This is a genomic window from Pseudoalteromonas sp. Z9A4, assembly GCF_011378845.1.
Lineage (GTDB): Bacteria > Pseudomonadota > Gammaproteobacteria > Enterobacterales > Alteromonadaceae > Pseudoalteromonas > Pseudoalteromonas arctica.
In genome coordinates this window covers 1-57,671 of the sequence record NZ_WTLA01000003.1, presented here as the reverse complement: position 1 = coordinate 57,671, position 57,671 = coordinate 1, and the positions used below count along the sequence as shown (strand labels likewise).

Annotated in this window: 57 protein-coding genes and 2 pseudogenes (1 of these 59 running past the window's edge); 13 read left to right on the top strand and 46 right to left on the bottom strand. The window is 38.4% G+C overall.

Annotation, left to right across the window (positions count from 1 at the left end):
- The 4 genes from betB to GQR54_RS03650 form a co-directional block, all read left to right on the top strand.
- Positions 1–809: the 3' portion of a betaine-aldehyde dehydrogenase gene (gene betB, locus GQR54_RS03665; RefSeq protein WP_166376561.1), read on the top strand. The gene continues 655 nt to the left of window position 1, outside the view; 809 of the gene's 1,464 nt are visible here — the last part of the coding sequence; its start codon lies off the left edge, out of view; it ends in the stop codon at positions 807–809.
- An 11-nt stretch (positions 810–820) separates the two neighbouring features.
- Positions 821–2,488, top strand: coding sequence for a choline dehydrogenase (gene betA / locus GQR54_RS03660; protein WP_166376560.1), 1,668 nt, complete (start codon positions 821–823; stop codon positions 2,486–2,488).
- A 158-nt stretch (positions 2,489–2,646) separates the two neighbouring features.
- Positions 2,647–3,864 (top strand): BCCT family transporter, encoded by a 1,218-nt coding sequence (locus tag GQR54_RS03655; protein ID WP_024592192.1) that lies wholly within the window; start codon positions 2,647–2,649, stop codon positions 3,862–3,864.
- Between the two features lie 9 nt (positions 3,865–3,873).
- A complete protein-coding gene (locus GQR54_RS03650) occupies positions 3,874–4,575 on the top strand; it encodes a TorF family putative porin (protein WP_166376559.1) in 702 nt (233 codons plus the stop codon).
- Positions 4,576–4,698: 123 nt separating this feature from the next.
- Here the strand turns inward: GQR54_RS03650 and GQR54_RS03645 are convergent, their stop codons facing one another.
- From GQR54_RS03645 to fdxA, 4 genes are all read right to left on the bottom strand, one after another.
- The gene (locus GQR54_RS03645) at positions 4,699–6,609 is read right to left on the bottom strand and encodes a bifunctional diguanylate cyclase/phosphodiesterase (protein WP_166376558.1); all 1,911 of its coding nucleotides are present in this window, start codon (positions 6,607–6,609) and stop codon (positions 4,699–4,701) included.
- Positions 6,610–6,805: 196 nt separating this feature from the next.
- Positions 6,806–7,264, bottom strand: a complete 459-nt coding sequence (locus GQR54_RS03640; RefSeq protein WP_166376557.1) for an Sbal_3080 family lipoprotein — start codon at positions 7,262–7,264, stop codon at positions 6,806–6,808.
- 26 nt (positions 7,265–7,290) lie between these two features.
- Positions 7,291–9,534, bottom strand: a complete 2,244-nt coding sequence (locus GQR54_RS03635) for a carbohydrate binding family 9 domain-containing protein (RefSeq protein ID WP_166376556.1) — start codon at positions 9,532–9,534, stop codon at positions 7,291–7,293.
- A 147-nt stretch (positions 9,535–9,681) separates the two neighbouring features.
- Positions 9,682–10,005 carry a ferredoxin FdxA gene (gene fdxA / locus GQR54_RS03630; RefSeq protein ID WP_166376555.1) on the bottom strand — a complete coding sequence of 108 codons (324 nt, stop codon included), beginning with the start codon at positions 10,003–10,005 and terminating at the stop codon, positions 9,682–9,684.
- Between the two features lie 194 nt (positions 10,006–10,199).
- Here fdxA and GQR54_RS03625 point away from each other — a divergent pair, with 194 nt between their 5' ends.
- Both GQR54_RS03625 and GQR54_RS03620 read left to right on the top strand, forming a co-directional pair.
- Positions 10,200–11,807 carry an NAD(P)/FAD-dependent oxidoreductase gene (locus GQR54_RS03625; protein WP_166376554.1) on the top strand — a complete coding sequence of 536 codons (1,608 nt, stop codon included), beginning with the start codon at positions 10,200–10,202 and terminating at the stop codon, positions 11,805–11,807.
- Between the two features lie 95 nt (positions 11,808–11,902).
- Complete coding sequence (locus GQR54_RS03620; RefSeq protein WP_166376553.1) at positions 11,903–13,402, top strand: amidase family protein; 1,500 nt, start codon at positions 11,903–11,905, stop codon at positions 13,400–13,402.
- 31 nt (positions 13,403–13,433) lie between these two features.
- On the opposite strand, the gene GQR54_RS03615 is transcribed toward GQR54_RS03620, so the two are convergent.
- The 21 genes from GQR54_RS03615 to dapA form a co-directional block, all read right to left on the bottom strand.
- On the bottom strand, positions 13,434–14,738 hold the full coding sequence (locus tag GQR54_RS03615; protein WP_002958629.1) for a DEAD/DEAH box helicase: 1,305 nt from the start codon (positions 14,736–14,738) through the stop codon (positions 13,434–13,436).
- Positions 14,739–14,828: 90 nt separating this feature from the next.
- Complete coding sequence (locus GQR54_RS03610; protein ID WP_121954600.1) at positions 14,829–16,058, bottom strand: beta-ketoacyl-ACP synthase; 1,230 nt, start codon at positions 16,056–16,058, stop codon at positions 14,829–14,831.
- Positions 16,058–16,783: a 3-oxoacyl-ACP reductase FabG gene (gene fabG, locus GQR54_RS03605; RefSeq protein WP_166376552.1), complete on the bottom strand. Its 726-nt coding sequence runs from the start codon at positions 16,781–16,783 to the stop codon at positions 16,058–16,060. The genes GQR54_RS03610 and fabG overlap by 1 nt, the downstream gene beginning before the upstream one ends.
- The gene (locus GQR54_RS03600; protein WP_165722742.1) at positions 16,780–17,235 is read right to left on the bottom strand and encodes a hotdog family protein; all 456 of its coding nucleotides are present in this window, start codon (positions 17,233–17,235) and stop codon (positions 16,780–16,782) included. The genes fabG and GQR54_RS03600 overlap by 4 nt, the downstream gene beginning before the upstream one ends.
- The gene (locus GQR54_RS03595) at positions 17,228–18,397 is read right to left on the bottom strand and encodes a beta-ketoacyl-ACP synthase (RefSeq protein ID WP_121954593.1); all 1,170 of its coding nucleotides are present in this window, start codon (positions 18,395–18,397) and stop codon (positions 17,228–17,230) included. The genes GQR54_RS03600 and GQR54_RS03595 overlap by 8 nt, the downstream gene beginning before the upstream one ends.
- Positions 18,394–18,954, bottom strand: coding sequence for a DUF3261 domain-containing protein (locus GQR54_RS03590; RefSeq protein WP_024593016.1), 561 nt, complete (start codon positions 18,952–18,954; stop codon positions 18,394–18,396). Before GQR54_RS03590 ends, GQR54_RS03595 begins: the two co-directional genes overlap by 4 nt.
- Positions 18,942–20,180, bottom strand: a complete 1,239-nt coding sequence (locus GQR54_RS03585; RefSeq protein ID WP_166376551.1) for an NAD(P)/FAD-dependent oxidoreductase — start codon at positions 20,178–20,180, stop codon at positions 18,942–18,944. The genes GQR54_RS03590 and GQR54_RS03585 overlap by 13 nt, the downstream gene beginning before the upstream one ends.
- A gap of 1 nt (position 20,181) precedes the next feature.
- A complete protein-coding gene (locus GQR54_RS03580) occupies positions 20,182–22,422 on the bottom strand; it encodes a transporter (protein ID WP_166376550.1) in 2,241 nt (746 codons plus the stop codon).
- 46 nt (positions 22,423–22,468) lie between these two features.
- Positions 22,469–22,978 carry an outer membrane lipoprotein carrier protein LolA gene (locus GQR54_RS03575; protein WP_024593019.1) on the bottom strand — a complete coding sequence of 170 codons (510 nt, stop codon included), beginning with the start codon at positions 22,976–22,978 and terminating at the stop codon, positions 22,469–22,471.
- Between the two features lie 23 nt (positions 22,979–23,001).
- Positions 23,002–23,430 carry an acyl-CoA thioesterase gene (locus GQR54_RS03570; protein WP_007580812.1) on the bottom strand — a complete coding sequence of 143 codons (429 nt, stop codon included), beginning with the start codon at positions 23,428–23,430 and terminating at the stop codon, positions 23,002–23,004.
- A complete protein-coding gene (locus tag GQR54_RS03565) occupies positions 23,423–24,967 on the bottom strand; it encodes an aromatic amino acid ammonia-lyase (protein ID WP_166376549.1) in 1,545 nt (514 codons plus the stop codon). The genes GQR54_RS03570 and GQR54_RS03565 overlap by 8 nt, the downstream gene beginning before the upstream one ends.
- A complete protein-coding gene (locus GQR54_RS03560; RefSeq protein WP_008137192.1) occupies positions 24,960–25,928 on the bottom strand; it encodes an acyltransferase in 969 nt (322 codons plus the stop codon). The genes GQR54_RS03565 and GQR54_RS03560 overlap by 8 nt, the downstream gene beginning before the upstream one ends.
- Complete coding sequence (locus GQR54_RS03555; protein ID WP_166376548.1) at positions 25,918–26,667, bottom strand: glycosyltransferase family 2 protein; 750 nt, start codon at positions 26,665–26,667, stop codon at positions 25,918–25,920. The genes GQR54_RS03560 and GQR54_RS03555 overlap by 11 nt, the downstream gene beginning before the upstream one ends.
- Positions 26,660–27,025, bottom strand: a complete 366-nt coding sequence (locus GQR54_RS03550; RefSeq protein ID WP_166376547.1) for a thioester dehydrase — start codon at positions 27,023–27,025, stop codon at positions 26,660–26,662. Before GQR54_RS03550 ends, GQR54_RS03555 begins: the two co-directional genes overlap by 8 nt.
- On the bottom strand, positions 27,009–28,373 hold the full coding sequence (locus GQR54_RS03545) for an AMP-binding protein (protein ID WP_166376546.1): 1,365 nt from the start codon (positions 28,371–28,373) through the stop codon (positions 27,009–27,011). The genes GQR54_RS03550 and GQR54_RS03545 overlap by 17 nt, the downstream gene beginning before the upstream one ends.
- Positions 28,366–28,932, bottom strand: coding sequence for a hypothetical protein (locus tag GQR54_RS03540; RefSeq protein ID WP_166376545.1), 567 nt, complete (start codon positions 28,930–28,932; stop codon positions 28,366–28,368). Before GQR54_RS03540 ends, GQR54_RS03545 begins: the two co-directional genes overlap by 8 nt.
- Before the next feature lie 4 nt (positions 28,933–28,936).
- Positions 28,937–29,182, bottom strand: coding sequence for an acyl carrier protein (locus GQR54_RS03535; protein WP_002958648.1), 246 nt, complete (start codon positions 29,180–29,182; stop codon positions 28,937–28,939).
- A gap of 21 nt (positions 29,183–29,203) precedes the next feature.
- Positions 29,204–29,461: a phosphopantetheine-binding protein gene (locus tag GQR54_RS03530; RefSeq protein ID WP_166376544.1), complete on the bottom strand. Its 258-nt coding sequence runs from the start codon at positions 29,459–29,461 to the stop codon at positions 29,204–29,206.
- Positions 29,458–30,240 (bottom strand): lysophospholipid acyltransferase family protein, encoded by a 783-nt coding sequence (locus GQR54_RS03525; protein WP_197193175.1) that lies wholly within the window; start codon positions 30,238–30,240, stop codon positions 29,458–29,460. The genes GQR54_RS03530 and GQR54_RS03525 overlap by 4 nt, the downstream gene beginning before the upstream one ends.
- A complete protein-coding gene (locus GQR54_RS03520; RefSeq protein ID WP_197193163.1) occupies positions 30,233–30,946 on the bottom strand; it encodes a beta-ketoacyl synthase chain length factor in 714 nt (237 codons plus the stop codon). Before GQR54_RS03520 ends, GQR54_RS03525 begins: the two co-directional genes overlap by 8 nt.
- Before the next feature lie 118 nt (positions 30,947–31,064).
- Entirely contained in the window at positions 31,065–31,982 is a 918-nt protein-coding gene (gene dapA / locus GQR54_RS03515; RefSeq protein ID WP_024591739.1) for a 4-hydroxy-tetrahydrodipicolinate synthase, read from the bottom strand.
- 170 nt (positions 31,983–32,152) lie between these two features.
- Here dapA and GQR54_RS03510 point away from each other — a divergent pair, with 170 nt between their 5' ends.
- Both GQR54_RS03510 and GQR54_RS03505 read left to right on the top strand, forming a co-directional pair.
- Positions 32,153–32,806 carry a DUF6058 family natural product biosynthesis protein gene (locus GQR54_RS03510; protein WP_166376543.1) on the top strand — a complete coding sequence of 218 codons (654 nt, stop codon included), beginning with the start codon at positions 32,153–32,155 and terminating at the stop codon, positions 32,804–32,806.
- Positions 32,807–32,902: 96 nt separating this feature from the next.
- Positions 32,903–33,766: a delta-class carbonic anhydrase gene (locus tag GQR54_RS03505; protein WP_165725455.1), complete on the top strand. Its 864-nt coding sequence runs from the start codon at positions 32,903–32,905 to the stop codon at positions 33,764–33,766.
- Between the two features lie 73 nt (positions 33,767–33,839).
- On the opposite strand, the gene GQR54_RS03500 is transcribed toward GQR54_RS03505, so the two are convergent.
- The 7 genes from GQR54_RS03500 to GQR54_RS03470 all read right to left on the bottom strand — a co-directional run bounded on the left by GQR54_RS03500 (position 33,840) and on the right by GQR54_RS03470 (position 38,994).
- Positions 33,840–34,604: a 2-keto-4-pentenoate hydratase gene (locus GQR54_RS03500; RefSeq protein WP_166376542.1), complete on the bottom strand. Its 765-nt coding sequence runs from the start codon at positions 34,602–34,604 to the stop codon at positions 33,840–33,842.
- Positions 34,605–34,741: 137 nt separating this feature from the next.
- Positions 34,742–35,146 (bottom strand): hypothetical protein, encoded by a 405-nt coding sequence (locus GQR54_RS03495; protein ID WP_002958658.1) that lies wholly within the window; start codon positions 35,144–35,146, stop codon positions 34,742–34,744.
- Positions 35,147–35,254: 108 nt separating this feature from the next.
- On the bottom strand, positions 35,255–35,413 hold the full coding sequence (locus GQR54_RS03490) for a hypothetical protein (RefSeq protein ID WP_007378675.1): 159 nt from the start codon (positions 35,411–35,413) through the stop codon (positions 35,255–35,257).
- Positions 35,414–35,439: 26 nt separating this feature from the next.
- Positions 35,440–35,886, bottom strand: a complete 447-nt coding sequence (locus tag GQR54_RS03485) for a hypothetical protein (protein ID WP_240918862.1) — start codon at positions 35,884–35,886, stop codon at positions 35,440–35,442.
- Between the two features lie 328 nt (positions 35,887–36,214).
- Entirely contained in the window at positions 36,215–36,502 is a 288-nt protein-coding gene (locus GQR54_RS03480; RefSeq protein ID WP_002958660.1) for a putative quinol monooxygenase, read from the bottom strand.
- 79 nt (positions 36,503–36,581) lie between these two features.
- The gene (dkgB, locus tag GQR54_RS03475; RefSeq protein ID WP_166376541.1) at positions 36,582–37,397 is read right to left on the bottom strand and encodes a 2,5-didehydrogluconate reductase DkgB; all 816 of its coding nucleotides are present in this window, start codon (positions 37,395–37,397) and stop codon (positions 36,582–36,584) included.
- Positions 37,398–37,821: 424 nt separating this feature from the next.
- Positions 37,822–38,994, bottom strand: coding sequence for an MFS transporter (locus GQR54_RS03470; RefSeq protein WP_166376540.1), 1,173 nt, complete (start codon positions 38,992–38,994; stop codon positions 37,822–37,824).
- A 116-nt stretch (positions 38,995–39,110) separates the two neighbouring features.
- Between GQR54_RS03470 and GQR54_RS03465 the strand changes: the two genes are divergently transcribed.
- The gene (locus GQR54_RS03465; RefSeq protein ID WP_166376539.1) at positions 39,111–39,998 is read left to right on the top strand and encodes a LysR family transcriptional regulator; all 888 of its coding nucleotides are present in this window, start codon (positions 39,111–39,113) and stop codon (positions 39,996–39,998) included.
- 107 nt (positions 39,999–40,105) lie between these two features.
- Positions 40,106–41,146, top strand: coding sequence for a metal-dependent hydrolase (locus tag GQR54_RS03460; RefSeq protein ID WP_166376538.1), 1,041 nt, complete (start codon positions 40,106–40,108; stop codon positions 41,144–41,146).
- A 74-nt stretch (positions 41,147–41,220) separates the two neighbouring features.
- Here the strand turns inward: GQR54_RS03460 and GQR54_RS19745 are convergent.
- Both GQR54_RS19745 and GQR54_RS03450 read right to left on the bottom strand, forming a co-directional pair.
- Positions 41,221–42,183, bottom strand: a pseudogene (locus tag GQR54_RS19745) (sensor domain-containing diguanylate cyclase).
- Positions 42,184–42,508: 325 nt separating this feature from the next.
- On the bottom strand, positions 42,509–42,778 hold the full coding sequence (locus GQR54_RS03450) for a hypothetical protein (RefSeq protein WP_007580861.1): 270 nt from the start codon (positions 42,776–42,778) through the stop codon (positions 42,509–42,511).
- A gap of 241 nt (positions 42,779–43,019) precedes the next feature.
- On the opposite strand from GQR54_RS03450, the gene GQR54_RS03445 reads away from it, so the two are divergent.
- Both GQR54_RS03445 and ykgO read left to right on the top strand, forming a co-directional pair.
- A complete protein-coding gene (locus GQR54_RS03445) occupies positions 43,020–43,286 on the top strand; it encodes a type B 50S ribosomal protein L31 (protein ID WP_165723509.1) in 267 nt (88 codons plus the stop codon).
- Complete coding sequence (gene ykgO, locus GQR54_RS03440) at positions 43,283–43,417, top strand: type B 50S ribosomal protein L36 (RefSeq protein WP_002958669.1); 135 nt, start codon at positions 43,283–43,285, stop codon at positions 43,415–43,417. The genes GQR54_RS03445 and ykgO overlap by 4 nt, the downstream gene beginning before the upstream one ends.
- A 62-nt stretch (positions 43,418–43,479) precedes the next feature.
- Here the strand turns inward: ykgO and GQR54_RS03435 are convergent, their stop codons facing one another.
- The 10 genes from GQR54_RS03435 to GQR54_RS03390 all read right to left on the bottom strand — a co-directional run bounded on the left by GQR54_RS03435 (position 43,480) and on the right by GQR54_RS03390 (position 54,625).
- Complete coding sequence (locus GQR54_RS03435) at positions 43,480–43,866, bottom strand: OsmC family protein (RefSeq protein ID WP_024591728.1); 387 nt, start codon at positions 43,864–43,866, stop codon at positions 43,480–43,482.
- An 83-nt stretch (positions 43,867–43,949) separates the two neighbouring features.
- Entirely contained in the window at positions 43,950–44,339 is a 390-nt protein-coding gene (locus GQR54_RS03430) for a cytochrome b562 (RefSeq protein ID WP_166376537.1), read from the bottom strand.
- Between the two features lie 168 nt (positions 44,340–44,507).
- Positions 44,508–46,286, bottom strand: coding sequence for an alpha-amylase family glycosyl hydrolase (locus tag GQR54_RS03425; protein ID WP_166376536.1), 1,779 nt, complete (start codon positions 46,284–46,286; stop codon positions 44,508–44,510).
- A gap of 55 nt (positions 46,287–46,341) precedes the next feature.
- Positions 46,342–47,562 (bottom strand): glycosyl transferase, encoded by a 1,221-nt coding sequence (locus tag GQR54_RS03420; RefSeq protein ID WP_166376535.1) that lies wholly within the window; start codon positions 47,560–47,562, stop codon positions 46,342–46,344.
- Positions 47,555–49,300: an HAD-IIB family hydrolase gene (locus GQR54_RS03415; RefSeq protein WP_166376534.1), complete on the bottom strand. Its 1,746-nt coding sequence runs from the start codon at positions 49,298–49,300 to the stop codon at positions 47,555–47,557. Before GQR54_RS03415 ends, GQR54_RS03420 begins: the two co-directional genes overlap by 8 nt.
- A 144-nt stretch (positions 49,301–49,444) precedes the next feature.
- On the bottom strand, positions 49,445–50,683 hold the full coding sequence (locus GQR54_RS03410) for a uracil-xanthine permease family protein (RefSeq protein WP_007580880.1): 1,239 nt from the start codon (positions 50,681–50,683) through the stop codon (positions 49,445–49,447).
- Between the two features lie 9 nt (positions 50,684–50,692).
- Positions 50,693–51,322 carry a uracil phosphoribosyltransferase gene (gene upp, locus GQR54_RS03405; RefSeq protein ID WP_007580883.1) on the bottom strand — a complete coding sequence of 210 codons (630 nt, stop codon included), beginning with the start codon at positions 51,320–51,322 and terminating at the stop codon, positions 50,693–50,695.
- A gap of 146 nt (positions 51,323–51,468) precedes the next feature.
- Entirely contained in the window at positions 51,469–52,425 is a 957-nt protein-coding gene (locus GQR54_RS03400) for a phosphotransferase (RefSeq protein ID WP_166376533.1), read from the bottom strand.
- Between the two features lie 131 nt (positions 52,426–52,556).
- Positions 52,557–53,531 (bottom strand): transposase, encoded by a 975-nt coding sequence (locus GQR54_RS03395; protein WP_166376532.1) that lies wholly within the window; start codon positions 53,529–53,531, stop codon positions 52,557–52,559.
- A gap of 119 nt (positions 53,532–53,650) precedes the next feature.
- Complete coding sequence (locus GQR54_RS03390; protein WP_166376531.1) at positions 53,651–54,625, bottom strand: transposase; 975 nt, start codon at positions 54,623–54,625, stop codon at positions 53,651–53,653.
- A gap of 110 nt (positions 54,626–54,735) precedes the next feature.
- Between GQR54_RS03390 and GQR54_RS03385 the strand changes: the two are divergent.
- Positions 54,736–55,101: pseudogene (locus GQR54_RS03385) on the top strand (transposase); the annotation flags it as partial.
- Positions 55,102–55,138: 37 nt separating this feature from the next.
- On the opposite strand, the gene GQR54_RS03380 reads toward GQR54_RS03385, so the two are convergent.
- Positions 55,139–56,089: a hypothetical protein gene (locus tag GQR54_RS03380; RefSeq protein ID WP_165729605.1), complete on the bottom strand. Its 951-nt coding sequence runs from the start codon at positions 56,087–56,089 to the stop codon at positions 55,139–55,141.
- Between the two features lie 279 nt (positions 56,090–56,368).
- The gene (locus GQR54_RS03375) at positions 56,369–56,992 is read right to left on the bottom strand and encodes a hypothetical protein (protein ID WP_166376530.1); all 624 of its coding nucleotides are present in this window, start codon (positions 56,990–56,992) and stop codon (positions 56,369–56,371) included.
- Between the last annotated feature and the right edge of the window lie 679 nt (positions 56,993–57,671).

Genomic DNA, 57,671 nt, shown 5'->3' with positions numbered 1-57,671 from the left:
TTGATAAGGTATCGTTTACGGGTGAAGTAGGCACAGGTAAAAAAGTAGTAGCAAGTGCTGCCGGTACGCTAAAAGATGTCACGATGGAACTCGGTGGTAAATCTCCACTATTAGTATTTGATGACGCCAATATTGAGCAAGCGGTTAGCGCTGCTATGTTAGGTAACTTTTATACGCAAGGCGAAATTTGTACTAACTGTACTCGTATTTACGTTCATAAAAATATTTATCAGCAGTTTATTGATGAGCTTAAAGCGCGCACTGAGAAAAACATCATTGCTGGCGACCCACAAGATTTAAATACTAACTTTGGCGCACTTATTTCTAAAAAGCATCAAGAACTAGTAATGAGCTACGTTAATAAAGGTATTGAAGAAGGTGCAACACTTTTAACTGGTGGTACAACGCTTTCACCAGAATCTGCACCTAATGGTTATTTTGTAGCACCGACTGTATTTATTGATTGTAGTGACGACATGACTATCGTTAAAGAAGAAATATTTGGCCCAGTAATGAGCGTGCTTGTTTTTGACGACGAAGACGATGTGATTGCACGCGCTAACGGTACACACCTAGGCTTAGCAGCTGGCGTATTTACGAGTGATATTAAACGTGCGCACCGCGTGATTCATAAGTTACAAGCCGGTATTTGTTGGATTAATGCATACGGTAACTCACCTGCTGAAATGCCCGTTGGCGGTTATAAGCAATCGGGTATTGGCCGTGAAAATGGTATTCAAACGCTTGATCAATACACGCAAACTAAGTCTATTTATGTTGGTATGGCCGACATAGAAAGCCCATTTTAAGGCGCCCTACTATGAGTAATCATTTCGACTATATTATTGTTGGCGCGGGTTCGGCGGGTTGTGTTTTAGCAAACCGTTTATCTGAAGATTCAAATAACCGCGTGTTACTACTTGAAACTGGTGGTAGCGATAAAAGTATTTTTATAAAAATGCCAACTGCGTTATCTATTCCTATGAATAGCGATAAATACGCATGGCAGTTTCATACCCAGCCAGAGCCTCATTTAGATAACCGTGAAATGCATTGTCCACGAGGCAAAGTATTAGGCGGCTCGTCATCTATTAATGGCATGGTGTATGTACGTGGCCACGCAAAAGATTTTGACGAATGGCAGCAACACGGTGCAAACGGTTGGGATTACCAATCGTGTTTACCGTATTTTCAAAAGGCAGAAAGCTTTTACCTTGGTGAAAATACTTACCGTGGTGGCAAAGGCCCGCTTGGCGTTAATAACGGCAACGAAATGCAAAACCCGCTTTATCGCACGTTTATAAAAGCAGGTGTTGAAGCTGGTTACGCCTCAACAGATGATTACAACGCCTCGCAGCAAGAGGGTTTTGGCCCAATGCACATGACCGTAAAAGACGGCGTGCGCAGCTCTGCTTCTCGTGAGTATTTAGACCCTGTTAAATCGCGTAGTAATTTAACAATTATTACAGGTGCACTTGCACAACGCGTGATTTTAGACGGCAAAAAAGCCACTGGCATTGAATACAAAGTAAATGGCGACGTTAAAACTGCCCATGCAGCAAAAGACGTTGTATTAAGTGCAGGCCCAATTGGCTCTCCACATATTTTACAACTCTCTGGTATTGGTGATACTCAAGCGCTTGAAAAAGCAGGCGTTGAAGTACAGCATCATTTACCTGGTGTTGGTCAAAACTTACAAGATCATCTTGAGTTTTACTTTCAATACAAGTGTAAGCAACCTATCACGCTAAATGGCAAACTAGGCATTGTTTCAAAAGGTTTGATTGGTGCGCGTTGGTTACTAACGCGTTCGGGTTTAGGTGCAACGAATCACTTTGAATCGTGTGCGTTTATTCGCTCAAAACCAGGTGTTGAATGGCCAGATATTCAGTATCACTTTTTACCAGCGGCAATGCGTTACGATGGTAGAAGTGCATTTGCAGGTCATGGTTTTCAGGTACATGTTGGTCATAACAAACCAAAAAGTCGCGGTAGTGTGACTATTGCTTCTGCGAATCCTGAGCAACCACCAACCATTTTATTTAATTACCTTGAACACCAAGACGATATTGAAGGCTTTAGAGCGTGCGTTCGCTTAACACGCGACATAATCGAACAAAATGCCTTTGATGAATACCGAGATGAAGAAATTCAACCTGGTAAACATATTCAAACAGATGAAGAAATAGATGCCTTTGTACGCCAAGCCGTAGAAAGTGCCTACCACCCTTCTTGCTCATGCAAAATGGGTGAAGATGATATGGCCGTTGTTAACTCAAATACGCAAGTACATGGTATTGAAGGACTACGTGTTGTTGACTCATCTATATTCCCAACGGTTCCTAACGGAAACTTGAATGCGCCTACTATTATGGTTGCCGAAAAAGCAGCTGACATGATTTTAGGTAAAGACCCATTACAGAAATCGGATGTGAATGTTGCCATAACAACAAACTGGCAAGAAACACAACGTAGTTCAAAGATCTAACTTTAGCCACATGCTTAGGTTTAGTCTCGTCGGGCTAAACCAATGCGTGCCTTGCAGTGGCACACGATGTAAATAGGTTACGTTGTGTTAATGCGAGAATAAAACAATAAAATACGGAGTGCTTATGAATTATTTTTATTCATTACTGGAGGGTAACAATGACTATTTGGCTTAATGCAGGGATCATTTTTACCTTACTTGCCATTATCACTATTTTAATTAAATGGGGTAATGTTCGCGTAGTAGGTGTAACACCAGTTCGAACCTTTACGTTTATAGCAATACTATTTACTTCTGGCCTAGATGTTGGCCTTATCATGTTTCCTTTAACTGAGTTTGCAGGTTATGCAGACATAAAAGCAAGCCCAGAATACGCGTTTGCAAATCCACTGGCTATTGAGTTTGGCTACTGGGGATTTTTGATCTGGGGATTTTACTTTCTTACGTGCTTTTATTTCTGTGTAATAGAACCTAAAGTGAAATTTTTCGAAATTCCTTGGGTTAAATTTATCAATAATGTTGTAATTATTGGTACATGTGCATTTACCGCTTATTTACTGCTTACAAACCTACCGTGGTATTTACCCGAACTAGGTGATGGAACAAGCATAGTTTCTGAGTTTTATTTAATTGTGTTTGCGGCTATCTGTTTTGCTGTGTACTCAAGTACTGATATTAAATATGTACGCATTTTAAGTATTTCTACTACGTGGTTATTCTTAGCTTTAATCGCCTTTATGTGGGCTGGCGCTTTTGTGATTGGTGATAGTCAAATGTCAGCATTTACAGATAACTTAGGCTCTATTGGTACTTACTTTGCAAACATTAATGAATTTGTTTTGCCGCTTAATGATTACCATGAGTTTTACTTATTCTGGTGGTTTGCGTGGAGCATAATGATTGGTCAATTTACATCACGCTTTGTTGGTGGACTTAAAACATACCAAGTATTGGGTGCGATGTTGATTTTCCCTTCTATTCCTATTGCGATTTGGTTTAGCGTACTTTATCACTACCATGAAGCCGGCATTCCAACTCAAGGCATTAAAAACTTTGCAATGGTATTTGTAGGTATTGTATTTGTAATTAACTCACTCGATTCGTTAGTGCGTTTATATACAGATAACCTAAACTTTACCGTAAAGCGTTTTGGCAAAATGAAATACATGATCGGAAATGTTGTCGCTTTATCGTTACTTACACTATTGTTTAAATTAGAATTTTTACAAATTCAGTGGGTAGGCGCATTGGTTATTGGATTGTTCTTTATCTGTGCTGGTTTTATCGGATACAGCAAGTTTAAAACAGTTACAAACATAGACAGCTCACCAAAAGCAAACGAAATTGATTACACAAAAATAGACACAGTACACTAGGGATTAATAATGAATAGAAAATTAAAACAACTTGTAGTAGCACTACCATTTGCACTTTTATCAACAACCGCAGCTGCTGATTGGTCAACAACAATCACTGCAGCGTCTGACTACACTTTTAATGGTGTAAGCCAAACAGATAGCGACCCTGCAATTCAAGGCAGCTTAGACTATGCCTTTGATAGCGGTGTTTACGCAGGTGTATGGGCTTCAAATGTAGATTTTGGTGACGATACTGATTTTGAGCTTGATGCTTATGTAGGTAAATATGTACAACTTGATGAGCAATTTAGCGTTGACTACGGCATTGCTTATTACACTTATCAAGGTAATAACAGCGATGGTAACTACGCTGAAGCTTACACTAAATTTGGTTATGCAAGTGAATACGGCCAAACTGAGCTTAACTTTTGGTACAGCTGGGATTACTTTGGTCAAGGTGGAGGTCATGTAATTTCAATGGTAGCACACACCTATGAGCTAGCTCCAAATCATGCACTACGTGCAAGCTTTGATATTTCAAACTCGCTTGATGGACAAAAATGGGCGTGGGACGTAAACGAGAAAAAATCATACCACCATTACCGTTTAGCATATCAAACAAGTTATGAAGGGTTTGGTATTGAAGTGGCCGCTGAAAACACAAGCTTAGATTACGATTATGCTGATGAGCGTATTGTACTTGCCGTTTCTCGCACATTTGATCTTTAATACAATAATTACTGATTAAACAAAAAATGCCACTCTATTTAGAGTGGCATTTTTATTTGTAAACCAACTAACTAACTAACTAACTAACTAACTAACTAACTAACTAACTAACTAACTAACTAACTAACTAACAATATCCCACGCACTTGTACCCGATGCTGAAAGGTTACTGGTGTTATTGCGTAGTACTTTATTACCGACATTAACCGATGACTCAGGGCGGCTTACTAGGTAACCCTGAACAGAGCTCACACCCATTTTTTTAACAAGTTCAAACTGCGCTATTTCTTCAACGCCTTCAGCTACAATTTTAAGACCTAGCTTTTTCCCAAGGTCACTAATAGTATTTAATATATCATTATATTTTTGGCTTTTATTAGCTTGGGCTATAAACGAGCGATCGATTTTAATAACATCTATTGGTAAATCCGCTAACGTACTTAAAGAACTAAAACCTGTACCAAAGTCATCAATAGCAATGGTGATACCCTCTTCTCTTAGCCTACTTAGCTCTTTAATTATTTTAGGGCTGGCTTTAATGAATGTTGATTCTGTAATTTCAAGCATTAAAGACGTCGCCGGTAAGCCGGTTTTTTTGAGCTTTTTCATTATCCAATCATAAATGTCACGGTGCTTTAGTTGAATACCCGAAACATTAACTGATATTTTGACTTTACGCATACCTGCATTATGCCATGCAGCCATTTGTCTACACGATTCAAGCATGATCCAATCGCCAAGTTCTAATATTAAATTAGATTCCTCTGCTATTGGTATAAACTCTGAAGGTGGGATCATACCCTCAACTGGATGGTCCCATCGGGTAAGCGCTTCAAAATAATCAATCATACAATCCTCAACATGCACAATTGGCTGAAAAGATAAGTAAAAATCTTTACAAGCGACCGCTAAACGCAACTCTTCGAGTAAATAATGGTAACGGCGCATTTTGTTACCCATTTCTGGCGAGTAAACCTTAAATATTCCCTTACCATCGCTTTTAGCTCTATACATTGCTACATCTGCTAACTGTAAAAGCGCTTGAGGCGTTGACGCACTTTCTGGGTAAGCAGCGATACCAATGCTAGCACTAATTTTTACAATTTTGTTACCAAGCACAAAGTCTTTTTCAAGCTCACTTAGCACATGCTTTGCAATTTCAACAACCCTGTCGCTATCATCAAGTAGTTCTATAAAAATGGAGAATTCATCTCCTCCTAATCTTGATAAGTTTTGCTCTAATTGGTTAGCGCTATTTATGTTACTTAATTTATGGTGACGTAAAACATTCGCAAGCCGGCTAGCAACTTGGACTAATATTTCATCGCCAAAACTGTGACCAAACGAGTCGTTTACTTGTTTAAAACCATCAAGGTCTATAAAAAGGAGTGCACACTTGAGATCTTCTTGATTCGCATGATTTATCTGTCTATCGATATGTTCGATATATGCATGACGGTCAATCAATAACGTCAGTTTATCTTGGCAGATACTTGTTTGGGTTTGTTTTACATAGTTAGCCACATGTGTATTTAAGCTATTTATTGATTGACTCAAACTACTTACACCCAAAGGGTTTTCTGCAGATTTTACTTGTAGGTTAAATGCAGTGAGTAAACTATTGGCTTGATGGTTAAGCTCAGCTATTTGATTTTTATAATGACGCTTTTTTCGCTCTCTACGTAAGTACAAACCTGAACCGAATATTAAAACACATAAAAGTAAAAAATTAATGGGGGATTCAAGTGTCATCATAATTAACTTATTCGAATCTGCCGCTACAAATTGAGTATCAGTAGTTTTAATAAGTAAGAAATCGGCGCTAGGTTGTTTGATGATGTAGTGGCCATTCAAAATGGGGTTATACCAAGAAGCCATATCAAGAGTGGTATTCGTTATTTCGAAGCTTCGTATATCAATACTGGTGTGAAATAAATTTATACGGTTAATCTGATTCGTTAACCCTATGTTTATGCAAAAACAAAATAAAATTATAATGAGGAAAACAAAGCCAAATGGTTTAAGTCTATTCATAAGAAAAATCCATTTATTTTACTTCTCCCTTAAATCTGTTAACAAAAGCGGATTATATCGTTTGCAGTCAGTACTAAGCAAGTACTGATATAATCCTTAGCCATTAGTATAACAAAAAATCGTAACAATAATGGATTAACCAAGCATACCTAACACAGTATAGATGGGGAGTAAAAAGGTTCTAATTGTTTAAAATTTAATACATACCGTCAATAAGCTCTATAATTTTTTCTTCAGCGTCTATAAACTTATCCAATCCACCACCGGTGCGATAAGATGCTTGTGCTATTTTTTCATTCGTTTCAACGTCTTTAATCCAAATATTTGCGTATGCCATATAGAGCGCTATATCCCAACGCCAATTTGCTACGTAGTAAGCCACTGCATTACATCCTGTCGTATCTGCACCTGATAATTCGGTCTGGTAGTCTTGGTGTTTCAATACATAATTGGCTGGAATTACCCGAGTTTCAACATCATGCTTTGCAAAACCTTTTTTCATTGCATCTATAACACCAGCTTTAACAGCCTTATGTTCAGCAATACATACTGTTTTAGGTATGTTTGTTTCAAATCGAGTAATGTCTTGCTTTGCAGCACAACCGGCCAAGGTGGCAACCATTGCTGCTGCAACTGTTATTTTTAACGTATTCATATTTATTCCTTTTTTATTTTTAATATTTAAAGCTGCCATGCATAGCTAACTTTTGTAAAAAATGTACGCTGATCTCGCTCAATATTTTCAAGAGAATCGTCTTGGTAACCTCTATCTGAGTAACCCAAATAAAATAGTGTTTGCGCATTAATTTTATATGAGTAAACAAGCTGGCTGCCATAGTCTTTATTGATTTGACTAACTTGGTAAAAGTAGGCGTTTTCGTCTCTATCAATGTCTTCAAATTGTAAAATTAATTTAAGAATTGAACGCATGCTAAATTTATAATGAAGTCTAAAATCGACCAAGTTAGCAGTAAATACGCGATCCCCTTGCGGGTTATCTAATTGACTGTAGTTATGCTTTACATCGAGCTGCCAATGGTCGTTAATATCCCACACTACTTGCGTTTGTGTGTCAAACGCGTCGCCTAACTGCTCGTTTGCATAGTCAATTCGGCTAGCGTATTCAACATACAGTGATAACTTAAAATCTTTAGTGGGTTTAAACCCAGTGTAAATATAACCAATATTTTGATTATAAAAATTGTCGTTATAATTTTCATAACGGTGCACTAAACCAATTTCAAAAATAGATTGTTTTTGACCTTTAAAACTTAAAAAACCCTCGTATTCTTCTTCAAGTAAGTCACCATTTTGTGCCCATGTTTTATCCCATTCTGCTTCGTACGACCATGAAGTTAGCAAATCAGCTTCGTCTCTATACCATGTTTGTCCGCCACCAAACCCCACTTTTTCGTAATCTACTTTAGCCTGATAGCCTAAGTCAGTCCGATAGTCTTGACCAATATTTTCATAATATGAAAATAATTTATAGTCACGTTTATCACGAGTTAGTTCCAACGCATACGCTTGGTCTGACTGTGTTTCAGACGTATTATAATTTTCAATTAAAAATTCAGAGTTACGGGTGTCAGCTGTCGATACTTGATATAAAAGAGTATCTGATTGATTAAACCAATAGCTCCCATCCACTGATAATACAGTGTTGTGATAGTCATCACTTTCTCTGTGCGTGCTTGAAAGGCCAATAGTACCCTGCTGACCTAGGTCATATTGATAACGCCCTGCGGCCGCATTCGTTTTTTCGTTTAAGCTTGCAAAGCTAGAGCCCTGATTCGTTGGCAGTAAAATATTACTATTATCGTCATCAGCTAGCATTAACGCATAACTATGATCGCCCGTTTTACCTGTTAGCTTTGCACCTAAAGTAGGCTCTGCAATTGTACGTGTATATAAAAGTTCAAATAAGCTGCTTTTAAAGTAAGAAGCTCCATCTAAAAAGAAAGGACGTTTTTCAGCGTAATAGACAGAGAAAGTTGTATTTACATCGAGCTCTAAAGAGTCCGTTTCTACCTGCGAAAAATCAGGGTTTATCGTTGCATTTAAAACAGCGTCTTTTGTTAAGCCCCAGCGTAAATCTAAGCCCACTTCGGTGTCTATATCGCCATTATTCCAGTTACCCGGTAGCTCAGATTTATTGTCATTACGCAGTGTGGTAAGTGTGGGTGTAAGCTGAATATTTTTACTTGATTCTATATCGCTAAAACCCACTAACTTATCAAACTGACAAAGACTGCATTTTGTATCGCGATCAAATCCCATGTTAGATAATTGATACAGAACATCACGCTGATAGTTTCTCATGACTGAAAAACCCCACGTTAGCTCTTTTTTATTTTCAGGAAAGCGCAGTGCCTTAAAGGGTATACGCATTTCAACAACGTAACCTTTCTCGTTAATTTGTCCCGCGCTATCCCAAATAGCATTCCATGAGGTATCTGAGCTCCATCCATCGGTATCGGTCATTCTTATATCGCCTTGTGCACCAAGGGGATTTACATGAAATTCATAACCACTGCGTTCATCATTAAATGTATCAATAACAAGAATAACTACGTCGTCTTCCCATAGCGTATCGCGGTCACGAAGTGATGCACGAATTTGCTCAGGGTTTGGGTCTTGTGCAACAAAAGCTACATACAAATTCGTACCATCTTCATAAATAAAAGCATCAGTTTTTACCGGTGGAGTACCTTTTTCGTTGGGCTCATCTTGGTAAATTAAAGGAATACGTGTCGCATTTTGCCAGTGCGCTTCATCCATAACACCATCAATAGTGATATTTGAATCAATTCGGGACAAGGGAATTTGCTGTTTTTCAGCGAATACATCAAGGCTTGAGAGTAATAAAACGAAACTTAAAAATAGGAAAGTGAACTTTTTTATTATAGTTATAAAGTACTGCATAAACATCCATTTAGACTGTAATTACCCATAAGGAGTAACTTAAGCTAAGGATTGTAATTTATCTAGGTACATTTGTTAATACCTTGCTAAGGTTATTCTTCATAATATTAACGAATTAACAATAAAGGAGTAACTAATGAGTCTTTATTAAGTTTCGAGCAGTTTAAGTTTATCGTCTATGCCATTCCATACATCAGCGTCCTCTGGTGCAGGTTTAATCTCTGTAATGCGCGGCCAGACCAGTGCAAGTTCAGCATTCAATTCAGTAAACTCTTTTTGAGATTCTGGTAATTCATCTTCTTGGTATATAGCATCAGCTGAACACTCAGGGACACATAAACCACAATCTATACAATCAATCGGGCTAATAGCTAAAAAATTAGGGCCTTCAAAAAATGCATCTGCTGGGCACACTGATACGCAATCGGTGTACTTACATTTTATACAATTTTCGGTGACTACAAACGCCATACTATTTTAATACCTAAGATTTTAAACAACAGTTGTGGATCATACCCATCCGCTCCAAAAATACAATAAATAAGTGCCATATCACCCTATTTTAACGTAAAATACGCGCCTTATGTTTGCACACCCGTTGTGCCCTGCATCCCCTTATTGTGAGCGGTAATAATACCCCGCTATGACACCTAAAAGAGATATAAATGATACGTTTAACCGAAATAAAGCTGCCACTTGATCATGACGAAGATGCAATTGGTCAAGCAATTGTAAATAAACTAAAAATCCAACCAGAACAATTGCACAGCTTTAATGTGTTTAAGCGTGGTTATGATGCACGTAAAAAATCAGCTATTTTACTGATTTATACACTCGATATAGAAGTTGATAACGAAGCCGAGCTACTCGCCGCATTTGAAAAAGACCAACATGTAAAAGTAGCGCCAGACACAAACTATAAATTTGTAGCCCACGCCAGCGTAAATATAACAGAGCGCCCTGTTGTTATTGGTTTTGGCCCTTGTGGTTTATTTGCAGGCTTATTACTTGCTCAAATGGGCTTTAATCCCATTATATTAGAGCGCGGTAAAGAGGTACGTGAACGTACAAAAGACACGTTCGGCTTTTGGCGTAAACGCACACTTAATACCGAATCAAATGTACAATTTGGTGAAGGTGGCGCAGGTACATTCTCAGACGGTAAGTTATACAGCCAAGTAAAGGATCCAAAACATTACGGTCGTAAAGTCATTACTGAATTTGTAGAAGCTGGCGCACCCGATGAAATTTTATACGTAAGTAAGCCACATATTGGTACGTTTAAACTTGTCACCATGATTGAAAAAATGCGCGCTCGTATAATAGAACTCGGCGGCGAAATTCGCTTTAGCACACGTGTTGACGATATTCATTTAGACGACGGGCAAGTAACAGGTTTAACACTTTCAAATGGCGAGCAACTAAACACTCGCCATGTTGTATTAGCCGTTGGGCACAGCGCACGCGACACGTTTGATATGATCCACAAAAAAGGGATTTATGTTGAAGCAAAGCCATTCTCAGTCGGTTTTAGAATCGAACATAAACAATCAATGATCGATGAATGTCGTTTTGGTACAAATGCAGGAAACCCAATTTTAGGCTCTGCCGATTATAAACTTGTTCATCATTGCGACAATGGCCGCACAGTTTACAGCTTTTGTATGTGCCCAGGTGGCACAGTAGTCGCTGCAACCTCTGAAGAGGGCCGTGTTGTTACCAACGGTATGAGCCAATATTCACGAAGTGAGCGCAACGCTAACAGCGCTATTGTGGTAGGCATATCACCGGAGCAAGATTTCCCAGGTAATCCACTTGCTGGAATAGACTTACAACGTAAACTTGAAGAGCAAGCGTATGAGCTTGGTGGTAGCAACTACGATGCACCAGCCCAGTTAATTGGCGACTTTTTGAAAGGTAAATCATCAGAAAACTTAGGTGAAGTACAACCCTCTTATACACCCGGTATTAAGTTAACCGACTTGAGTAAAGTGTTACCACAATTTGCAATTGATGCTCTTCGCGAAGCGATACCAGCGTTTAATAAACAAATTCGTGGCTTTTCAACTAACGACGGTTTATTAACCGGCGTTGAAACACGTACTTCGTCGCCTATTAGTATTAAGCGTGATAAAACATTCCAAAGTATTAACACCAAAGGGCTCTACCCTGCAGGTGAAGGCGCAGGCTACGCTGGCGGTATTTTATCAGCGGGTATTGATGGTATTAAAGCGGCTGAAGCGGTCGCACTGTCTATGTTAGAAAACGCTTAAACCTCTTTTTTAAGCCGTTTATCGAAAAGCCTCACTTTGTGAGGCTTTTTTGTGCTAAATGTATAGAAAATAATAACACCTCAAGCACCTCAACAATGATCAAAACATTTACCTTTTCGTTGCTTAGTGTATTAGCAATTTTTAACGCTAAAGCACAAGAGCTAAAAACCATCGATGAAATTCACAGTGCATATAAAAATAATTCTATTAATGCACAGCAACTCACCCAAAATTATATAGACCGAATTAATAAACTTAATCCACACTATAATGCGGTTATTAGTTTAGAGCCTACAGCTATTGCTCAAGCTAAAACGTTAGATGAACTTGCCGTCAAAGGAACTTGGGCTGGGCCATTACATGGAATACCTGTACTTCTTAAAGATAATATAGAAACTAAAGGCACACTTCCCACAACGGCTGGCTCTTTAGCACTTAAAAATAACGTTACTGATAATGATGCTTTTGTTGTTAAACAACTACGTAATGCGGGCGCTATAATTTTAGGTAAAGCTAATTTAAGTGAGTGGGCAAATTTTCGTTCATCCTATTCATCTTCAGGCTGGAGTGCCGTAGGCGGACAAACACATAATGCGCACGATGTAACACGTAACCCATGTGGTTCTAGCGCAGGTTCTGCTGTTGCGGTAGCACTTAACTTTGCGCCTATAGCATTAGGGACTGAAACAGACGGTTCAATTACGTGCCCTGCCTCAGTAAATGGAGTTTATGCAATAAAACCGAGTATGGGCCAAGTATCACGCTCAGGCGTTGTGCCTCTTTCAATTAGCCAAGATTCAGTAGGGCCGATTGCGCATTCACTTAAAGATGCGCTGCTGGTTTTATCAGTTTTGCAAGGTGAAGACTCCCTTGATGCGACAACTACAGGGTTTGAATTAAAAACAGGTAATATAAAATCAAAATCGTCACTTATTATTGGTGCACTGCCTAGCGACAAATTTACAGTTGAAACGCAGCGCCTTTATGCCAAGCAGTTACAAGCATTAAAACAGGCTGGGCACACTGTTATTAATGTAGATATTACTGATAACTTAGATACGCTATTTGCTGATGAATACTATATTTTACTCTACGACTTTAAAGCCGAAATTAATCATTACCTCGCAAACACTCCAACACAAGTGGCTGTTAAAAGCCTAAAAGCACTTATTAATTTTAATATTCAAAATAAAAAAACAGAAATGCCCCATTTTGAGCAAGATATCCTAGTCCAATCACAGGCCATTGATTTAACTAACAAACAAAAATACCAAGAGACTAAAGAACGCTATCGAACTTTAGCAACGACAGCCATTGTTAATGTATATAAAAACAACAAGCTTGATATTGTTATAGCGCCTACAGTATCCCCCGCCTGGAAAACTGACTTAGTTAATGGTGATAATTTTAATGGCAGTAGTAGTTCGTTATCTGCTATTGCTGGCACAACGCACATAACCCTACCGGTCGGAAAAGTAAGTGGTTTACCGGTTGGTTTGTCCATAATAGCAAATAAAGAGGACGAGCAAGCGGCTTATTTATACGCAAACATTATTGATGAGGTGTTATTACCAGGCACAAAAAAACCTGAGTAAACTCAGGTTTTTTTAAACTAAACGGCGTTAACTATGACTTTTTAAGTGACAGTTTTTCGCCTTTTAAGCTTTTACGAACGCTTGAAATACGTGAGCGATTTACTGCTCTCGCTTCACCGGTTGCTTGTCCTGATAACTTGTTAGAACGTGTACGGCGTAAATGCGCTGGTTTTTTACCAATTTTATCAATTAGTACTTCACGGTTACTTACTTCATAACCTTCTAAATATACACGTTTGATTTTTTGGCCGATTAGCGTTTCAATTTCAAACAAAGTGTTTTCTTCTTCACGGCTAACAAATGAGATTGCTTGACCTTGGCGACCAGCACGACCTGTGCGGCCAATACGGTGAACGTAATCTTCTGCAAGCCATGGTAAATCAATATTAATTACACGAGGTAAGCCATCAATATCAATACCACGAGCAGCGACTTCTGTAGCCACTAATACGCGTACCTTGCCTTCTTTAAATTCACGTAAAGCACGACGACGGTTACCTTGAGATTTATCACCGTGGCAAACGCCTGCCGGAATACCATCAAGGTTAAGCTCTTTAACAAGCTCATCAGCTGTTTCTTTCATGTTTACGAAGACAAGCACTTGTTGCCAGTTTTTCTTACCAATCAATTCAGAAAGTAGCTCTTGCTTACGACGTTCTTCAACTGGGTAAACAACATGCTCAACGGTGCTTGCTGTACTGTTAGTTTGATCAACACGCACTATTTCAGCTTGTTTCAATACTTTAGATGCAAATTGTTTAATTGCTGCAGGGAATGTAGCAGAGAAAAGTAAAATCTGGCGCTCTTCTGCACAGCTTTTAATAACGTTTTGCATGTCTTCAATAAAGCCCATATCAAGCATACGGTCAGCTTCGTCAAGAACAAGGTGCTTAACACTTGCAAGGCTTAAGTTACCTAAACGAATATGATCAAATAAACGACCTGGCGTTGCAACAACAATATCTACACCTTCTTTTAAAGCATTTGCTTGGCCGGCAGTGCTAACACCACCAAATAAGCTAACGACTTTAAGTGATGTATGCTTTGCAAAATCTCTAAAATTATTTGCAATTTGTTCTGCAAGTTCACGCGTTGGAGCAAGTACTAATGCATGAGGTGCATTAGTTGTGCTGAGTTCAGACTCAACCAATTTTTGGATGATAGGTAAAGCAAACGCGGCAGTTTTGCCGGTACCAGTTTGTGCACTGGCTAAAACGTCTTTACCTTTACGAACAGCAGGAATTGCTGCGCGCTGAATGGGCGTAAGGGTGTGATAGTTAAGTTCGTCCAACGCCTGGATGATTTCAGGAGCGAAACTAAAAGATTTAAAATTCATGCTGTATAACCTACGGCCACATTATCAAGGGTCGCAAATTATACAGTAAAAACGAGCTAACAGTTAGTCATAACTTATCTTTTAACGTGTTTAATCTACTTTATAGCGTTTAAATATTAAAGAGGTGTTAATACCACCAAACGCAAAGTTATTACTCATCACGTAATCGGTATTAATCTCACGCCCTTGATGCCTTATGTAATCAAGCTGAGCACATTCGTCATCAACGTTATCTAAATTAATTGTTGGTGCAAACCAGTTATCTGCCATCATATTAATGCTTGCCCATGCTTCTATTGCACCACAAGCACCTAATGTATGCCCCAAATAACTTTTTAACGAGCTAATAGGTTTGCTGCCCAATGCTTTAAACGTTGCGTGAGACTCGGCAATATCACCTTTATCTGTTGATGTACCATGAGCATTAACGTAACCAATTTTTTCTGGTTCTAAATTGGCATCTTGCAGTGCCATTTCTATCGCTAGTTGCATTGTTTTTGATGTTGGTTGAGTAACGTGCTGTCCATCAGAATTACAACCAAAACCAACCACCTCAGCTAATATTGTTGCTCCGCGCGCTTTTGCATGTTCGTATTCTTCTAAAATAAGTGTACCCGCGCCTTCGCCTATCACTAAGCCATCGCGATTTTTATCAAAAGGTCTTGGTGTTTGTTTTGGTGTTTCATTTTTTGTAGATGTTGCATAAAGCGTATCAAATACGGCGGCTTCAGTAATACATAACTCTTCAGCTCCACCAGCCACCATTATTTTTTGTCGGCCAAACTTAATCGCTTCATAGGCGAAGCCTATTCCTTGAGATCCCGATGTACAAGCAGAGCTTGTTGTTATAACACGCCCTTTTAAACCAAAAAACACACCAACATTTACAGGGGCAGTATGCGCCATCATTTTAATGTAACTCGTGGCTGTTACACCTGACATCGACCCCGTTTCCATCATATTTGCAAAGGCGAGTAGTGGTTCAGTAGAGCCAGTAGATGAGCCATACGCTATGCCCGTAGAGCCATCTGTTAGACTTTCGTGCTCGAGTAATTTGGCTTGTTCAAGTGCGCATTCAGTAGCACGAGTTGACATAAGTGACACTCGCCCCATTGAACGGATTTGTTTTCGTTTGTAATGACTTGGTCGCTCAAAGTGTTTAACTGGCGCGGCTAAACGAGTATTGAGGTCGTCAGCTATATCCCACTCTGGCATAGTAACAACGGCATTTTCGCCTTTAATTAAGGCTTGTTTGAATTCAGACCAATCATCGCCCAATGCAGTGACCACCGACATCCCTGTTACAACAACGCGTTTAATCAAACCATGCCACCATTAACCGAAATCACTTGGCGTGTTATGTAAGCTGCATCATCAGACATTAAAAAAGCGACTGTTCCCGCAACTTCTTTAACGCTCCCCATGCGTTTAAGGGGTATCATTTTCATCATTTCATCAATAGGTAATTCATCAGTCATCGCGGTTTCTATTAAACCAGGTGCCACACAATTAACTGTGATTTTGCGTTTTGCCAATTCTAATGCAAGTGCTTTAGTGGCCCCAATAATACCGGCTTTTGCTGCACTATAATTTACTTGTCCTCGGTTACCTGCAATACCTGACACCGATGACATTGTAATTATTCGCCCACCTTTACGGCTTTGTACCATAGGCATTACAGTTGGGTGTACTACATTATAAAACCCATCAAGGCCTGTACGTATTACACAATCCCAGTCTTCCCCTTGCATAGCAGGAAATGCCATATCGTTAGTAATACCTGCATTACACACCACGCCATAATAAGCACCATACTGAGCTATATCTTCTATTATTTGTGCTTTGGCCTGCTCTCTGTCACATACATCAAATTGTAATAAACTGGTGGCTCTACCTAATGCATTAATTTCATCGCATGTTGCTTGAGCTTGCTCAATACCGGCTCTGCAATGTACGGCAATATCAAACCCTTGCTCAGCAAGTCTTAACGCAATAGCTTTACCAATACCACGGCTTGAACCCGTAACTAAAATTCTTTTTGTCATTGATTTTCTCTTATAAATTCCAACGGGTTTTCAGGCTGAAATACATTGATTTTTGCTTGGCAAAGTAGAGTTTCACACGCGAGTATTTGACATTCAAATACACTTAAACCTGACTCTTCTTGATATAGTTTTTTCACTTCAATAGTCAGCTTACTGCCGTTTTTAAAACACGGTTGATAAGTTTGATATTTTCGCGTGCCAATTAAAAAACCAATTTTTACAGGTTTATTTTCATCATTCGCCAACGCACCAGCGTAAGCGGCAATAGACTGCGCCATGTACTCAACACCAATATAGCTAGGTACGCCATTAATTGCAGGACTAAAAAAAGGGCTTTGCTCAGTGATAGTAACGCCGCATTGAGCTTCATCTTCGCTGTGTGTTAAAAGGCTATCTATTAAAATCATAGGCGCATCATGCGGGACTACTTGCTCTATAGGGTAATTAGTCAACGTTAACTCCCAATATTAAGCTGGCATTATTACCGCCAAACGCAAATGAATTAGATAAGCAGTATTTAAGAGCTGGCTTAAACGCTTGTTTTATTATTTTTATATCAGCCAAATCACTGCCTTCTTTAATCGCGTTATACGGCAGCATATGTTGGCCGCTGTCTTTTAATAATAACCAACATATACCGGCTTCAATGGCGCCTGCAGCACCAAGAGTATGCCCTGTTAAATGCTTACTTGAGCTAAGCGGGGTATTGTTGCCAAACACGCGATTAATTGCAAGTGCTTCCATTTCGTCATTTTTTACAGTAGCCGTACCGTGAGCGTTAATATAATCAATATCACCACAGGATAATTTTGCGCTTTTTAGTGCTTTTTCCATTGAGGCTTGGGCGCCCATCCCATTAGGATCGGGGGCTGACATATGATGCGCATCTGAGCTTTCGCCACTGCCTAGTAACGTAACGCCGTTATTTGTTATTGGCTTATTTTTAGTCATTACAAATAAAGCGGCCCCTTCACCAATATTAATGCCGTCTCTGGTGCTAGAAAAAGGCTGGCATAAACCCGAGCTTAAAGAAGCGAGCGAGTCAAAGCCATTAATTGTTAATTGGCACAAACTATCCGCACCACCACAAATTACCACATCGGCTAAATCAGCATTTAGCAAAGCTCGGGCGCTAATTAACGCTTTGCTACTCGACGTGCATGCAGTAGAAATACTGTAACAAGGCCCTAGAGCCCCTATTTTATGTGCAATGTAATGAGCGGGTGTTGCTAACTCTTGATCACTGTAACTAAAGTCATCAGGCCAGAGTTTTGTACTTTCATAGCTTTTACGTGCTCTTTCGCCATCATGAATACCTGATGTACTAGTACCCATTACAATTGCGATACGCGACTTATCAATATGCGAAAGTTTATCTAAGGTTGGCTTAATCTGCTCTAAAGCTAGATCAATAAATGTATTGATACGTTTATTATTTGATAAAGCAATAGACTGAACTTGCCCGACATACAGCGGGGTTTGCTCAGCACTTAAACTTTTATTTAAAGTTAATAAAGGAGTTGCAGGGTTATATTTATTTAAGCTTGTTGTGGTTGCATCTTGGCCTATGCCCATCGCACTCACAATGCCTAAATCATTCAGCCAATATGTCACTGTTCTACCTTTTTAAATGTTATTTGATACTGATGTAAAATATTGTTCAACGTTGTCGACTCATCACTATAGTCAATGGTAATAAATGTACCCTCATCGTTAAATACTTCCCGATTAGAGCCAACCTGCTCTATTAAAGCACCCTCTAACTGCTTTTGTAAAAATGCTACTGGCCAATGTACTAATGCAATATCCGCTAAAATATAATGAGGGTCTATCCCTTCTACCGCCAGCATATTTCGTGTTTTTACTGGGCCATTTAAAGGTTTTTCAAGCTCCATAATCGGAAAGCCTTGCACTGTCATTAACAATAACTTAATTGCACCTTTGTCATTTATAGCTAATTGGGCAAATACAGTGTGTGTGTTTTGCTGATTCGTAATATACAAAACATGCTGCCAAGACTTATCAAACATTTGTGCTGGCACGCTATTAATATTTAATTGAATATTAGGTGATAGATACACTCTATTTTTAGATGCTGTAAAGCTCGTACATGCGCTCAATACAGCAAATATAAATACACTACACACCGCATACTTAATTAATTTTGACATAACTGAGCCAACACATTTAAACGGCGTTCACTTTGTGCAACAAATGGGTTATTTGTATCCCATGCGTAACCCGCTAAAATAGCACTAATCATTTCTCGCACCTGAGTATTTTGTTCAGAGTAAAATATCACATCCTGAAAACGCGTATCGTACCACCCTGTTACAAATGTTCTAAAACAATCGACTCCAGCTTGTAATGGCTGTGCGTAGTGAGCGTCAAAATCGACGACTTCGTTTTTTAAATAGCGATCAACAAGTGGGGCAACTAAATTTGCAGATTTGAGTGCAATTGTTACACCTGATGAAAATACCGGGTCTAAAAATTCCCCCGCATTACCCAATAAAGCAAAGTGCTTACCATATAACTTACTCACATTTGCCGAGTAGCCTTTTATATTTTTTGCTGGAGTTAATAACTCACGCTGTGCTAACAGTGTTTTTAAATAAGGGTCTTGCTCTATAAATTGATTCAGTAAATCGCTAGATTCATCATCATTAAAACGCTCTGACTGCGCCACAACCCCAATACTCGCAGTACCATCACTAAAGGGAATAAGCCAATACCACACGTCTGAATATTGAGGGTGTACGGTAATCAAAATTTTATTTCGATCGAAGCTTGTATCACTAATATTGTCTTTAAAGTGACTAAAATAAGCGCTTCGAACAGGAAAGTTAGAAGGAAGCTCTAAATCTAACAATTTTGGTAATACACGCCCAAAGCCACTTGCGTCCAATACAAATCGGGCATTAACGCGATAAGCTTGCTGCTGCTCATTGTGTACCACTAATGATGCACCATTTGGCTCATCACAGTAGTCAACCACCGTGTGCTTATATCTGATTTCTACGCCTTGTCCTTGTGCCTTGTCTGCTAATAATTTGTCAAAGTCGGCTCTTTTCACTTGATACGTAGTGCCTGGGCCTTTAGTAAATTTTTCAGTGAAATTTATAGTTGTATTTTGCCCTGCCCGATGAAAAGCAGCGCCATCTTTAAACTGAAAACCTAAAGCCGCTGCATTGTCATGTAATGTATCGATTAAGCCCGCGTCTTCTAAGTACGCCATACATTGCGGCAGTAAGCTTTCACCAATTGAAAAACGTGGAAACGCCTGCTGTTCAAGTACCAGTACCCGCCATCCCTTTTGAACTAAAAGACTACTAGCCAATGCACCCGAAGGCCCAGCGCCAATAACAACAACATCGTACTGCTCAAAGTTATTCAAATTATTGTTCCTTTTGAGGCTTTAAAACACTCAGCGGTGATAAAAAGTAAATAGCTAAAATCCCTACCATTACACTCAGCCCAAAGCTAAAAATAGCCGGTGTATCAGATGCACTCAACATCCCAAATACCCACATTGATGACGCAGCCGATAAGCTAATCGCTAACACATTTTTGGGCTCTAACTTATTTATTTGATAAAAAACGAGGTAATCAATTGCTAAGGCAATAACAAGTAACGCACCGAGTAAATTAAATAACGACAAGCTACCTTGAATCGCATTACATACCCAAAGCATGCTCAACACCACAACAGATAAAATGGTCACCTGCAGCAGCGCTATCTTAATCGTAAATCGCCAACTAAAAAGCAGCCAACTAATAAAACCCGCAAGCACTAGGCTTAATAGTAAATATTCACGGTAATCACTTAATAAAGCACTAATTTGTTTAGGTTTATTATAAAGGTAAATTCCATTGTTTTTTTCAACCTCATTAATTAGTTGATCAGATGAAATACCCGAAATAGACACCCACGTTATCGATTGTTCTGACTCAACAACCATTTGAGAAAGCAGTAATGGTTTAAATGTACTCGTGGCGAGTGTTTCATAAGTTAATAACGGTGCCTTTGTACTTACTAACGCTTGCCCTGTAACGCGCTCTGCAATATCCAAAGTCCCTTTGTTTTTAGCCTGTTCAAACAAGGCTTGGTTATCCCTCTGCTTTTGTAAACTAGGCAACCAATGGCTAATGCTATTATGTTTAAAATTAGGGTTTAGTTGGGTTAAGCGTTTTAAAAATTGTTCTTGTTTTTGTAAAAGCGCTTCGTCGCTATCTGCAAACATAAAAACAATTTGGCTATCCCACTGCCCAAGTAATAACAAATGCTTTTTTTCGTTTAGCATTAAATGTTCGGAGCTTGCATTTAATAGCTTTACATCATCATTAAAGCTAATAGGTTTTATTAAAAATAACGCACTTATAAGGGCTAATAATGTAATGAGTATCGGTTTTTTTAAACTATTGCAGTATAAAAAAACCTTAATGAGCTTTTGACTCATCAATAAACTCGAAGGCGATAACCTGAGTGTAGATTGCCACAATGGCAAAACTAAAACTGTAAATAGCCAAGCACTCACTAAACCCGCAATAACAAACACGCCAACTTGAGATAATAACGTTAGTGGCGCACCTAGTAAGCAACAATAACCCAACGTAGTCGTAATAAGAGAGAGTAAAAGCGCAGATTGTGTCCCTTTGCTGTAGCCTTTTTCATACTCTTTTTTGGCTAAATCAGTCATACCATGAAATGCATAATCAATGGCAATACCAATCAAGGTAACTGCAAAAACAAGCGTTAATAAATGAATAGTCTTAAACAGCAACACCATAGCGATAGCGCCGCCAATAAGTGCACTCAGTACGGTAAAGCTTGCTAATAAAATACTGTTTAAACGCCTAAACACCCAAAATACCATAACAATAAGGGCTAATAAGCTAATGCCACCAAACAGGCTCATCTCGTATTTAGCTTGTTCAGCATTTTCAGCCGTATGAAATAGCACACCAGAGTAAGTAATGCTTAAATCAGGGTAGGTTTTATTAAGTATATTTATCTGTTTAATTATCGCGCCAGCTAAATCAATTGATTTATTAACCCCTAAATTTTCAGGCGCTAAGTTTGCCAAAATGACACGGTATTCAACGCCTTTTAAACGTCGAGTTAAACGACCTTGTTCAAGCGTAAACAATTGGCTTTGTTTTAAGTTATCTCCTATAAATGCCGCTAGGCTCAAACTTGTATCTTTGCTTAAGGTAGCACTTACAAATGGGTTGCCTAACTGATTTAATTGCTCAAGGTAATAATGTTCAAACGTTGTTTTTTTGCTTAATGTTTGCTTGTAAGTATCACTTAATAACGCATGTTTGAAAGGTGAGAATGTTTGCGCTAAATCGTTAACGGACGGAAAGTTAAATGTGCTTTTAATTGCATTATCGTCAAGCCATTTTTGGAAATCATCAAATGCTTTATTTTTATTATTTCCTGCAAACGAGAACATAATACGGTTAGCATTTTGCTGAAAAAAGACATCTTCAGCATGTGCAATTTGGGAGTGCGACTTTGGCAATAAGCTAAACATATCGGCGCTAAACGTTGGTTTAGACAGCCAAAAAGCTGCAGCAAAAAGTAAAATTAAACTGCTAAACCACCCTACAATAACGGTAATTCGTTTTGTCACTGCACTATTCCCTTAATTAACCACTGCTTTATTTAAAAACATAATTTTATTTGGAATAAGTAAACTCAATTTTTGTGTTATTTCCTGAGTGCTCATTTAGTGTAATACTACTCACTTGCTTAGCAGTTTCACATAAAATAAAATCACTAAATAATTGCTTTAGCATCGCTTCTTTTGGTATTAACTGTGTGCAACTGTCTTGCATTTTAGCAATGTCAAAACGTGTTTCCAGCGCACTCATATTTACGCTAAGTAAGTCACTCAGTAATCCTACAAATTGCTCGCTACCGGGTTGTGGTATTAACTCACCATTGGCATTTTGTGCAAGCACTTTGCCGTTTTCTATTATGAGCATACTCTCAACAGGCATTTTCACTTGCCAAATTAGCTTTTCGTCAATTAACGAAAAAACACCCGACGAAATAAAAGGCTTAGCAAATCCATTAAATTGCTTATATTGCTTAAACTCACCTTTAATAACTGCTGCATTTACTACAGAGCAAAACAGTAAAAAGCTAATGGCTATGCTCAATGTAAAACATTTTAAAAAATTCATTTAATCGCCTATAAAATAAAAATTTAATTCAAAACCGCTTTTAACTTATTAAATAAAATAGCGGGTGATTCAAATTGCATTTCTTTGGAGCTAACCTCAACCGCAACTTGCGTGGTTGAGGCTTTAGTAAGGCGCTTATTAGTTAGCGAGTCAGTGATTACGTAATCAATCCGTAGTCTATTCTCGTATTCTTTTAAATAAGCCGCTACTTTAATTTTTTGAGTAAATACTGCTGAGGCGACATACTTTATTTGCATATCAACAATAGGCCACGCGTAGCCCGATTCATGCATTTGTGGGTAATCATAATCAAATAAACGCAGTAACTCGCAGCGCGCTACTTCTAAGTAACGTGGGTAGTTACCATGCCATACAACATTCATTGGATCGCAGTCATGAAATGGAATTTCAATTTCTACAACATGCGTTAATAATGCACCTTTACTATTCATACAACGCCCAACGTTTAGTTTGAATATACCCTATTGTTTGCCTTAGCACGGCTTCCATTGGTCTATCCTCAGTGAGGTTTTCAAAGTAATCAGTTATATCGGTATACATGTTTTGCATATCTTGCGTTAAAGTCGAAAACTCAAGATCGCCTTGTTTTATACGCAATCTAACACCTTGAATACTGGCTAATAACGTACTTGCTAACACTTGTTCTGTTAGCTGTAAAATACGTAAACAATCGCGAGACGCAATAGTTCCCATACTCACTTTATCTTGATTATGACACTCCGTAGAGCGAGAAAAAACGCTGGCCGGCATGGTTAGTTTTAATGCCTCTGCTGTGTAAGCACTACAGCCAATTTGAACCGCTTTAAAACCATGATTAATATAACGGCGCTCTGGTGCACTATCAGACAAGTTTGAAGGAAGCCCATTGTTGTACTTAGTATCAACCAAAGAAGCGATTTGTCTGTCGGCTAAATCAGCAAGGTTTGCAACGGCTGTTTTCATGCTATCCATTGCCATTGCAATGTGGCCTCCGTAAAAATGCCCGCCGTGTAATACATGCTCACCTTGGCCGTCAATTATTGGGTTATCGTTTGCTGAGTTAAGCTCGTTTTCTATCATGTGCCTAAAAAACGGAAGACTGTCTTGCAGCACACCAATAACATGGGGTGCACAACGGATTGAATACCTATCTTGAAGTCTGTCTGCATTACGAGGGTGATCGTGATGGTTTAAATCTTCTCTTATCCAACGTGCAATTTGTTGCTGCCCAGGATGTGGCTTAACTGAAAATAATATCTCATCAAAATGATGGCTATTTCCTTTAAGCGCTAAACTTGATAATGCAGTAATACGGCTCGCCAGTTTAGCTAAGTAATTAGCCCTATCAAACGCTAAACACGCTAATGCAGTCATTACCGCTGTGCCATTCATAACGGCAAGACCTTCTTTTGGCCTTAGTGTTAGAGGTTCTAAGCCAACTTCATTCATAACTTCAGCACTGTTACGTACTTGGTCTTTGTAAAACACATCACGCTCGCCTACCATCGCACCTGCAACGTAAGATAACGGTGTTAAATCGCCACTGGCACCTACTGACCCTTCTTGCGGGATCACTGGCACTATATCGTTATTTAAGTAATCTTTAAGTAGGTGCAGCATTTCCCAGCTAATACCAGAGTAGCCCTGTGAAAGTGATGTTAAGCGGGTCGCTAAAATTGCACGCCCTTGCACTTTATTAAATACATCCCCGAGTCCACAGCCGTGAAAGCGAGTTAAATGCAGAGGTAATTCATCAACTAAATCAAGGGGTACAGCCACCGTTACAGAATCACCGTAACCAGTAGTAACGCCGTAAATTACGCCATCTTCTTTTAAAAGTGTGTCTAAAAAACGCAAAGCGCTATTAATTTTAACGCTAAAAGTTTCACAGCTATTTAATTGCACTTGTGTTTCATTAAAGGCAACTCGAACAATATCTTCAATTGATAATCGCTGATTGCCAAAAAGCTGTATATTTTGTTCAGTCACACTTGTTCTCCATTGATTGATCGCGCACTACCTGCTGATCACTTTTCCAAAAATCGTAAAAATTAAACCACTGATAAGGATATAAAGCTGCGTAATAACTCAAACGCTGTGCATAGTCAGTAATAATAAGTGTTAGCGCCTGCTGTCGCTCTCGTCGAGGCATTTTTAATGATTGGCTGTAATGTTCAAATATCACTTGATACTTTTTGCTTTTTTTATCTTTTAAACAAAACAAAAAGTAAACAGGGCAATCAAGCAGCGCGGCTAATATAAAAGGCCCCTGTGAAAATGGGGCATTTTTGCCTAAAAATGGTACCTGTACCGACCGAGAAGCCGTTGTTGTGCTTGTTCTGTCGCCAACAATAACGATTATTTCTCCCTGCTCTACTTTTTCTTTTAGTAAAATAGCTAAGTCAGGCCCCATATCAGTCACTTGTATTAAATTAACCGACACATCTGGGTTAATCTTTTTAAGCATTTTATTAAATTCAACAGCGTGATGGGTAAACACCAGTACATTTATTTTTTTACTGCTGCGGTGCTGGCTAAGTGCCCTGCACACCTCTAAATTACCCAAGTGGGAACCTATAAAAATAGCCCCTTGATTTTGCTCATCTAGCTCAGCAAATAAATGCTCATTCGTGTATTTAATATCACGTTGAGTTATTCGCCCAAGCCAAGCATCAATTTTATCTAATGCGCTATCTGCAAAACTGCAAAAGTGCGTTAATTGCATTTTAAACGTAACAGGTTGTTTGCAGCCTTGGTAAACATTAACTTGCTCTAAAAACACTTTAGATGCTACACGCGCTACTTTTCCTGTTAAAAAAAGATAAAAAACCACAGGAAACAAAACAATCCACAGCCCTTTTCTACCCAGTAATTCATGAGCAAATAACAGTATTTGAATACCTAAGAAATTACCGCGCTCTTGCATTTTAGACCAGTGTTTAGCCGCCATAACGCCTCTTTAATTTATGCCAAATTAACACAGGAGAGCGAATCAACATTCCAAAAAACAAGCGGGTGTGTAACCACGAAATACGCACGTTATCGTGTAATGGCTGAAAATGAGAAAGCCCATTTTCGGGGTAAATTACTTGGCTAGGTAAAAATACAAAAGGCACATTGCGCCAATATAAACGCACTAAAATTTCGGGGTCAAAATCCATGCGTTTTCCAAGCGATACCTCATCAATTAGCTTTGTACTTTGCTCAAGCGGATACACTCTAAAGCCACACATTGAATCTACAATTGTAAAACTTAACGTTTCAATCCATACCCAAACATGCGTTAAATAACGTGCTAAATAACGGTGTTTAGGCACTGAATCGTCATATATTGGGCAACAGCTTATAAGCGCTTTAGGCTGAGCGTTTGAAAGCGCTATTAGTTTTTTAATATCAGATAAGTCATGCTGCCCATCTGCATCAATCTGTATCGCATGCGAAAAACCTAGCTTATGTGCCTGCTTTAAGCCTGTTTGTACCGCGCCGCCTTTGCCTTGATTATCGTCGTGGGCAACTACACTCAACTGCGCGTGTTTTGCATCAAGCTTACTGAACACATTTTTAGCTTCGGCGTTGCTTGCGTCATCAACCATAATAATAGGAAGATTAAATGACGATAATTGGCTCAGTACATCATCAATAACCGTAACGTGATTATAATTTGGGATAACAATACAAAAGTTATTCATTTATCAGGCTATCAAAAACAACACGGCCAGATGCATGCTGTCCTTTGTTTGAATTATACGAAAAGGTATATTTATTCTCTGCTTTTTGCTCAAGCAATAATTCGATTGTTATACCTGGGGTAATCACTACCTGAAATTTTAATACTTCAACATTTTTAACAGGTTGCTGAACATTATAATATTTACAAATTGCAGCCACAGCCCAGTCTAATTGCACAACACCTGCGAGTATTGGGCCATCCGTAAAATGTCCTTTGAAATAATCTAAATCATGAGGAACTAGTAAGCTTAATTTATACTTTTGCTCTGCTTTTTCACAAGACAGTAAATCAGGATGTGTTTTAGTCAACTTTTGCAAAAAGACTCTCCAATGCTTTTAAATTTAACTTTGCCTGTGAGTTGTATGGTAATTGCTCTACAAAACGCCACTTTTTAGGGATACAAATTCGCTCAAAGCGCACTAATGCATGCGCTTTTAATAAATTATTTGTAGCTAACTTACCGTCACCATTAAAAAACATCTGCCCTTTATGCGTAAGCACAACAATAGCGCCTACAATTAATCGCTCACCAGGCAAGGCGATTACTTTAGCTTCACTTACCCACTCACTAGTACACAAATGTTGTTCTAGCTCATCTAAACTTAATCGCTTTTCTTCTAATTTTATAATTCGGTCGAATCGGCCTAATAGTCTAAATTGACCATTTTTAAGTACTTCGCCTCTATCATCTAAAGGGTAATTTTTGTCGCGAACGAGCGGTGAGTTTAAAATTAAACGCTGATCATCCAAAGCCCGTACTTTAATACCCGAAAATGGCTGCCAAAGGCTAACCTTTTCAAGTGAAGTAACTTGTCGATATGCAATACCACCGGTTTCGGTACTACCAAAAACTTGTGTAACTGGTTTATTTAATTGCGTAAACAACGATACAGCATCTTCGTTTAATAGCGGTCCGCCTGATGAAAAAATCCATTGTAAATGAGACTTATCATCCACTAAAACATTATCAATACATAACCGTTTTAACTGCGCTGGGCTTGAAACAAACACTACTTTTTTAAATAACTTGAGCTTTGTAGCTATATGTTCTGGGTAATGCAATAGCTCTGTATTTACAACCTTTCCTGCACGTAATGGCCACAATAATCTAAACAATAAGCCGTATATATGCTGATGCGAAACACTCGCTATAAAAATAGTATTATCAATCAGTGCGTAGCTATTAATTAATGTACTTAATTCTTTATTTATTACCTGCCACGTTTTTACAATTGGCTTTGCTTTACCCGACGAGCCCGACGTGTAAAAAACAATTGTGCCTTCTTGAGGCCATTTAATTGTTTCAATAGATACAAAGTGAGGTTGATTGACTAAGGTTCCTATATCTAAAAAATCAGCCTCTAAATCGGCTACTAATTCAGACTCACCAATAAAAAAAGGTGTTTGTTTAAGCAAGGAGTTTAACGTTGCAGGTTGCCCATTAGGCGGCAAAATCACTGTGTTTCCGTGTAGTGCCAAAGCAAATAAGTACACGGCAAATTTGTAGGTGTCTGTGGTGTATAAAACAACCGATGATTTAGCATTTAACGTTGATAGCTTTGCTAAAACTTCGTTTATATCACTAACAAACTGACGCTCCGAAATATCATTATCAGTATGATTAAAACATGTTCTTATCGCATTACTTTGAAAAGCATTAAACACCGGCGTTCCTTTTTACTTTTTGTCTGACTAGCCACTCTATAGCAAACAATGTGCCCATAGCTAAGTAAGCAATAAAACCATTATAAAAAGCCCAGGTTTCTAGGCTACTAAAAATACTGGTGTACAGGGCAATACCACCGTTTAATACAAAAAAAACACACCACACTAGCGTTACTTTTTTTGTATAAATCACACCGTTTTCATCAAGTGAGGGCTCAGTAATGCGCGCAAGGGTTTCAATAATAGAAGGCCCTTTATACAAAGAATACGCAAACACAACTAACATAACTAAATTAATGATTACGGGATACAAACGCAGCCCTAAGTCGCTATCCATTACCTTGGAAATCAAAATAGTAATGGCAGCTAAAAATGTAGCGGGCTTTAACCACGGCATTTTATCAAACAAGGCTCTGCTTAACCAAAGTCTAAGCCCGAGTAAAAATAGCAGTAATACTGTAATAATCTGACTATTAAAACGCGTAAGACCTACGTACACAATAATAGGGTAGCAAGCCAAGCAAATCATAATTAACGTTGTTAAAACTGCTTTTAACATAGTATTAGTTAACTAACTTTTCTATTTCGGTGACTATGTCTTGCACTGTGCGCACAAGCTTAAAGGCATCAGGCTCAATTTTTTTACCTGTGATTTCTCTTAATTTCACAACTAAGTCAACTGCATCAATACTGTCTAAATCAAGATCTTGGTACAGGTTAGCCTCTAAGCTAATATCTTCTGGGTCTATTTCAAATTCGTTTTCTAAAATGCCGTGTAATACATCATAAATTTCAGCAGCGGTTTTCATCTTTCTTCCTACTTTTATATATTAAGAACGTGCTTGTTCAATAAATTTTGCTAAAGAATTAACTGAGGCAAAGTGCGCTTTAGTTTGATCAGAGTTTGCATCTATTTTCACATCAAATTGCTTCTTTATCGCAAGGCCAAGCTCTAATGCATCTATGCTGTCTAGCCCTAGGCCATCTACAAATAAAACGTCATCATCTTGTATGTCAGCAGTGGTCATGTCTTCAAGGTCAAGGCTTGAGATAATCAGTTGTTTTATTTGTTCTTTTAATTCGCTCATATATTTTTTAGCTCTTGTGTAAAATAATGTTGTAAATCTTTAGTCAATTGGCGTGATTGCATCGCAGGCATATCGCTGTCGTACGTTGCACAATTAAACTGCTGGCTCGCAAGCCCCATTGTAAAATGCGCCTGATATGGCGCGACCTTATACCAAGGTGTGCCTTTGGTTAAAGTGTTTGGCTTCATTTTAATTAAAAAAGTAGTAATGGGCGCATGACATCTAATTGCAATATTTGCAGCGCCTCGTTTAAACTTTAATGTTTTGTGAGGCTCTGTCCGTGTCCCTTCAGGAAATACAATTAAGTTATTACCCTTTTGCAAACTGCGCTCGCATTCTCGTAATAGCTCCTGCGGATCGTCATTACTTATATAGCCGGTGCTTTTAATAACGCCGCGCATAAAAGGATTTTTAAATAAATGCGCCTTTACTACGCAATCTGCATTTTTTACTACCGAAATTAAAACAACAACATCAATTAAAGAAGGATGGTTTGCTAATATCAGTTGCCCTTTTAAGCCTTCAATTTTTGCTTTATCGTTGACATGAAATCGAATAACGCCCGTTACATGCATTAAAATAACAAACCATTTGAAGCTGTAATGTACTGTTTTTCGAGCCTTAATCTTTTGTTTAACTGAGTCACTTTGAAATAGGCGCTGAGCAGGAAAAACAATAAAGGCTAATACTAAACCACCAACCCCAAAAACTGAAAAGCAAAATGCAGTAGCAATAATCCGCCAAATCAACCCACATAACCTTTGTACATTTTTAAGCATGGTATGTAAGCTGCCAATCGTGCTCAAGCGTGTTATGAACAAGTAATATATTGCTTCGCTCATACAAAGCTTTAGCGCATTGAATACTCATTGGTAAGTCGCTTTTTTCCATGCCCGTATTAAATACTTTGTTTAAACTAAAATGGGGTTCGACTTTTTGCGGCGCTCTTATTATTAAACCAATAGAGTGTGCTATTTGCTGTTCATCGGCGTACTGAGCGTAAATATCGGGGAGAGTCTCGTCGGTATGAACTATTAACATGTGTTGCTGATCGTTATCAGCAAGTCTTACAAAGCCATCTACGAGTGCATAAATAAAGCTTTCGGCTCCTGCAGCTATAGCATTTGTAGCACTTGTATTACCCTGTATTATCCCAAAAAGTCCCGATGCGGCATTATGCACACTTAACCCAAAACCAGTGGGCGACAGTGGCTGATCATTTACTACATCAATAAGTAGGTTAGACGTTTTGTGAAAATCACCGTGGCGAGAAGAAAAAACACTCGGTAAATTAACATAGTTACCTTGAGTGCTTACTTGATGAGCACTAAAGAGTGCCATTTTAATAAAGGAAGTCATTCGGCGTCGCTGCATAGCAGGCACCCAACTAAGATTTAATACAGAGGAATCAAACCAATTACTCTCTTTTATTTGTCGCTGTTCGGGCTTTATCCATATAGCGAGTTCTTCAACAACAAATTTCACAGCTCTGCATATTTTATAAGATATAAGGGAGGGAATTTTACCGATTTTAGCAATAGAAGTAAATAATCATTAACAAAAAGCACTGAACTAACACTTTGTTCAGTGCTTGCTCATATTGCTAGGAAAGGAGGGCTATATCGTCCTGCTTTATACACTTAGCTGTGCCGCCAACAACATCGTTGTTATTCAACTCATTAATTAATACTTCGCCTTGGGCTTGCTGCTCATCACTAAGCGGTAAATACGGTAATCTAAATACTGGGTTTACTGCGCCAGTCATCATCAATGCGGTATTAATAGCAATCGGGTTTGGTTCACAGAACAACCAGTTCATCAATGGTTGTAACGACGCATTTAGCTCGTTACTTGGCGTATCCATTAACTGACGGAATAACCCAGGTATTAAGTTAGAAGTAACCGAGATAACTCCGTGCGCTTTATGTGTGTGGCGCGCATCATGACTTTCGTCATCGTTACCCGACCAACATGCAATACCTTGTTGCTCATAATGGGCAATACGTTCATTACCGCCACACTCTTTTACGCCAATAAAATATTCATGCTTAGCGAGTGGCTCAATAATATCAGGTGTTAGGTCTTGACCTGTTCGCCCTGCTACGTTGTAAATAAAGGCAGGTCCAATATCAAGTACGCGTTTAAAGTGCTCTTTAACGCCTGCAATAGACGTACGTCCGTAATATGGATTAATTTGCAGTGCTGCATCCATACCACTGGCAAAGCCATATTTAGTTGCTTTAATCGCTTCACGGGTGTTGTTACTACCGGTATTACCGACAATAACCAGTTTGTCACCATACTTGTTTGCACTGTGCGCTATAAGCATTAAATGCTCTTCCCAGTTCATTAACTGGCCTTCGCCTGTTGTGCCACCAACTACAATGCCGTCAACGCCTGCTGCAATTTGTATTTCTACGAGTTCATCGTACTTTGCTAGGTCTATTTCACCGTTTGCTAAGTATGGCGTTTTAATAGCTGTAATAAGACTTGCTTGTTTAATTTGGTCTAGGGTGCGCATAAAAAATCATTATTTATAAAACTTGCGCTATTTGTAACATAATTGCCGGTACTTTTGGAGGTGTAAACCCACATTTAATTATAAAATCTCTTGTGTTATTAAGTTTGGTAATACAAAATGAATAACTGTATATATAAACAGTATTTTATTTTAACTATACCAGAGGCTTTATGCGTTTATCTGATTACTTAGCAACTCATTTTTATAACACCGATGAACTGTGCCAAGCATTAAATATAGATGCAGATACACTTTTAGCTTGGCAAGAGCGAAGTGTTTTCCCAAAACCAAGTTACTGTATTAAAAGTCAACTTAGCTGCAGCTCATATTCAGGTTTGTATGAATGCGAAGAGTATGACGACTATTACCCGCGCGGCTGTGTTAATTGGGGGCAAGGTCTTTTAAAACAAAAAATAGAATCATCAAGCCATGCTTTTAATTATTTTGCGCAGCAATATACTGTAAGCCTAACTAAACTCGCTCAGCAAGGATTTACGTTTAGCGAAGAGCTATTTGGCTGCGAAATAGACGAGCACTTGCAGCAAGTTTGGCAACAGTTTTTATGTAGTAAGTACGGCGTACTTACTCAAAATGGATTAATAGACGAAATAGTCTCGGTAGATATTGGCAGGCTATTAGTTGACGACATTACAGAACTACGCAGTAAAGCGAGCTTAAACCAAGACGAAAGAACGCTACTGCACCCAGCCATGAAGCTTTTAAACAAAGCATTAGGGCATGGCGCCGATCATGAAAAACAACACACATTACGCACCCGCTATATAGATGCACTTATTTTAAAATACGATTTATCTATTAAATAGTTTTGCATTAGTTTAATTATTTTAGGATTATTTGACGAAAAACAAGATCTGTTAACTTAATTGTTACGAAAAATGTAATTTAAAGGCACTGACTCAATGACAATCAAAACAAAAATAAGTGTAATTTCTGCTGTAATCACTATCCTATCTTTTAATACGCTAGCTAAAGCTAAACACGAAATAGCAAATGACGACATAATAAAAATGCAGCGTGCTGCACTTGCTAAAAACACCGCTAATAAAGGCTTTGGCCCACAATCTCCGCGCAATATTGATAATTATAAAGGCGAAAACACGGCAGTTTTTTCTCATGCCCCAACTTCATCAAGCATGAACTTATGTAATATACACTTTCATAAAAATGCTGAACATGCCGGTGGCGAGTTTAGTAAATATGCCGGAAATGGTAATGGAAAAGGTTTTAAAAGTGGCTACTTATATTCAGGCTCTTTAACTAAAAGTGAAAGTAAACCAGCAAAAATTGAAATTTGTCCAAGCGATCACGGCGCGCTTTTAGTTGGCGATACCATTGAGGTTCATAATGTTCATACGTCAGCAATTGTAAAACCAGGCCCAACCTTGGGTAGCTGTTTAAGTGATTCAATTAAAAATCCTCAACTACGTGTTGAAGCTCAAGTATATGTATTAGTAAACGATGCTAACGCACTTGATTTTGCTGAAATAAGCGCCGTGTCATCTGTAAATGGTTACTATCAAGCGATTGCTACACCTACAAATACGGGTAAACCTGTTGTTTATAGCGGTTCAACTACTGGTCCTAGTTACAACGAGGCAGGCTCTCCTTTTCAAGTAACATGGTCAGTTAAACCAAAAGTAGCAAAGGTTGATATAAACAGTGTTGGCAAATGGTGTGAAAGTAACACCTTTAATGAAGATCATGCTCACGGCGTACGAAATCTCGTAATAAATCCTGCATTACTCTCTAAAATCAATAATTAAAATTTAGCCAAATAAAAAACAACCCGCTAATTAGTGGGTTGTTTTATTATGACCGTTAAAATGAGTATTACGCTTAATGGGATAAAAATGTCACATTAAATGTATTTAAATCTTCATATGTAATACATGTTTGCTCATTGGTATTAAGCTCAACAACACCACAATAAGAGCCTGTTATAAACACTTGCCCTGCTTTTAAGTTAATTCCCTTTGCTGATAAGTAATTAACCGCCCAATAAAGTGGAAGCTGCGCAAGTTCTGCAGGATGCACACCCGCCAGGTTTAATTCCAGCTCAGTTTGCTTAACGTTAATATTTACAGTACTTGCGTTATACGCTTTGGCTTTATCTATTTGTGGGCCTAAATACACACCTTGATTAGATAAACCATCAGCCAGTTTTTCAATGTGAGTGCTTGGAGTGTCTTCATCAAACCTTTTTTGAATAAGCTCAAGTGCCAAGTGGGCGCTGGCAAATGCAGTATCTACGTCTTCATTTTTATAGATTTTATTACTTGGTAAATCGCTTTGTAAAATAAATGCAATTTCTGGTTCTATCAGCGCTTTGTTATTTGTTGTATACAGTGGGCAATTTTCAGCTTGTTTTATAGGTGCATGTAAAAGAGGCGCTAATATAATTGAGCCATCATCTAAAGGCAGCATACACTTCCAGCCATATACAGTTTGATCATTTAAATAAATCATCAACTTTTGTACTTCTATCGCATCGTCAGTCGAGTCTAGTACTAACTCTTTAGGAAAGTTTGAACGTGCTGGGTTTTCTTCTCTTTGTGCTAATAAGTGAGTAGCGATTAGTTTTAGCTGTATTGAGTTGTTCACATAAATCTCTTTAAAATACGTTACTGGTTAAGCAGTAAATAGGAAGGATTACATTATTAATGTATTAGTTTAGGCATTGGAACATCATGTTAAATGCCAATAATTAAAATTATATTAAAACAAAGCGCGGTAATTATTTAAGTATCAATAGATTTAAGCGATCGTAAAAATAGCCCTAAGCCGCCAAACGCTAAAATTATAATAACAATCAAATCAAACGACGTCATAGTTCGCATACTAAATCGCACACTCGATATAACGCCAAATATTAGTGCAGTTAACGAGCCTAGAGATAGCACCCAGCCTAAAATATTTTTAGAATTATAAAAAATTAGACCCACACCAAAAATAAACGGGATCATAACCATGCCGCCTGTAACGCCAAAGCCACCTAAAGCATTAACACTATAAATGCGAGAACTTAGTCCAAAATTAGAGGTTACCGAAATTGCGTTTAGCAGCATATAAAAGCCACCGCACATCATAATCAAACCAATAAAAAAATGCCCAATACCACCAGAGCTTCCACCCGCACCTTTCATTATTAAGTATTCCTTTTATATTTTTAACTTAATCGTTTTAAATGGTAATTGCTCAACTATTAACATTGACCGCGGTCTACAAATCAATCAGTGCACACGCGAAAACACTTATCGCGTAATTACATGCCAAATAACATAAAACCAAGATAAAAAACCATGCAAAATTGCCCATAACACAGACTCGTTAGCACTCCATGAAATAGCAATTGCTAGGGCTGTACCAAAAGAGACTCCATATTTTACTATTTCATTTCTTGAGTTTCTCATTAATTATATTCCTAACCTTTAACTTGTTAGCTGCTTGATTTTCTTACTAAAACTGAAAGCTCTTTACCATCAATATTGATACTTGCTTCTTTGCCTAGTACAACAACTAAAGAGGGAGCCATATGTTTTCCACCTAGCTTCAGGTCAGTTGCTAAACTAACAGTAGAACCATCAATTGGCGTTACTGTAAGAGCAAAACTATACAAATTATCAACTGAAACTGACGCCTCTTCGTTTGAATTTACAACTAAAGTAGGTGAGCCAATTAGGCTTTTATTATCATAAAACTTGGCCTTCACTACAAAACTATCATTAGCTTGTGCAAATGAGGCAAAGCCTAACAACGCTACTATTGCGATTAATTTTTTCATTATTATTTCCATATAAATTATACAGCTTAAAGCTATTAAGGCTTTATTGACTGTGATTTTTTTAGCTAGTAATTTACTAGTGATTGATGTTACATCATTCACTATACTCTCCATGCGCCAAGGCACGTAACAGTGCCTATTAGTGTTTCTATATTTACACCAGAGAACTTTAATGTAAACAACAAATTAAATAGGCTATTTATTAGAGTGGATTGTGATACCAAAACGACTTTTAATAGTGTTATAAACCTCTTTTGATTTCGATGCACTACGCATTAACAAAAAAGAGTCCTAATAGGTTTCATTGGTATATTGGGAAAGTAGAGTATTTAGGCAGGTTAGAGTGTAAGAATAAAAGGTGATGTAAGTTAACAACACCTATTTGAGTATTTACTTAGTTATGTAGTTTAGCTAAGTGGTATAAAACCGCTTAACCAATTGATTTATATACGTCAATACTACTATTGGTTAAAAGCCCAGTAACTTGCGTACCAAACGCTTTAAAGTGTGGCTCGTTTTTATGCGCTTCAAAGTGTTCGTCAGACGCCCACTGTTCACTAACTACATAGTCTGTATGTTCATCATCACTTTTTACCGATAATTCATAACGTAAGCACCCTACTTCTTGGCGCGATGACTTTTGTAAGTTTTCAAGTGCTGTAAGCATTACATCTGCATCAATATTTTTGCACGACAGTGCAGCTATAACCGTTAACATGTGTATTCCTTTTTAAAAGTTAAGGTGTAGATAATCTACACCTTAAAATATTTGGTTAAACTTTGCGTTTGAGGTAAGTTTACTGATCCCACTGCGGCGCAAATTCTGGTGTTGCTTGGCGGTCGCCGCAATCAAGACCATCAATGCGGGCTATGTCTTCATCATCTAATTTAACGTGGTCGTTAAAGTTATCTTCTAAGTTTTTACGCTTAGTTGATGATGGAATTGTCGTCATACCGCTGGCGTTAACCCATGCTAAAACAACTTGTGCTGGACTTGCATCGTGCTTTTTAGCAATGTCGATAATGGTTTGATCTTTAAGTACTTTGCCTACTACAAATGGCATGTATGCTGTTACATGAATGTCGTGCTGAGCACAAAATGCGCGTAATTTAGTATTAGTTAAATATGGGTGCACCTCAACCTGATTGGTAAATATTTCACGCGAGTCGAGTGTTTGCATTGCTTCATTTAAGTTTGCAATGGTGAAGTTTGATACACCAATGTGCTTAGTTAAACCAAGCTGCTTCGCTTTTAGTAATTCAGTGAGGTATTCACTCATTGGCTCGTCGCTAGCAGGCGATGGCCAATGAATTAGCAGTAAGTCGACCGAATCAACTTGTAGCTTTTCAAGTGACTTTTTAACGCTTGGGATAAAGTCGCTTTTATTTAATTTGTTATTCCACACTTTGGTAGTTAAGAATATTTCACTGCGCGGAATATTACTATCTTTTATAGCTTGACCTACTTGCTCTTCGTTGCCATAAATTTGTGCAGTATCAATATGGCGAAACCCAACTTCGAGCGCCATTTTTACTGAGTTATAGGCCGTGTCGCCCTCTAAGCGGAATGTTCCCATACCGAGTTCTGGCATTTCTATTACACGTTTTGTCATGGTTTATCCTTATAAAATAATCGGTTTGAAATACAAACTTCACTAGGGCGTGTTGTCCTTTGTGGATTGAAATTTGTTCAATCTAGGGGCGATTTAATCGCGGCGCGAGGTTTGTAACCTAGTGGGCTAAGTAAAAACCGAGCAACAAAGAGTTAATCGCTCCTAGAAAGAACCCAACGGGCAGTGTATGTTTGGTTTTTATGCTGCGTTATCGCCTATTTATGGGGAACAACCACACTACATAGGCTCTGCCTTGCCTAAAAACCAAACTTACTACTGCAAATTCAACAACCAAAGATCAACACGCCCTATAGTTTTACGAAATACACCTTTTACTTCTTATTACGACTGTCACTTAAAAATTAATGACCTCATAACAGGTATGAGGTCATTAATTTTAGTTTCAACCTTAACAGATAAGAATTTATGCTTGCTGAATTTCACGTTTATCAAGCATACCGCTGTAGCGTGTAACACCGAGTGCTAAAACAGAGATAACAGCGCCTATCCATGCTGTATCTTGCAGAGTCATGTTCTCTACTACACTACCGCCAATAATTGAGCCAAGTGCAATACCAATATTAAATGCGGCTATGTTTAAACCTGATGCAACATCTACTGCATTTGGCGTGTGCTTTTGCGCTTGCTTTACTACATAAAGTTGCAAGCCTGGTACATTACCAAACGCAAATGCGCCCCATACTAAAATAGTTAGTACAGCAGCAATTTTTGATTCCATCGTAAAGGTAAATATCAGTAAAATAATACTCAAAGCGCTGAATATAATACTCAGTGCGCTAATTGGGCCGCGTTTGTCAGCTAACTTTCCACCCCAAATATTACCTATTGCTACCGATACACCGTAAACAAGCATTATTAAAGCAATAGCCGAAGGCGCAAAACCTGTTTGCTGCTCTAAAATAGGTGCTAAATAAGTAAACGCTGTAAACGTGCCGCCGTAGCCTAATATAGTCATTAAATATACGAGTAATAAACGTGGTTTTACAATTACTTGTAGTTGCTCTTTAAACGTTGCTGGTATTGATTTTTTTAAGTTTTTTGGTACTAAAATAGAGCTGCCAATTAATGCAATTAAACCTAATACCGATACAACTAAAAACGTTGCACGCCAACCAAAGTGTTGTCCAATCCACGTACCTAATGGCACACCAGTTACTAGTGCTACAGTAAGCCCGGTAAACATAATGGCAATTGCACTGGCTTCTTTATCTTTGCTTACTAAGCTAGTAGCAATCATCGATCCGATTGAAAAAAACACACCATGGGCAAGCCCCGTTAAAATACGCGCAAGTATTAATGTTTCGTAGCTTGGCGCTTGCCAAGCGAGTAAGTTGCCCAGTACAAACAAGCCCATTAAGCTTATTAATACCACTTTACGATTCCAACGACCCGTTAAAGCTGTTAGCACCGGCGCACCAATAGCAACGCCAACCGCATATAAACTTACAAGCAAACCCGCTGAAGGTAGGCTTACGCCTAAGTCGTTTGCAATGGTAGGAACTAATCCCACTATTACAAACTCAGTTGTTCCTATTGCAAATGCGCTTAAGGTAAGCGCCCACAAAGCCAATGGCATAGTTATATCCTCATTAATATATGAAGAATGTAGTTTGGCTAAAATATCGTTTGCAAAAAATAGCATTAGTGACAAAATACTTTTGTTAATAATGCAAAAATGGTGTTGATATACTTATGGCTGTTCATTCAAAAACTGAAGATTTAGAAACGTTTATAACGGTGGTAGATTGCGGAAGCTTTTCGGGGGCGGCTAATTTGCTCGATCAACAGGTGGCTAAAGTGTCGCGAGCTGTATCACGCCTTGAAAATACACTGCAATGTACTTTGCTAAACAGAACAACACGCCGATTAGAGCTTACCGAAGAAGGCCATACTTTTATAAAATTTGCGCGCGAAGGGTTAAATACGCTTTATACCGGTGAAGAAGCCATAAAGCTTTTAAAACAAGCGCCAAGTGGCAAGCTGCGAATAGATGCTGCAAGCCCTTTTGTATTGCACCAACTTACGCCTTTAATTGGCGAATTTGCCAAGCAATACCCCCACATAACGCTTGATATAACCTCACACGACAGCATTATTGATTTACTTGAACATAAAACCGATTTAGCCATACGCATTGGTGATTTAAAAGACTCAAATCTACATGCTCGTAAACTTGGCAGCAGCCAGTTACGTATTGTAGCCAGCCCAGAATATATAAAAAACAACGCAACAATTACGCAAATAGATGACTTACAAAATCACAAGTTAATTGGTTTTAGCGACTCCCCTAAATTAAACACTTGGCCGTTAGTAAAGCCCGCTTTATTTACGTTTTCGCTTAGCGCAAGCAGCGGCGAAACAGTGCGCCAACTATGTATTGCAAACCAAGGCGTTGCGCTACTTTCTCACTTTATGATTGGCAATGACCTAAAAACAGGTAAATTAGTTGAAGTGTTACCCAGTGCAGTTAGCTCACCTAATAACCGAGAAATTATACAAGCCGTGTATTATAAAAATAGTGCGGTATCGTCTCGCATTACAGCGTTTTTAGATTTTATAAAGCCCAGGCTTAGCTTATAAATTTTGGGCATTGATGTGCTTATCAAATATTTCACATTATTTTTTGACGCTTTTTAATAATCAAAAAGTATAAATAATAAAAGTCGTAATTAAAGGTATTAATTAAAATGGATTCTTTAACGCAGGTAGCATTAGGTAGTGCTGTAGGTTATGCGGTATTAGGTAATAAAATAGGTCGAAAAGCCGTTTTGTGGGGTGCCATTTTAGGCACACTCCCTGATTTAGATGTATTTTTGCCATATGGTGGCTCTGTAGAAGCATTTACTTACCACCGTAGCTTTAGCCATTCGTTATTAATACATTTATTAATTAGCCCGCTCATTGTATGGCTAATTTTAAAAATACACGCGGGAATGCAAATTTATAAAGTGCGCTGGTTTTGGCTAGTATTTTTAAGTTTATCTACACATGCCCTATTAGACAGCCTAACGGTATACGGTACACAACTACTCTGGCCTTTTACTGAGTACCCCTTTGCGGTTTCTAGTGTGTTTATTATTGACCCCGCTTACACGCTTCCTTTATTAATTGGCGTAATATGTACGCTAATACCCAAAATAAAAGCAGCAACGGCTTATCGTATAAATGCAGCGGCTTTAGTTTTAAGTAGTCTATATTTATTTTGCGCTTTAATTTTAAAAGTAAATATTGATGACAAAGTAAAAACGGCTCTCAACAACAGACAAATACCAGTCAATGCGTATGTTAGTACGCCTGCTCCGCTAACCACTTTGCTGTGGCGTATTGTTGTGATGTCTGACGGACAATACTACGAAGGTTATGCATCAGTATTTGACGCACCCAGCGATGTTACATTAACGGCTTATCAAACAACGCCTTCACTGTTAAATAATATTAGCGATGAATGGGCTATAAAACGCTTGCAGTGGTTTACTAAAGGGTTTTATTCGGTGCGCCAACAGCAAAGCAATATTGTACTTTCTGATTTACGTATGGGCATGGAGTGCAACTATGTGTTTAATTTTGTAGTGGGTCAAAAAAATGATTCAGAAGTGAGCATTGGTAACTTTGAAAAAATAAGTCAAAGACCAAACTTAAACAATCTTCATAAAATATGGAACAGGATTTGGCAACCAAATGTGTCTTTAGCATCACCCGCGGCAAAAAATGACTGCAATAGCGAATAGCGGCATATTATAAAATTCGTACTAGCATGAGGAAGTTAAGTGAAGTTCAAGCAGCAATTAAACTAAATAGCTCACTAAAGTGATTGCTGCTTTTTTTGCTGATACATTGCAACATCAGCATCTTGAATCATATCTTCAACCGATTTACCTGTATCGTGTTTAAAGTGTGTTACTCCTACACTGTAATCAATTTTGTATGGCTTGTTTAAGGTATTATTAGCATGCTCTACTGCATCCGCAAACCTTTGTAAAACAAACTCTGCTTTTGTCTCGTCTGAGTCGCTTAACATCGCAACAAATTCATCTCCGCCAAGTCGACCTATTACTTCACAATCACGAAATGAACTAAGCATAATTTGTGCAAATTTATTTAATACAAAATCGCCTTCGTGGTGTCCATAAATATCATTAATTTGTTTAAACTTATTGAGATCAAACAAAATAAACGACATTGATACTTTATTTCGCCTACATACATTTAGCGTATGTTCAGCAAGGTTTAAAAAACCACGTCGATTAGAGATTCTTGTTAACTCGTCAATTGTGGCTAGTTGAATTGATTGAATTTCTCGCTCGACTAACGTGCCTAAATCTCTTAGTAATTGTTTTTCTTCATCATCGAGTTATCTAGGTTTATTATCGGCAAGGCACAAAGTGCCTATAGTGACTTCTTCCCTTAATTTTAAAGGAAAGCCTGCATAAAAGCGTACTTTAGGATCGCCTGTAACAAAGGGGTTATCAAAAAACCTTTTGTCTTGGGCTGTATCTGGGATTATTAATAACTCGTCTTGATTTATGGTGTGGCCACAAAATGAGGTTTCGCGAGGAAGCTCAGGCGCATCAAGCCCCTGCCTTGATTTAAACCACTGGCGGTCTTCGTCAATCAAAGTAACCAATGAAATAGAAACATTAAACATACGCTTGGCAATACGAGTAACACGATCAAAGCGCTCTTCATGAGACGTATCTAGAATTTTTAATGCTCTAAGCGCGTGTAATCGCTCGGCTTCGTTACTTGGGATCTCAGATTTAATCATTAAAGCTCTGTTTATTTTAAATGTTTTATAAATTATGAGATGGGAGCGAATATTTTCGAGTATATAACCCGATAAACTTATCTAAACTATAAACAGTCTGCCTATTAAAACTAGAACATTACCTTAAAATAGCAATAAATACTTATGAATGTCAGTAAGTCGTACCTAAATAAAGATAAGATTAAATCCGCAAAAAATTATGATGAAAACAGGTGGGATCAGTGGTTGGTTTGACGTAGCTACTCTTTAATACAAAAAGTAGTAGTGGCTATTTAGTTTTATTTAAATAACCACTGGATTTGGCATACATACAAAAATAAACACTTTAATTTTGGTGCTCATATTGTCCACGGTAAACTTCAAATACTTTTAAAACAGTATGTTGCTCTTTGGTTAGGTTATCAAACCAATCATCAAACAGCTCATCATCTTCTTGCTCGCTTAGTGCCATATACCTTGCAAGTAACTCTACAATATCGTTATGGTTGCAGGTTAAAGGATTTACTTGTTGCGCCAAGGTACTGTGGTCGCGCTCTCTTAGGGTTTCCATCACCCCTTGATCAATTTGTTCTTGTTGTTGTGTTGCGTCACTCATACATAACCTCTGTAATAACTTTATAACCGTATTTGTTAACGTTTTAACTCTTAAATATAGTTATAACAGCCTAAACGCCAATAGCCAGCATTTTTGATTCAAGTGCTTATTTTTTGATTTATTTGCGCAAATAGCCAGCAATTACGGCCTTTTTGAGGAACATTTAAATAATTTGCAATGGGAGAATAAATACGGTAAATTAAAATGATATATTATCACATATCATTTATTGAGGCGTATTATGAAACCAAATATTCATCCTGATTACCACGTGGTTGCTTTTCACGATACCGCTGCCGATTCTTACTTTATTATTGGCTCAACCATAAAAACGAGCCGCACAGTAGAAATAGACGGTAATACATATCCATACGTACCTATTGATGTATCAAGTGACTCGCACCCATTTTATACAGGCAAGCAAAAAACAGCCGCTACAGATGGCCGCGTTGCACAGTTTAATCGTCGTTTTAAAAGTTTATCGACTGTTAAAAAGGAAAAGGTATGAAAGTATTAAGCTCTCTTAAAAGTGCAAAGCAACGTCCGGGGTGTCAAATTGTAAAACGCAAAGGCCGCGTATTTGTAATTTGTAAAAACAACCCACGCTTTAAAGCAGTACAAGGAATGAAAAAGAAATAAGTTAAACGGGGATGCTCAACATATAATTAGGTAGCTTGCTTAAGCTACCTAATTTAGGGGGACTATTTTACCACTACTGAAAACTCTGGTACTGCCTGAATTACTTTTTTTACCGTACAGGTATTAACGGCTGCAATAAGCGCCTTTTTATATTTATCAGGGAAGCCTTCTGGTAAGTTAATCTCAATTGAAAATAGCTTTTTACCGTTGTCATCTACATTTTCGTTATTTTGAGTAAGCGTCATACCTTGCGTTGAAATATCACGCTGCTCACAAAACTTACGCGCATAAAAACCTGCACATAAAACCATACTTACTAAAAAATAATCAAACGGTTCTGGATACTCTGCATTGCCACCAGCGTTTACGCTTTGATCACTTATTACTTCTAGGTCGCCAAATTTAGCGCTTTGCTTTTGGCCTTCTAACATTGAAACTGAAATTTCCATTGTGTTTCCTTATATTTATTGCTGCAGATACCTTTAACGCAATTAGCTTAAAAGTAGCGACTAAAGATACATATAGTTTAGGTTTATGAACCGAACAGTAATTCAAAGAACCCTGGAGGCTCGTGTAACTCATGATATTTTTTACGTAAATTATCTATATTTTTTAACGGTACTTTTGCCGCACTTAGCCCTTGCTCGTTCGCTGCTTTTTTTGCTAGTTCAGCTTGGGCAATCACTTTATCAAGGCCTTGTAATGATTGTTCAGCTTTTTTGTAAAACTTAGCCGTTTTACTTACTTTTACAAGCTTAATAAATTCATCGATTGCGATATTAAATTCGTCAATCTGTGTAGCCTGCACTGCTTGTTTATATGCAAGCCCGGTGTTTTTCATATTTATTTCAAGATCGACAGGCTGCTGGGCTAAAGCCAACGAGCTAAATAGTAACGTAATAGCTAAATAAAAATACTTCATGAAAAACCTTATAAATAAAAGAGGGCTAATTATATCAATTATAGTGATGAAAGTAACTCTACAGAAATAATATGCTATTAATTGGTGTAAAGGGGCTTTACAGTAAACAACCACAGAATTTAGGCAATAAAAAAGTCTGCATTTGCAGACTTTTTAAAGAGTTAGCATTTATTTAATATTACTCAGCCACACACTTTGATACGGCTCAAGCTCTATTGTTAATTGGCTTTCTTCAATTGTTTTATCGGCAACTAAATCAAACCACTTTTGAGTATTAATCAAATTTAGGTCAGCCAATGTGAGTGTTTGCGGTTTATCACTAATGTTATAAACACAAAATATGCTTTGGCGTCTGTCAATGCTTTGCCTCCAAAAGCCAAATAACCCACCTGCTAAATGCAGCGTAAACTGTGTAGCGTTAGGGTGAAAGGCACTCTGCTTTTTGCGTACTGCCAATAAGCTTTTTATGCCGTTAAACACTTTATGATGATGACTGTACTTTTCACCAATTGCCGCGAGTAGTTTTGATTCTTGCCAACGATGGCGGTTAATAGCACGGTTATGCTGAGAGTTTTCAAAGCGTTCGTAATCGTTAGTTGTACCCAATAAACTATGAATATAAAGCCCTGGGATACCTTCAAGCGCAAACATAATTGCGTGAGCACACATAAACCGCTCAAGGCCAAACTTATCGGGGCCATTGTGCGTCCCTTGTAGTGCATCAAATAAAGCAATATTTAGCTCGTACGGTGTATGTGTGCCATCGTTACTTGTACGCATAGATACACGACCACCAAACTGCATGGTTGTACTTACTAGTGATGCCACTTCGCTAGTTTGTAGTAAACCTTCAATTGGTCTGAGCCCTATTCCATCGTGCGAGGCTATAAAGTTAAAGTATGCAGTACCATTTTGCGCAGGCGGCATACTCATCATCCAATGTTTAATTGCTGTGCTATCGCCGCTAAGTAATGTGTGTAGCAACAATGGCGGCAATGCAAAGTTATAAATACTGTGCGCTTCGTTAGCGTTACCAAAGTACGATAGGTTTTCTTGGTTTGGAATATTGGTTTCGGTAATAATAACTACGCTGGGCTCTGTGTGCTCAATAAGTGTTCGCATTAGCCTTACGGCTTCATGTGTTTGCGGTAAGTTAATGCAGCTTGTATTAAGCTGTTTCCACAAAAATGCAACCGCATCGAGTCTAAATAAACGCACGCCATTGTCTAAATAATGCCTAATTATTCCCACAAACTCTTTAAGTACATCAGGATTGCCAAAGTCAAAATCAACCTGATCGTGACTAAACGTACACCACACGTGCTTTTCGCCGCTTGGCGTTGTTACAGTATTTAATAACGATGACGTACGCGGGCGTACAACTTGGCTTAAATCATCCGTTAAGCTGGCCGTTTTAAAGTAGTCTTTACCCGGGTGTAAATCGTTTAAAAAGTTCTCAAACCATACGCTTCTGCTTGAGCAATGGTTAATAACTAAATCTGCCATTAGCTTTACATCTTTAGCGATATTTTGAATATCTCCCCAATCACCTAACGACTCATTCACTTGCACGTAGTTCATTACGGCAAAGCCTTCGTCTGAGCTATACGGGTAAAATGGCAATATATGCAGGGCATTTAACTGCATATCACATTGCTCTTTTATAAACCGGTGTAGTGTTTTAAGCGGTGCCTCCATTGGGCTCGATACAGCAAATTCACTATCATCATGTTTAATAATAGAGTCGCCATAAGCAATCAATACTATATCTTGTTCATCCCACCGGTTTGTATGGGGGGTCGGGTCGCGCAGTGCATTGCTACCTAATATAATTTTAATGAGTTGCTGAGCAAGCTCAGTAACCGATAAAGGCAACTCAACCCCCTCATAAATAATATGAAGATGTTGCTCTACTCGTTGTAAAAATAATTCGCTAACTGTGCTCACATGCGCCCCTAATATTTATTGTTTAGACTTATAGGCTAGTTAACCTGCACGCAGGTTAACTATATTCTTCGTTATCTAGCTCTACGGCTTCTTTTAAGCGCTCAAGTACGTCTGGCATTGCTGATACAACACGGTTCCAACTTGGCACAAATGGCGCTTCCATTGGGTTTTCTAAAAAGTGTTGCCCTGCTTCCATAATATTTTGTGCAAACATTTCTACTGCTTTTTCTTCTTGGTGTACATCAAGCGTTAACCCGTTCATAAGCGCGTCGTTGTGATAGGTTTCAATAAAATCTAGACCGATACGGTAGTACGTTGCTTTTAGTGAGCGAATTGTTTCGCTGGTAAAAGTGACACCTTGAGTTGCCAGCTTTCTAAACAATGCCTTAGTAATATCAATCGACATTTTAGACAAACCTGCACTTTGGTCATCAAGTGAAAGTTCTTGGTGCTTATGATCGTAATTATCAGCAATATCTACCTGGCACAAGCGGTTATGTGAATAGTTACGATACATTTCACTCAGTACGCCTATTTCAAGGCCCCAGTCACTTGGAATGCGAATATCGTTTAATACATCGCGTCTAAACGAAAACTCACCTGCAAGTGGGTATCTAAATGAGTCCATATATTCAAGATAGTCGGTATTGCCTAGAATTGTTTTAAACGAGCGAAGCAATGGCGTTACTAATAGGCGCGATACACGGCCATTAATTTTTCCATTAGCAGTGCGCGGGTAAAATCCTTTACAAAATTCATAGTTAAAACGCGGATGCGCAACGGGGTAAATTAAGCGAGCAAGTAAGCTTCTGTCGTAGGTTAAAATATCGCAATCATGCAGCGCGATAGATTCCACTTCCGCTGTTGCTAATTTATAGCCCATGCAGTACCACACGTTACGGCCTTTACCCAGCTCACGCGGTGCAACGCCTAGCTCTTGTAATTCTTTATCAAGTGCTTGTAAGCGAGGGCCGTCGTTCCATAATACTTTGTGGTTTTGGTTTAGCTCTTTAAAAAAACCAAGTCCATGGCGGTACTGTGCTTCGTCGGCTCTATCTAAGCCTATAGTAATTTGTGACAAATACGGTACTTCACGCAACTCGCTAACTATATTTTGCAGCGCAGGGCCTTCAAGTTCACTAAATAACGAAGGAAGTATTAATCCCATTGGGCGCTGCTTGCTAAAAGTAAGTAGCTCTTTTTCTAGATCTTCTATTGGTCTGTCGGCAATATTATGTAATGTTGTAATAATGCCATTTTGATAAAAATCAGCCATGAGATGTTTGCTCCTCAGAAATACTTAAAATACTGCTAATGCACGGCAACGATGTTATTTCTTCAATCCAGCCCAGCGGTGCTGGCGATTGAGAGTATCGTGCTTTATTGTGCGACAATTTAACCGGTTTTTTACTCGCCGGATTAGCGATAATAATGGCGATATTTGCATGCTCTAACATTTGCTTATCGTTATCGCTATCACCAAGTGCAATGATCGTGAGAGGCTTTCTGAAATGATGGGTAAACTGTTTAACTAACCACTGCTGTGCAGCGCTTTTATCGGTATTTTTGGCAATATGAATGAAGCGCCCACCAATTTTTATATCGTAGCCGAGTGCTTCAACATCGTTTACAAAGGCTGTGAGTAATTCGTCGTTGCCATACCAATAAAGAGGGTCTGAATAATCGCGAGTTTGTGCGCGTCTTGCTTGCGCATCATCGAGGCCTGTAAGCTCTGATATTTGCTCACTCGATAAGTCACTAAACAATTTGTAATGCGCTTTGTAATCCGCCTTTAAAGTATTTAAGTCCTTTAATAAACTCGATAACGGCTTTGCCATTGCATAACACCAGTACGCGCCTACTTTTTTACAACCAATTGGCTTTAATTCAAAATAGTCTTCTGGAATAAATACCGCTGCACCGTTTTCGACAATAAAAGGCTGTTGAATATTTAAATCGTTTTTAAGCTCTATAACTTCGCAAAAAGTTTTGCTGGTATTAAACACCACAGGAATATGCGCATTTTGCAGCTGCTGTAATAACTCACTGATATTATTTGTATTGTAATCGGCGTGATCGAGTAATGTACCGTCCAAATCTGTAAAAATAATAGGTTGAAGGGTGTCATCACTTGTTAGGTGCATACCGCTAATATCGCGATTGCTATCAAGTTCAATTAAAGCGTTTGCTTTAGCACTCAGTGTGTTTAAGTTCTCACGCGTAATGCGCTCAAAATGAGAAATAAAATACACCAATTGCTCGTTAGTCATGGTGCCTGAGCCTTCACCTTTTTTGGCTATTAACTTTTGTTCTTGCTCTTGTCGCCATGTAAAAACATCACTAAAACTCGGTGCTTTTAGCATAACGGTATAATCAATTAGGTTAAAAACGGCTTTATATTCGTTTGCCAAACAGCTGTTTACACAGCGGCGCCAAACGCCTTCTTTATCAAATTGTTGCTCTAACTCGTTAAGCGGCTCACTCAATGAAAACAACGGTTGTGGCTCACTGCCTACACACCAGCCTTCTAAAATAACAATATCAACTGGCTTTTCGTTTGTTAGCCAATCACTTGCTGGCACGCAGTCGTCTTCGTGTTTATTAAACCCTGGAAGCGGTACGTTTACCTCTCCTGCCAGTAAGTTAGTTATTGTGCTATTCATTAACGCTACATCGTGAGTACCCGGTACTCCGCGAGTAGTAAAAAGAGGATGTACGTCTTTGGCAAGTTCACTACGTGCTTGTTTTGCTAAATAAAAGTCATCAATCGACAATGCAACACTGTTAAGTGGTGTGTTTTTAGAAAACCAGGTAACTAAAAAATCAGCGAGTGTTGTTTTTCCTGAGCCTTGGCATCCATTTATGGCAACAAAAATAGGAGTATTTGTTTTTTTAGATTCGAGGATGTCATGCGCAAGTGGAACAAAATATTGCTCACTCAAATATTGATACTTTAAAGGCAGTTGGTGTTTTGCTAAAAACGGGGTTATATCCACAATATTGGCCTCTGACATAGTTACTCCTTTGCATACAATGCGTCTGGGAGTTAAATGCAGATACTAGACCATTATTATTTTTATATATTTATTAATAGGTTAAAAAAATAGCGCATTATAAATGCGCTATTATGGTGCAATCTATTTAGCTAATGTGCAAAATTAAACTTTTTCAGGCTCTGCTTTTGGTAATACTAAGTTAAGTACTATTCCTAAAATAGCGCAAAGGCTTACGCCCTCTAAACTAAATTGGCTGCCACCAATATGCATACCGCCAATACCGCACACCAAAATAAGTGCAACAATACTTAAGTTACGTGGTGCTGTTAAATCATCGCCCGACTTAACTAATGTATTTAAACCCACTACAGCAATAGAGCCAAAAAGTAGAATCATAATTCCGCCCATTACTGGCACAGGAATAGTTTGCAAACCAGATCCCATTTTAGCTACAAACGCTAAAATAATGGCAATAACAGCTGTCCACATCATTACTTTAGGATTGAAGTTTTTGGTAAGCATAACTGCCCCCGTTACTTCTGAGTAAGTAGTGTTAGGCGGGCCACCAAATAATGATGCCGCAGAAGTCGCAAGGCCATCACCAAACAAAGTACGATGAAGCCCAGGCTTTTTCAAAAAGTCTTTATTGGTTACTTGGCTAATAGCCATCATATCGCCAATATGCTCAATTGCAGGTGCTATTGCTACAGGTACCATAAACAAAATAGCCTGCCATTTAAACTCAGGCCAAGTAAAGTTTGGTACAGCAAACCACTGTGCGTTAGTCACTGCGTCAAATTGCACAACGCCCATACCAAGCGATAAACAATAACCCGCTACAACCCCTGCTAGTATAGGTATAAGCTTAAATACGCCTTTTCCCCATACTGCAAAAATAAGCGTAACCACTAACGAGAACAACGAAATATAAATAGCGCTGGTGTAATCAATAATTTGAATACTGCCGTCGCCACTTTTACCCATCGCCATATTTACAGCAACAGGTGCAAGCGCTAAACCAATAACCATAATTACTGGGCCTACAACCACAGGTGGTAAAATTTTATGAAGCGTTGCAACGCCTTTAAATTTCACTAATAAACTTAAAAGCATATAAGCAAAACCCGCCACCATTAAGCCGCCCATAGTGGCCGGCACGCCCCACATTTGCACAGCGGCAATAATAGGTGCAATAAAGGCAAATGATGACGCTAAAAATATAGGCACTTGGCCTTTAGTCACTACCTGAAACAGCAAGGTACCAATGCCTGCGGTAAAAAGCGCAACATTAGGATCCAAGCCCGTTAAAAGCGGCACTAATACCAGCGCACCAAATGCTACAAACAGCATTTGCGCGCCCGTTAAAATAGTTTTTATTGAAAAGGTGTCATTATTTTGCACTTAAGACTCCTAAACAGTACCAAATATTTTGTCGCCCGCATCGCCTAAACCAGGGATAATATAGCCCTTTTCGTTTAAGTGGCTATCCACTGAGGCTGTAAATATTTCTACATCTGGATGAGCTGTAAGTGTTCTTTCAACACCTTCTGGTGCTGCAACTAGTACAATTACTTTGATTTCTTTACAGCCTGCTTTTTTAAGCATATCGATTGTGGCAATCATAGAACCACCCGTTGCAAGCATAGGGTCAATAACTAAGCTTAAGCGCTCATCAATATTACCTACTAGCTTTTCAAAATACGGTACTGGCTCTAGTGTTTCTTCGTTACGTTCAAGACCAACCACACTTACTTTAGCCGCTGGTAATAACTGCATTACACCGTCCATCATGCCAAGACCAGCACGCAAAATAGGCACTACGGTAATTTTTTTACCTTTAATATGCTCTACTTTTAATTTATTGCCATCCCAGCCTGTAATTTCGTTATCTTCTAACTGTAGGTTTTTTGTTGCTTCGTAGGTTAATAAAGTACCTACTTCAGAACACAATTCACGAAAGCTTTTAGTGCTAATACCATGCGCGCGCATTAGGCCTAATTTATGTTGAACAAGAGGGTGAGAAATAACGTGAATAGCCATGATGTAAACCTAATGATAGAAGAATTTGCGGTATTTTATATTAAAAAAGGTCATTTGACCTGTAGTTTTAAAGAGATTTTCATACATCGTGCCAAAATGTATTGTTTTGCTTGATATTTATGCAAGCCATCAACCCGTTGTGTTTATTAAATGTTACTCGCTAACCAGCTGTTTACTTGCTGTTGCATGTAAATATTTATTTTTTGATGCTCAGGGCTCCAGCCAGCTAAAAATCGATAAAAGTCAGCCCATGCAGCAGGCCATAAAGCGAGCCAATTGTCAGCTATTTTACCTGCTGGTGCTGTAGGATGATAAGTTGTAATAGCAGCCTTTAAATTATCAAAATAATACGCAAGATACTCATCAGCGCTTTCGTGTAATTGTGCATCACTTAAGCAACTGGTCATAAAATACATTACATCAATTATCCCGCAACCTGCTCCTATATATTGAAAATCATAACCGAGTATTTTACCACTCTCATTTGCTGCAAAGTTAGCAAGTTTTGCATCGCCATGAATCAGCGTTTTGTACGCACAACTTTGTAGTTGCTCATCTATTTTATGTGCAGCATTTTTAATATCGGACTTTTTATCATCTGCTGTTTTAAGTTTATTAAACTCATCTGGTCGTGTGCTTAAATGCCAATAATTACCTTGCTGCCATAACCCATCAGCGGGCTTATTTAAGTTAAACGCATGAAAGTGTGCAAGCCATTTTAATATAGATTTAACATGTTGCTGCCCTGCTTGAATAAACCCATGTTTGGTGAAGTCTTTAAACACCAGCGCATATTCATCGCCTTTATTAATTGCGCTTATACATTCAATACTTTGCGCATATTTTGGTAAATGCTGGCTATAAAGCTTATAAAAAGTGTATTCAACGCTATAGGAGTACTGCTTTCTTTTAAGTGCAACTTCGCTTTGTTTAATTTTAGGATGACTTATATAGCTTGGAATTTTAATCGCCTTAATAACGCATAGCTCATTATCAAGCTGGCACTGCACAATACTGCCACACCCACTCCAAAGTGATGTAAGCGTATCGCCAATTTTAATGTGCTTAAAATGAGGTTGTAATAAAGGAATGTAAAATGCCATGGTAAAAATAACTATCCGTTTGTTTTGCTTTGCTTAAATTAGACCCACTCTTTACGAGCTATGAGTCTAAATTGCACGTATGAAAATGGCTACATAATTGCAGTTTTAATTTTTACTGAGTAGTTTAAGTTTTATGCCAGTAGCTTTTCGCAGTTACTGATATTCGCTCGCCGCTTTCGCTTTAAGTTTTCACAATAACCTTCTTGTGAGGCTGGCCTGCCCACTGCACCATGAAATACGCGCGTAAATTGGGTTGTAAGCTTTAACCAGTTTTCTGGAGATATATTCACCCTTTCTAGTAAAGGCAAGTGTGTACTCTCAATATACCCTCGCTTGTCTTCTCGTATACAACGTCCTGTCAATTCAACAAGTTCAAGGTACGATTTAAGCTCAAACGGGAGTCCTTTTGGCATTATTTGACGTGACACGCCTGCAAAGCGAAGTAGTTGTTTTGGTTGTTTGCTATCCTTTGCGCATGTTAAACGCTTTTGTACGCTGGTATGGTCTGACTCTTCTGGTGTGTTAGCCATTTTAGCTCTAATGGGATTTAAATCGACATAGGCCATGCAAGCTGCAAGTGCGGCTTCATCTAGAAGTGCTTGCGATTTGAATCTGCCTTCCCAGAATCTACCCGTGCAGTTATCTTCTTTATTTGCTCTGCGCGCAATGTCTTCATTTAATAACCGCATAAACCAGCTGATACTTGCTAAGCGCTCGCGGTATTGCTTAACCGTTTGATTGAAAAAGATGAGTTCAACTTTACTTAGCTTTTCACCTTGTACATATTTTTGCGTTAACAATGTGCCTTTGCAGAGTTTATGCCAGCGAATAATAATCGCTTTATCATTCAGCCTATTTGCTTTATTATCATCAACATACAGTACTAAATGGGTATGATTACTCATAACGGCATAAGCACATACATCAATACAAAATATCTTAGCTAACTCAAACAGTTTGTCTTCAACCCACCCTCTGCGGTGCTCGTAAGATTGACCAGTAAAATGGTCTTCACCGCACAAAAAAGCACGGCGTACGCAACGTGATATACAGTGGTAGTACTTTGTATCAACCAAACTTACTTGACGCTTTCTTGCGATTGCCATAAGACACCCTGCTTGTTTTTTGCACTAAATAAAGGCTAGTCTTTAACTTCGAAAAGCGCAAAATTTAGAGTGGGTGTCTTGTTTATTTCTTTGAATAGTTTTACTGAGTAGTTTACGTTTTATGCCAGTAGCTTTTCGCAGTTACTGATATTCGCTCGCCGCTTTCGCTTTAAGTTTTCACAATAAGCTTCTTGTGAGGCTGGCCTGCCCACTGCACCACGAAATACGCGCGTAAATTGGTTTGTAAGCTTTAACCAGTTTTCTGGAGATATATTCACCCTTTCCAGTAAAGACAAATGTGTACTTTCAATATACCCTCGCTTGTCTTCTCGTATACAACGTCCTGTAAATTCAACAAGTTCAAGGTACGATTTAAGCTCAAACGGCAGCCCTTTGGGCATAATCTGACGTGGCATACCTGCAAAGCGAAGGAGTTGTTTTGGCTGCTTGCCTTCTTTTGCGCATATTAAGCGTACTTGAGCGCTGGTATGGTCTGACTCTTCTGCCGTTTTAGCCATCTTGGCTCTAATGGGGTTTAAATCTACATACGCCATACAGGCGGCAAGTGCGGCTTCATCTAGTAATGCTTGTGAGCTAAATCGCCCCTCCCAAAACCTGCCAGTACAGTTATCTTCCTTATTTGCTCTGCGAGCAATATCTTCATTTAACAACCGCATAAACCAGCTAATACTTGATAGGCGCTCTCGATATCCCTTTACTGTTTGATTAAAAAAGATAAGTTCAACTTTACTTAGCTTTTCACCCTGTACATATTTTTGCGTTAACAATGTGCCTTTACAGAGTTTATGCCAGCGAATAACAATCGCTTTATCATTCAGCCTATTCGCTTTCTTATCATCAACATACAGTACTAAATGGGTATGATTACTCATAACGGCATAAGCACATACATCAATACAAAACACCTTAGCTAACTCAAGCAGTTTGTCTTCAACCCAGCCTCTACGATGCTCGTAAGACTTGCCTGTAAAACGGTCTTCGCCACATAAAAATGCACGGCGTACACAACGTGAAATACAGTGGTAGTACTTTGTATCAACCAAACTTACTTGACGCTTTCTTGCGATAGCCATAAGACACCCTGCTTGTTTTTTACACTAAATAAAACGTAGTCCTTAATTTAAAAAAGAGCAAAATTTAGGATGGGTGTCACTGTTAATTGCTTTTCACTGTTAATTGCTTTATTCAAAGTGTGCCTGGCGTTGGTAATGTTGTCGCGTTTAACTTACTTAGTGACATGCCTGAGCTTGGGTGTGTAAACAATAAAGAGGCTGCATCACTAGTTGGTGTTGCACCATTTAATCGAGAAAGTGGTGCTTATCAGGGTAAACGGATGATACGAGGTGGACGACCGAAAATTAGAACCGCAATGTATATGGCAATGATGTCAGCTATCCAATGTAACCCTAAATTTAAAGCTATTTATCATCGGCTAGTCGCGGCAGGGAAACCTAAAAAAGTGGCTATTATTGCCTGTATAAGAAAGCTTATAGTAATCATAAATTCTATGGTGAGAGATGGTGTCATGTGGGATCCTAAAATGGCTTGAAATTAGGAATTGACACCATAGTCACTTGTTATGTGCCTTATTTAACTCGATACCTGAATAATACAAGGTTATCTAAAACAAGATTGCTTGACCAAATAAATGAAGCACCAGAACCTGAGAACTGTTCTTGGAAATTCATATAAGCTTTCTTATTATTAACACCAATTTCATCTTCCGTAAATTCCACTGAATTTGGCCAAGATAAGTAACTTTCGTTTAATTTCCAATTTACTGGGATATCCCAATGTAACGAATAGGTCTCAATATACTTATCCGCACCATTGGTACTGCATTTTGTTGTTAAACGCTGATCTCCTATTTCTTTAGCACACTTCAGATCATAAACAGGAGAGGTATAAAAAGTTTGAGCTGACCATTTAGAATTGGTTTTCGTACCATCTGAGAAGCTTGCAATAAAGCCACCGTCTCCAGGGTGAAAACGTTTACCACGGTTATCTTCACTACCCAAGCCTGAATTTTCTTCCCAATCAACAACTTTGATTGCTATATCATATGGCTTTTTAACTTTAAATTTCACGATATTGGAATTAAAAGGAGTAAAAGGTATAGGATCCACGGCTATTAACTTACCGTTTATAAATAATTCAAAGTAATTATCTGCAAATATGTACCCTGTAATAACTTCCCCATCTTTATCTACTTCTATGATAGGTACGGACGACAAGTTAACCTCAGATAAAGATTTTGGGGTTACCTTCGAGCATTCATTATAAAGGTCTGTGGCAAAATTCTTTTGTTCATATTGAACCTTTGCAGGAACAAGATATTCAATATTATCATATTTTTTAATGCCGACTGGAGACGGACGTGAACGTCCGTTTTTACAGGTAAATAACGTTGAAACGTTGACTTCAGCCTCACCTTTAATTACATGAGCAGTCCCAGCATAATCACTAGAACTAGCTGATGACGAAAAACTTAACATAGTAAATAACGATAGTACCGAAAATTTAATTTTAATATTCATAAATATTCCCATATATAGAAGAGCCAAAGCATAGGCACATAACGAGACTGTAGAATAACTCCAACAGCCAAATTCAATTAAAAAAGCGAGCTCCTGTAGTTAACTCTAAGCGTTTTTAAAGCATTAGGTAATGCATTTGGAACCCATAAAACAGGCTGTTTTTCTTAAAAATGAGTAATTCTACAGCCTCAACGCCCCATTAAGAGGCTAAAAATTTTTGGCTAAAATCAGCGAGGTACGAGCAGTAGCCAACTGTTTTTAGTCCTTTTGAATGGCTTGTTATGTACCTGTAACTTCATTATTTAATTTAATTTTTTCAAATTCACGATGATAAGACTGAATGCCAATACCACATTTACCATCAAATGCCTTACCCAATCTAATTAAAGCGTCAACATTAACAGCCTCTAAAGGGTCTATAGTACCATCAGACCAGTTAGCAAAGTCGTTTATCACCATAGCTGAAGATAACTCTATATTCTCAGGCCATTCTGGTTGTGCTTTATTAGTATAATAATCAAGTTTACGTAATTCTTTTTTATCTAATAATACGTAAAATTTATGACGCCAATATTCTTCTTGTTCTGCACAGATTAATTTATACGTTTCTGTCTTAATTAAGTTTTTTAATTTTGTATATCTCATGATATGTCGAGCCGCGGTAAGCCAATTTAAGCGACTTGCTCGAGGTACTTCTTCGTATTTCCCTTCAGTTAATGTTTCAAACCCCCAATCAAGAGAGCTAACCGCTTGATTAAGGATTTCTTTATCTTGTAATGCTTTATCATCTTCTTTTCTTTTTAAGTTAGAGGTTCGATAATTTAAGTAAGCTATGATGATAGATATAAGTGTTAGACCAGAAATAACAGTTTTTAAAAGTTCATAATTGATATCGATACTCAACGCCTCCAAGGTACATAACGAGACTGTAGAATAACTCCAACAGCCAAATTCAATTAAAAAAGCGAGCTCCTGTAGTTAACTCTAAGCGTTTTTAAAGCATTAGGTAATGCATTTGGAACCCATAAAACAGGCTGTTTTTCTTAAAAATGAGTAATTCTACAGCCTCAACGCTCCCATAAGCCGTGAGCTGTGCTGGCACTATTTGTTGCGCCTTTGTTTTTTGCAACCAATGTGACAGTGTTGCGAATCAGCTTCATGGGCTTGTTATAAGTTGCTTGTTACTCGCTATCCGAAAATGAGGAGCCTAAGCCACCAGGGTCATTTACCTTTAACCCCTTATCAGGAGCACTAGGAACAGGACCCTGAGTAATTGAAAATCCAACTATGGGTCCAATAATTGGTAACAATACGATAAGCCACCTTTGACCATTGAGTCTATCAATTTTTCTTACAGTAAACTTATTCCGCTTGCCTTGTGACAAACTTCGTACCTTTCTATAAATTGTGCATAATGCAATCGCGGCACACATGAAATGGATGCCGAATAATATAGATATAATTACAGGTAAGTTGATTTCAATCATGACTTATAACGAGCCTGTAGATTAACTCGTTTTTTATTTGTTTTTATTGATAAACAAACCATAGCTGAGTTCCTATTTTGGTTCAATCGATTACT

Excerpts from the sequence above, each read along its gene's own strand:
- betA (WP_166376560.1), top strand. The coding sequence starts at position 821 with ATGAGTAATCATTTCGACTATATTATTGTTGGCGCGGGTTCGGCGGGT.
- GQR54_RS03655 (WP_024592192.1), top strand. The coding sequence starts at position 2,647 with ATGACTATTTGGCTTAATGCAGGGATCATTTTTACCTTACTTGCCATT.
- GQR54_RS03650 (WP_166376559.1), top strand. The coding sequence starts at position 3,874 with ATGAATAGAAAATTAAAACAACTTGTAGTAGCACTACCATTTGCACTT.
- GQR54_RS03645 (WP_166376558.1), bottom strand. The coding sequence starts at position 6,609 with ATGAATAGACTTAAACCATTTGGCTTTGTTTTCCTCATTATAATTTTA.
- GQR54_RS03640 (WP_166376557.1), bottom strand. The coding sequence starts at position 7,264 with ATGAATACGTTAAAAATAACAGTTGCAGCAGCAATGGTTGCCACCTTG.
- GQR54_RS03635 (WP_166376556.1), bottom strand. The coding sequence starts at position 9,534 with ATGCAGTACTTTATAACTATAATAAAAAAGTTCACTTTCCTATTTTTA.
- fdxA (WP_166376555.1), bottom strand. The coding sequence starts at position 10,005 with ATGGCGTTTGTAGTCACCGAAAATTGTATAAAATGTAAGTACACCGAT.
- GQR54_RS03625 (WP_166376554.1), top strand. The coding sequence starts at position 10,200 with ATGATACGTTTAACCGAAATAAAGCTGCCACTTGATCATGACGAAGAT.
- GQR54_RS03620 (WP_166376553.1), top strand. The coding sequence starts at position 11,903 with ATGATCAAAACATTTACCTTTTCGTTGCTTAGTGTATTAGCAATTTTT.
- GQR54_RS03615 (WP_002958629.1), bottom strand. The coding sequence starts at position 14,738 with ATGAATTTTAAATCTTTTAGTTTCGCTCCTGAAATCATCCAGGCGTTG.
- fabG (WP_166376552.1), bottom strand. The coding sequence starts at position 16,783 with ATGACAAAAAGAATTTTAGTTACGGGTTCAAGCCGTGGTATTGGTAAA.
- GQR54_RS03590 (WP_024593016.1), bottom strand. The coding sequence starts at position 18,954 with ATGTCAAAATTAATTAAGTATGCGGTGTGTAGTGTATTTATATTTGCT.
- GQR54_RS03575 (WP_024593019.1), bottom strand. The coding sequence starts at position 22,978 with ATGAATTTTTTAAAATGTTTTACATTGAGCATAGCCATTAGCTTTTTA.
- GQR54_RS03570 (WP_007580812.1), bottom strand. The coding sequence starts at position 23,430 with ATGAATAGTAAAGGTGCATTATTAACGCATGTTGTAGAAATTGAAATT.
- GQR54_RS03560 (WP_008137192.1), bottom strand. The coding sequence starts at position 25,928 with ATGGCGGCTAAACACTGGTCTAAAATGCAAGAGCGCGGTAATTTCTTA.
- GQR54_RS03555 (WP_166376548.1), bottom strand. The coding sequence starts at position 26,667 with ATGAATAACTTTTGTATTGTTATCCCAAATTATAATCACGTTACGGTT.
- GQR54_RS03540 (WP_166376545.1), bottom strand. The coding sequence starts at position 28,932 with ATGTTAAAAGCAGTTTTAACAACGTTAATTATGATTTGCTTGGCTTGC.
- GQR54_RS03535 (WP_002958648.1), bottom strand. The coding sequence starts at position 29,182 with ATGAAAACCGCTGCTGAAATTTATGATGTATTACACGGCATTTTAGAA.
- GQR54_RS03530 (WP_166376544.1), bottom strand. The coding sequence starts at position 29,461 with ATGAGCGAATTAAAAGAACAAATAAAACAACTGATTATCTCAAGCCTT.
- GQR54_RS03525 (WP_197193175.1), bottom strand. The coding sequence starts at position 30,240 with ATGCTTAAAAATGTACAAAGGTTATGTGGGTTGATTTGGCGGATTATT.
- dapA (WP_024591739.1), bottom strand. The coding sequence starts at position 31,982 with ATGCGCACCCTAGACCAAATTAAACAAGCAAGTCTTATTACAGCTATT.
- GQR54_RS03510 (WP_166376543.1), top strand. The coding sequence starts at position 32,153 with ATGCGTTTATCTGATTACTTAGCAACTCATTTTTATAACACCGATGAA.
- GQR54_RS03505 (WP_165725455.1), top strand. The coding sequence starts at position 32,903 with ATGACAATCAAAACAAAAATAAGTGTAATTTCTGCTGTAATCACTATC.
- GQR54_RS03495 (WP_002958658.1), bottom strand. The coding sequence starts at position 35,146 with ATGAAAGGTGCGGGTGGAAGCTCTGGTGGTATTGGGCATTTTTTTATT.
- GQR54_RS03490 (WP_007378675.1), bottom strand. The coding sequence starts at position 35,413 with ATGAGAAACTCAAGAAATGAAATAGTAAAATATGGAGTCTCTTTTGGT.
- GQR54_RS03480 (WP_002958660.1), bottom strand. The coding sequence starts at position 36,502 with ATGTTAACGGTTATAGCTGCACTGTCGTGCAAAAATATTGATGCAGAT.
- dkgB (WP_166376541.1), bottom strand. The coding sequence starts at position 37,397 with ATGACAAAACGTGTAATAGAAATGCCAGAACTCGGTATGGGAACATTC.
- GQR54_RS03470 (WP_166376540.1), bottom strand. The coding sequence starts at position 38,994 with ATGCCATTGGCTTTGTGGGCGCTTACCTTAAGCGCATTTGCAATAGGA.
- GQR54_RS03465 (WP_166376539.1), top strand. The coding sequence starts at position 39,111 with ATGGCTGTTCATTCAAAAACTGAAGATTTAGAAACGTTTATAACGGTG.
- GQR54_RS03460 (WP_166376538.1), top strand. The coding sequence starts at position 40,106 with ATGGATTCTTTAACGCAGGTAGCATTAGGTAGTGCTGTAGGTTATGCG.
- GQR54_RS03450 (WP_007580861.1), bottom strand. The coding sequence starts at position 42,778 with ATGAGTGACGCAACACAACAACAAGAACAAATTGATCAAGGGGTGATG.
- GQR54_RS03445 (WP_165723509.1), top strand. The coding sequence starts at position 43,020 with ATGAAACCAAATATTCATCCTGATTACCACGTGGTTGCTTTTCACGAT.
- ykgO (WP_002958669.1), top strand. The coding sequence starts at position 43,283 with ATGAAAGTATTAAGCTCTCTTAAAAGTGCAAAGCAACGTCCGGGGTGT.
- GQR54_RS03435 (WP_024591728.1), bottom strand. The coding sequence starts at position 43,866 with ATGGAAATTTCAGTTTCAATGTTAGAAGGCCAAAAGCAAAGCGCTAAA.
- GQR54_RS03430 (WP_166376537.1), bottom strand. The coding sequence starts at position 44,339 with ATGAAGTATTTTTATTTAGCTATTACGTTACTATTTAGCTCGTTGGCT.
- GQR54_RS03420 (WP_166376535.1), bottom strand. The coding sequence starts at position 47,562 with ATGGCTGATTTTTATCAAAATGGCATTATTACAACATTACATAATATT.
- GQR54_RS03415 (WP_166376534.1), bottom strand. The coding sequence starts at position 49,300 with ATGTCAGAGGCCAATATTGTGGATATAACCCCGTTTTTAGCAAAACAC.
- upp (WP_007580883.1), bottom strand. The coding sequence starts at position 51,322 with ATGGCTATTCACGTTATTTCTCACCCTCTTGTTCAACATAAATTAGGC.
- GQR54_RS03400 (WP_166376533.1), bottom strand. The coding sequence starts at position 52,425 with ATGGCATTTTACATTCCTTTATTACAACCTCATTTTAAGCACATTAAA.
- GQR54_RS03395 (WP_166376532.1), bottom strand. The coding sequence starts at position 53,531 with ATGGCAATCGCAAGAAAGCGTCAAGTAAGTTTGGTTGATACAAAGTAC.
- GQR54_RS03390 (WP_166376531.1), bottom strand. The coding sequence starts at position 54,625 with ATGGCTATCGCAAGAAAGCGTCAAGTAAGTTTGGTTGATACAAAGTAC.
- GQR54_RS03380 (WP_165729605.1), bottom strand. The coding sequence starts at position 56,089 with ATGAATATTAAAATTAAATTTTCGGTACTATCGTTATTTACTATGTTA.